This window comes from Pseudonocardia halophobica (assembly GCF_027922425.1).
Lineage (GTDB): Bacteria > Actinomycetota > Actinomycetes > Mycobacteriales > Pseudonocardiaceae > Pseudonocardia > Pseudonocardia halophobica.
The window spans coordinates 55481-109503 of the sequence record NZ_BSFQ01000018.1; the positions used below are offsets into that span (position 1 = coordinate 55481).

At 74.2% G+C, this 54023-nt stretch carries 57 protein-coding genes (2 of these 57 running past the window's edge); 25 read left to right on the forward strand and 32 right to left on the reverse strand.

Annotated features, from left to right (window positions below; translation table 11 throughout):
- Both PKE99_RS20765 and PKE99_RS20770 read right to left on the reverse strand, forming a co-directional pair.
- Nucleotides 1-155 carry the beginning of an ABC transporter permease gene (locus tag PKE99_RS20765; protein WP_051737078.1) on the reverse strand. The gene continues 754 nt to the left of window position 1, outside the view, so the window shows 155 of its 909 coding nt (coding positions 1-155); it begins with the start codon at nt 153-155; the stop codon falls past the left edge of the window.
- 3 nt (nt 156-158) lie between these two features.
- Nucleotides 159-1310 carry an ABC transporter substrate-binding protein gene (locus tag PKE99_RS20770; RefSeq protein ID WP_051737077.1) on the reverse strand — a complete coding sequence of 384 codons (1152 nt, stop codon included), beginning with the start codon at nt 1308-1310 and terminating at the stop codon, nt 159-161.
- A 310-nt stretch (nt 1311-1620) separates the two neighbouring features.
- Here PKE99_RS20770 and PKE99_RS20775 point away from each other — a divergent pair, with 310 nt between their 5' ends.
- The gene (locus PKE99_RS20775; RefSeq protein ID WP_051737076.1) at nt 1621-2373 is read left to right on the forward strand and encodes a helix-turn-helix transcriptional regulator; all 753 of its coding nucleotides are present in this window, start codon (nt 1621-1623) and stop codon (nt 2371-2373) included.
- On the opposite strand, the gene PKE99_RS20780 is transcribed toward PKE99_RS20775, so the two are convergent.
- Nucleotides 2370-3788 carry a class II fumarate hydratase gene (locus PKE99_RS20780; RefSeq protein ID WP_037042988.1) on the reverse strand — a complete coding sequence of 473 codons (1419 nt, stop codon included), beginning with the start codon at nt 3786-3788 and terminating at the stop codon, nt 2370-2372. The genes PKE99_RS20775 and PKE99_RS20780 overlap by 4 nt on opposite strands.
- Nucleotides 3789-3994: 206 nt before the next feature.
- On the opposite strand from PKE99_RS20780, the gene PKE99_RS20785 reads away from it, so the two are divergent.
- Complete coding sequence (locus tag PKE99_RS20785) at nt 3995-4765, forward strand: helix-turn-helix transcriptional regulator (protein ID WP_156067356.1); 771 nt, start codon at nt 3995-3997, stop codon at nt 4763-4765.
- A 235-nt stretch (nt 4766-5000) separates the two neighbouring features.
- Here PKE99_RS20785 and glpX read toward each other — a convergent pair whose 3' ends face one another.
- Nucleotides 5001-6050, reverse strand: a complete 1050-nt coding sequence (glpX, locus tag PKE99_RS20790; RefSeq protein ID WP_037042987.1) for a class II fructose-bisphosphatase — start codon at nt 6048-6050, stop codon at nt 5001-5003.
- A gap of 196 nt (nt 6051-6246) precedes the next feature.
- Here glpX and PKE99_RS20795 point away from each other — a divergent pair, with 196 nt between their 5' ends.
- Entirely contained in the window at nt 6247-6876 is a 630-nt protein-coding gene (locus PKE99_RS20795; RefSeq protein WP_051737074.1) for a DUF4245 domain-containing protein, read from the forward strand.
- Between the two features lie 23 nt (nt 6877-6899).
- Here PKE99_RS20795 and PKE99_RS20800 read toward each other — a convergent pair whose 3' ends face one another.
- From PKE99_RS20800 to PKE99_RS20810, 3 genes are read right to left on the reverse strand one after another with little or no spacing between them, the layout of a single operon-like run.
- Nucleotides 6900-7118, reverse strand: coding sequence for an exodeoxyribonuclease VII small subunit (locus tag PKE99_RS20800; protein ID WP_037042985.1), 219 nt, complete (start codon nt 7116-7118; stop codon nt 6900-6902).
- Nucleotides 7111-8346 (reverse strand): exodeoxyribonuclease VII large subunit, encoded by a 1236-nt coding sequence (gene xseA / locus PKE99_RS20805; protein WP_037042983.1) that lies wholly within the window; start codon nt 8344-8346, stop codon nt 7111-7113. The genes PKE99_RS20800 and xseA overlap by 8 nt, the downstream gene beginning before the upstream one ends.
- Complete coding sequence (locus PKE99_RS20810; RefSeq protein WP_037043215.1) at nt 8343-9014, reverse strand: lipid droplet-associated protein; 672 nt, start codon at nt 9012-9014, stop codon at nt 8343-8345. Before PKE99_RS20810 ends, xseA begins: the two co-directional genes overlap by 4 nt.
- Before the next feature lie 102 nt (nt 9015-9116).
- On the opposite strand from PKE99_RS20810, the gene PKE99_RS20815 reads away from it, so the two are divergent.
- The gene (locus tag PKE99_RS20815; protein WP_037042981.1) at nt 9117-10085 is read left to right on the forward strand and encodes a 4-hydroxy-3-methylbut-2-enyl diphosphate reductase; all 969 of its coding nucleotides are present in this window, start codon (nt 9117-9119) and stop codon (nt 10083-10085) included.
- On the opposite strand, the gene PKE99_RS20820 is transcribed toward PKE99_RS20815, so the two are convergent.
- From PKE99_RS20820 to PKE99_RS20840, 5 genes are all read right to left on the reverse strand, one after another.
- Entirely contained in the window at nt 10015-10617 is a 603-nt protein-coding gene (locus PKE99_RS20820; RefSeq protein WP_051737073.1) for a DUF6542 domain-containing protein, read from the reverse strand. The two genes, PKE99_RS20815 and PKE99_RS20820, sit on opposite strands and share 71 nt — an antisense overlap.
- Complete coding sequence (locus PKE99_RS20825) at nt 10614-12194, reverse strand: DNA recombination protein RmuC (protein WP_156067352.1); 1581 nt, start codon at nt 12192-12194, stop codon at nt 10614-10616. Before PKE99_RS20825 ends, PKE99_RS20820 begins: the two co-directional genes overlap by 4 nt.
- A gap of 101 nt (nt 12195-12295) precedes the next feature.
- A complete protein-coding gene (locus tag PKE99_RS20830) occupies nt 12296-12784 on the reverse strand; it encodes a methylated-DNA--[protein]-cysteine S-methyltransferase (RefSeq protein WP_037042979.1) in 489 nt (162 codons plus the stop codon).
- Nucleotides 12781-14355, reverse strand: coding sequence for an AlkA N-terminal domain-containing protein (locus PKE99_RS20835; RefSeq protein ID WP_081923948.1), 1575 nt, complete (start codon nt 14353-14355; stop codon nt 12781-12783). The genes PKE99_RS20830 and PKE99_RS20835 overlap by 4 nt, the downstream gene beginning before the upstream one ends.
- Before the next feature lie 80 nt (nt 14356-14435).
- Nucleotides 14436-14903, reverse strand: coding sequence for a hypothetical protein (locus PKE99_RS20840; RefSeq protein ID WP_271214903.1), 468 nt, complete (start codon nt 14901-14903; stop codon nt 14436-14438).
- 222 nt (nt 14904-15125) lie between these two features.
- On the opposite strand from PKE99_RS20840, the gene PKE99_RS20845 reads away from it, so the two are divergent.
- From PKE99_RS20845 to PKE99_RS20855, 3 genes are all read left to right on the forward strand, one after another.
- A complete protein-coding gene (locus PKE99_RS20845; RefSeq protein WP_051737071.1) occupies nt 15126-15764 on the forward strand; it encodes a sigma-70 family RNA polymerase sigma factor in 639 nt (212 codons plus the stop codon).
- Nucleotides 15765-15831: 67 nt separating this feature from the next.
- Nucleotides 15832-16905, forward strand: coding sequence for a redox-regulated ATPase YchF (ychF, locus tag PKE99_RS20850; RefSeq protein WP_037042976.1), 1074 nt, complete (start codon nt 15832-15834; stop codon nt 16903-16905).
- A gap of 322 nt (nt 16906-17227) precedes the next feature.
- Nucleotides 17228-17512 (forward strand): LapA family protein, encoded by a 285-nt coding sequence (locus PKE99_RS20855; protein WP_197040532.1) that lies wholly within the window; start codon nt 17228-17230, stop codon nt 17510-17512.
- 185 nt (nt 17513-17697) lie between these two features.
- On the opposite strand, the gene PKE99_RS20860 is transcribed toward PKE99_RS20855, so the two are convergent.
- From PKE99_RS20860 to PKE99_RS20880, 5 genes are all read right to left on the reverse strand, one after another.
- The gene (locus PKE99_RS20860) at nt 17698-17988 is read right to left on the reverse strand and encodes a hypothetical protein (protein ID WP_037042975.1); all 291 of its coding nucleotides are present in this window, start codon (nt 17986-17988) and stop codon (nt 17698-17700) included.
- Between the two features lie 294 nt (nt 17989-18282).
- Entirely contained in the window at nt 18283-18837 is a 555-nt protein-coding gene (locus PKE99_RS20865; RefSeq protein ID WP_037042974.1) for a dihydrofolate reductase family protein, read from the reverse strand.
- Nucleotides 18838-18951: 114 nt separating this feature from the next.
- On the reverse strand, nt 18952-19527 hold the full coding sequence (locus PKE99_RS20870; protein ID WP_037042973.1) for a hypothetical protein: 576 nt from the start codon (nt 19525-19527) through the stop codon (nt 18952-18954).
- Between the two features lie 74 nt (nt 19528-19601).
- Nucleotides 19602-20120, reverse strand: coding sequence for a hypothetical protein (locus PKE99_RS20875; RefSeq protein WP_156067350.1), 519 nt, complete (start codon nt 20118-20120; stop codon nt 19602-19604).
- A 189-nt stretch (nt 20121-20309) separates the two neighbouring features.
- On the reverse strand, nt 20310-20903 hold the full coding sequence (locus tag PKE99_RS20880; protein ID WP_037042971.1) for a dihydrofolate reductase family protein: 594 nt from the start codon (nt 20901-20903) through the stop codon (nt 20310-20312).
- A 162-nt stretch (nt 20904-21065) separates the two neighbouring features.
- Here PKE99_RS20880 and PKE99_RS20885 point away from each other — a divergent pair, with 162 nt between their 5' ends.
- Nucleotides 21066-22112, forward strand: a complete 1047-nt coding sequence (locus tag PKE99_RS20885; protein WP_037042969.1) for an LLM class flavin-dependent oxidoreductase — start codon at nt 21066-21068, stop codon at nt 22110-22112.
- A 42-nt stretch (nt 22113-22154) separates the two neighbouring features.
- Here PKE99_RS20885 and yhjD read toward each other — a convergent pair whose 3' ends face one another.
- A complete protein-coding gene (gene yhjD, locus PKE99_RS20890) occupies nt 22155-23192 on the reverse strand; it encodes an inner membrane protein YhjD (protein WP_051737068.1) in 1038 nt (345 codons plus the stop codon).
- Between the two features lie 196 nt (nt 23193-23388).
- Here yhjD and PKE99_RS20895 point away from each other — a divergent pair, with 196 nt between their 5' ends.
- On the forward strand, nt 23389-25656 hold the full coding sequence (locus PKE99_RS20895) for a phage holin family protein (protein WP_063739695.1): 2268 nt from the start codon (nt 23389-23391) through the stop codon (nt 25654-25656).
- Complete coding sequence (locus PKE99_RS20900) at nt 25650-26024, forward strand: SpoIIAA family protein (protein ID WP_037042967.1); 375 nt, start codon at nt 25650-25652, stop codon at nt 26022-26024. Before PKE99_RS20895 ends, PKE99_RS20900 begins: the two co-directional genes overlap by 7 nt.
- 214 nt (nt 26025-26238) lie before the next feature.
- Here PKE99_RS20900 and PKE99_RS20905 read toward each other — a convergent pair whose 3' ends face one another.
- From PKE99_RS20905 to PKE99_RS20915, 3 genes are all read right to left on the reverse strand, one after another.
- Nucleotides 26239-28464 carry a helicase domain-containing protein gene (locus tag PKE99_RS20905; protein ID WP_231498122.1) on the reverse strand — a complete coding sequence of 742 codons (2226 nt, stop codon included), beginning with the start codon at nt 28462-28464 and terminating at the stop codon, nt 26239-26241.
- 188 nt (nt 28465-28652) lie between these two features.
- Nucleotides 28653-28970, reverse strand: coding sequence for an SHOCT domain-containing protein (locus PKE99_RS20910; protein ID WP_037042965.1), 318 nt, complete (start codon nt 28968-28970; stop codon nt 28653-28655).
- 11 nt (nt 28971-28981) lie between these two features.
- Nucleotides 28982-29431 carry a DUF6325 family protein gene (locus PKE99_RS20915; protein ID WP_037042963.1) on the reverse strand — a complete coding sequence of 150 codons (450 nt, stop codon included), beginning with the start codon at nt 29429-29431 and terminating at the stop codon, nt 28982-28984.
- Between the two features lie 236 nt (nt 29432-29667).
- On the opposite strand from PKE99_RS20915, the gene PKE99_RS20920 reads away from it, so the two are divergent.
- Both PKE99_RS20920 and PKE99_RS20925 read left to right on the forward strand, forming a co-directional pair.
- On the forward strand, nt 29668-29877 hold the full coding sequence (locus PKE99_RS20920; protein ID WP_037042954.1) for a hypothetical protein: 210 nt from the start codon (nt 29668-29670) through the stop codon (nt 29875-29877).
- A gap of 141 nt (nt 29878-30018) precedes the next feature.
- Nucleotides 30019-30471, forward strand: coding sequence for a pyridoxamine 5'-phosphate oxidase family protein (locus tag PKE99_RS20925; protein WP_051737067.1), 453 nt, complete (start codon nt 30019-30021; stop codon nt 30469-30471).
- Between the two features lie 6 nt (nt 30472-30477).
- Here PKE99_RS20925 and PKE99_RS20930 read toward each other — a convergent pair whose 3' ends face one another.
- From PKE99_RS20930 to PKE99_RS20940, 3 genes are all read right to left on the reverse strand, one after another.
- A complete protein-coding gene (locus PKE99_RS20930) occupies nt 30478-30906 on the reverse strand; it encodes an SRPBCC family protein (RefSeq protein WP_037042953.1) in 429 nt (142 codons plus the stop codon).
- A 38-nt stretch (nt 30907-30944) separates the two neighbouring features.
- Nucleotides 30945-32024, reverse strand: coding sequence for a 3-deoxy-7-phosphoheptulonate synthase (locus tag PKE99_RS20935; RefSeq protein WP_037042951.1), 1080 nt, complete (start codon nt 32022-32024; stop codon nt 30945-30947).
- A 173-nt stretch (nt 32025-32197) separates the two neighbouring features.
- A complete protein-coding gene (locus PKE99_RS20940) occupies nt 32198-32683 on the reverse strand; it encodes a TspO/MBR family protein (protein WP_037042950.1) in 486 nt (161 codons plus the stop codon).
- A gap of 150 nt (nt 32684-32833) precedes the next feature.
- Between PKE99_RS20940 and PKE99_RS20945 the strand changes: the two genes are divergently transcribed.
- Complete coding sequence (locus tag PKE99_RS20945) at nt 32834-33430, forward strand: hypothetical protein (protein WP_156067348.1); 597 nt, start codon at nt 32834-32836, stop codon at nt 33428-33430.
- 3 nt (nt 33431-33433) lie between these two features.
- Here PKE99_RS20945 and PKE99_RS20950 read toward each other — a convergent pair whose 3' ends face one another.
- The 4 genes from PKE99_RS20950 to PKE99_RS20965 are packed head-to-tail and all read right to left on the reverse strand — an operon-like array spanning nt 33434 to nt 36582.
- Nucleotides 33434-33730 (reverse strand): 4a-hydroxytetrahydrobiopterin dehydratase, encoded by a 297-nt coding sequence (locus PKE99_RS20950; protein ID WP_037043196.1) that lies wholly within the window; start codon nt 33728-33730, stop codon nt 33434-33436.
- Between the two features lie 28 nt (nt 33731-33758).
- Nucleotides 33759-34607 (reverse strand): ABC transporter permease, encoded by an 849-nt coding sequence (locus PKE99_RS20955; protein ID WP_037042946.1) that lies wholly within the window; start codon nt 34605-34607, stop codon nt 33759-33761.
- On the reverse strand, nt 34604-35524 hold the full coding sequence (locus PKE99_RS20960) for an ABC transporter ATP-binding protein (RefSeq protein WP_231498121.1): 921 nt from the start codon (nt 35522-35524) through the stop codon (nt 34604-34606). The genes PKE99_RS20955 and PKE99_RS20960 overlap by 4 nt, the downstream gene beginning before the upstream one ends.
- 29 nt (nt 35525-35553) lie before the next feature.
- Entirely contained in the window at nt 35554-36582 is a 1029-nt protein-coding gene (locus PKE99_RS20965) for a LolA family protein (protein WP_037042942.1), read from the reverse strand.
- 136 nt (nt 36583-36718) lie between these two features.
- On the opposite strand from PKE99_RS20965, the gene PKE99_RS20970 reads away from it, so the two are divergent.
- From PKE99_RS20970 to PKE99_RS20980, 3 genes are read left to right on the forward strand one after another with little or no spacing between them, the layout of a single operon-like run.
- On the forward strand, nt 36719-37402 hold the full coding sequence (locus PKE99_RS20970; protein ID WP_037042940.1) for a response regulator transcription factor: 684 nt from the start codon (nt 36719-36721) through the stop codon (nt 37400-37402).
- A 3-nt stretch (nt 37403-37405) separates the two neighbouring features.
- Complete coding sequence (locus PKE99_RS20975) at nt 37406-38764, forward strand: sensor histidine kinase (RefSeq protein ID WP_231498120.1); 1359 nt, start codon at nt 37406-37408, stop codon at nt 38762-38764.
- Nucleotides 38765-38790: 26 nt separating this feature from the next.
- Nucleotides 38791-39639, forward strand: coding sequence for an NUDIX domain-containing protein (locus PKE99_RS20980; RefSeq protein ID WP_269322949.1), 849 nt, complete (start codon nt 38791-38793; stop codon nt 39637-39639).
- On the opposite strand, the gene PKE99_RS20985 is transcribed toward PKE99_RS20980, so the two are convergent.
- From PKE99_RS20985 to PKE99_RS20995, 3 genes are read right to left on the reverse strand one after another with little or no spacing between them, the layout of a single operon-like run.
- On the reverse strand, nt 39636-40109 hold the full coding sequence (locus PKE99_RS20985) for a nitroreductase/quinone reductase family protein (RefSeq protein WP_037042938.1): 474 nt from the start codon (nt 40107-40109) through the stop codon (nt 39636-39638). The two genes, PKE99_RS20980 and PKE99_RS20985, sit on opposite strands and share 4 nt — an antisense overlap.
- 34 nt (nt 40110-40143) lie before the next feature.
- A complete protein-coding gene (locus tag PKE99_RS20990) occupies nt 40144-41031 on the reverse strand; it encodes a phosphotransferase family protein (protein WP_197040531.1) in 888 nt (295 codons plus the stop codon).
- Nucleotides 41028-41630, reverse strand: coding sequence for a TetR/AcrR family transcriptional regulator (locus PKE99_RS20995; protein ID WP_037042936.1), 603 nt, complete (start codon nt 41628-41630; stop codon nt 41028-41030). The genes PKE99_RS20990 and PKE99_RS20995 overlap by 4 nt, the downstream gene beginning before the upstream one ends.
- Before the next feature lie 89 nt (nt 41631-41719).
- On the opposite strand from PKE99_RS20995, the gene PKE99_RS21000 reads away from it, so the two are divergent.
- Nucleotides 41720-42634, forward strand: coding sequence for a putative endonuclease domain-containing protein (locus PKE99_RS21000; RefSeq protein WP_051737066.1), 915 nt, complete (start codon nt 41720-41722; stop codon nt 42632-42634).
- Nucleotides 42635-42830: 196 nt separating this feature from the next.
- Here the strand turns inward: PKE99_RS21000 and PKE99_RS21005 are convergent, their stop codons facing one another.
- Complete coding sequence (locus PKE99_RS21005; protein ID WP_197040530.1) at nt 42831-42980, reverse strand: hypothetical protein; 150 nt, start codon at nt 42978-42980, stop codon at nt 42831-42833.
- A 117-nt stretch (nt 42981-43097) separates the two neighbouring features.
- Here PKE99_RS21005 and typA point away from each other — a divergent pair, with 117 nt between their 5' ends.
- From typA to mshB, 8 genes are all read left to right on the forward strand, one after another.
- Nucleotides 43098-44990 (forward strand): translational GTPase TypA, encoded by a 1893-nt coding sequence (gene typA, locus PKE99_RS21010; RefSeq protein ID WP_037043190.1) that lies wholly within the window; start codon nt 43098-43100, stop codon nt 44988-44990.
- A 103-nt stretch (nt 44991-45093) separates the two neighbouring features.
- Nucleotides 45094-46932, forward strand: coding sequence for an ABC transporter family substrate-binding protein (locus tag PKE99_RS21015; protein ID WP_037042935.1), 1839 nt, complete (start codon nt 45094-45096; stop codon nt 46930-46932).
- 240 nt (nt 46933-47172) lie between these two features.
- Complete coding sequence (locus PKE99_RS21020; protein ID WP_037042934.1) at nt 47173-48909, forward strand: ABC transporter family substrate-binding protein; 1737 nt, start codon at nt 47173-47175, stop codon at nt 48907-48909.
- A gap of 156 nt (nt 48910-49065) precedes the next feature.
- Nucleotides 49066-50046 (forward strand): ABC transporter permease, encoded by a 981-nt coding sequence (locus tag PKE99_RS21025; RefSeq protein ID WP_037042933.1) that lies wholly within the window; start codon nt 49066-49068, stop codon nt 50044-50046.
- Nucleotides 50039-50962 carry an ABC transporter permease gene (locus PKE99_RS21030; protein ID WP_037042931.1) on the forward strand — a complete coding sequence of 308 codons (924 nt, stop codon included), beginning with the start codon at nt 50039-50041 and terminating at the stop codon, nt 50960-50962. The genes PKE99_RS21025 and PKE99_RS21030 overlap by 8 nt, the downstream gene beginning before the upstream one ends.
- 44 nt (nt 50963-51006) lie before the next feature.
- On the forward strand, nt 51007-52122 hold the full coding sequence (locus PKE99_RS21035) for an ABC transporter ATP-binding protein (protein ID WP_051737114.1): 1116 nt from the start codon (nt 51007-51009) through the stop codon (nt 52120-52122).
- Nucleotides 52119-53150 carry an ABC transporter ATP-binding protein gene (locus PKE99_RS21040; protein ID WP_037042927.1) on the forward strand — a complete coding sequence of 344 codons (1032 nt, stop codon included), beginning with the start codon at nt 52119-52121 and terminating at the stop codon, nt 53148-53150. Before PKE99_RS21035 ends, PKE99_RS21040 begins: the two co-directional genes overlap by 4 nt.
- Nucleotides 53151-53167: 17 nt before the next feature.
- Nucleotides 53168-54023 carry the 5' portion of an N-acetyl-1-D-myo-inositol-2-amino-2-deoxy-alpha-D-glucopyranoside deacetylase gene (mshB, locus tag PKE99_RS21045; RefSeq protein WP_037042926.1) on the forward strand. 41 nt of this gene lie beyond the right edge of the window, so 856 of the gene's 897 nt are visible here — the first part of the coding sequence; it begins with the start codon at nt 53168-53170; its stop codon lies beyond the right edge, outside the window.

Genomic DNA, 54023 nt, shown 5'->3' on the forward strand with positions numbered 1-54023 from the left:
AAGGCGCCGCTGATCACGAAGTACAGCGGGCCGCCGAGGAAGACCAGGAAGTAGAGCGCGAAGGGCAGCAGGCCCAGCGCGGCGCGCCACCGCCGCTCCGGGCGCGCGGCGGGCGCGTCGGGAGCGGCGGTGGGGGTGTCGAGGAGGGAGGACACGGATCAGGCCGTGGCGGTGGCCCACTGCTGGGCGACCACCTGCTTGGCCTGGTCGGTCTGGGCCTGCGTCGGATACTGCGCGGTGCCCTGGACCGGCGGCAGCGCGGCGACCAGCTCCGGCGTGGCGGTGCCGGCCTGCTGCATCTGCGGCAGCCGGACCGGGCGGGCCTTGCCGGCCAGCCACAAGTTCTGGCCCTCGTCGGAGTACAGGAACTCCTGCCACAGCCGGGCCGCGGCCGGGTGCGGCGCGTTCTTGTTGACCGCCTGCGAGTAGAACTCCGCGAACAGCCCGTCGGAGGGCACGGCCACCTTCCACTCGAAGGCGGCCTTGACCTTCTCGGCCTGCGCGACGTTGGTGTAGTCCCAGTCCAGGACGATCGGGGTCTGCCCGCTCTCGATCGTCGCCGCGTTCGGGTCGACCTTCAGCAGGTTGCCGTTCTTGGCGAGCTGACCGAAGAAGTTCACGCCGGGCGTGATGTCGTCGAGCGACCCGCCGTTGGCCAGCGCGCCCGCCCACACGGAGGCGAACCCGGCCGCGGCCTGCGTCGGGTCGCCGTTGATCGCGACCTGGCCCTTGTACTCGGGCTTCGCGAGGTCGGCGATCGTGGTGGGGCAGTTCGCGACCAGCTTCGCGTTGCAGCCGATCGAGATGTAGCCGCCGTAGTCGTTGACCCAGGCGCCGTTCGCGTCCTTGTTGGAGGCGGGGATGTCGTTCCACGTCGCGACCTGGTACGGGGCGAAGAGCTGGGTGTTGCCGGTGGCGAAGGCCTGGCCGAGGTCCAGCACGTCGGGCGCCCGGTCCTGGGTGCCGAGCTGGTTGACGGCGTTGATCTCGTCCTGGCTCGAGCCCTCCGGGTTCGCCGAGTTCACGGTGATCCCGTACTTGTCGCCGAACGCCTTGATGATCGCGCCGTAGTTCGCCCAGTCCGGCGGCAGCGCGATGACGTTGAGCTGGCCCTCCTGCTTCGCCGCCTGCACGAGCGCGTCCATGCCGCCGCCCGCCTGCGCCGAGGTGGCCGTGGCCCAGCCGCCGGACTCGGAGGAGCCGCCGCCCCCGCCGCCGCCCGAGCTCACACACGCCGTGGCCGCCAGGGCCGCCGCCGCCGCGCACGCCGCCAGCGCGCCGGCCCGGCCCCACCTCTTCCGCACGTTCATCGCTCTCCTCACCGAACACTCCCGGCGGCCCGCGCCGCCCGGCGAAGCCTCACCCGTCCGGGCGGCCGCGGGGTGGCCGGCGGCCGTCGATCGGGTGGCGCGGCGTCGTCCGGCCGGGGGACGGCCGATCTTGCGCGCAGAAGACTCCTATACCTCCGGGCGTCTTCCCGGGAGGGCCGTTACCGAGGTGTGACGGGAAGGTCGACCGGGCCCGCGGTTAACCCCGCGGGCCCGGCGGCCGAACAGTCCCCCGCGGCGCATCAGCGGACGGCGACGCGCGCTCTTCCCTCGGGGCGGGGCAGGAGGGGTGATGGGCACGCGGGCCGAGCGGGAGTGGATGGAGCTCGTGGCAGCCCTGATGACGGAGCCGCTGGTCGACATGCCGGTGAACCGGCTGGCCGAGGCGCTCGCCCGCACCTTCGAGACCGCCGGGGTCACCTACAGCGAGGTCGTGCCCGACGAGCCGGTGCGCCACGTCTGGCTCGACGGCGGGCTCGGCGAGCACTTCGCCGAGCTGGCCGAGTGGAGCGCGTACCGGGCGCCCGCCGAGCACCCGCTGCTGCGCTTCCACCTCGCCTCCGGGCTCTGGGTGCCGCGCCAGACCCTGGGCGTCCCGGCCGAGTACACGGACCGCTGGAACAGCGACGGCGGCCGCGACCTGGCCGAGTCCTGCGCCGCGCCGAACCAGCTCTCGCTGCCGCTGCGCGCGACGCCGCGGCTCGCGCGGTCGTTCGTGCTCGGGCGGACCGAGCCCTGGTCCCCGGCCGAGGAGGCCTTCGTCGAACGGCTGTGGCGGCTGCTCACCGGGCTGGAACGGCAGGTCACGGCGTTGGCCGTGGTGACCGCCGGCAAGGGCCTGGGCACGGCGGAGATCCCGCTGACCCCGCGCGAGCGGGCCGTGCTCGGGCTGCTCGCGCAGGGCCTCACCGCGGGCACGATCGCGCGGCGGCTCGACATCTCGCCGCGCACCGTCCAGAAGCACCTGGAGCGCTGCTACGTGAAGCTCGGCGTGACCGACCGCCTCTCCGCCGTGCTGCGCGCCCAGGCGCTGCACCTGGTCTAGCGGCCTCCGCGGGCCATCCGCAGCACGTCCAGTGCGCTGTCGAGCTGCTCCTCGGTGAGCTTGCCGTTCTCCACGTGCCCGCGCTCCAGCACGACCTCGCGGATCGTGCGGCGCTCCTTGAGCGACTGCTTGGCGATCGACGCCGCCTCCTCGTACCCGATGTACTTGTTCAGCGGCGTGACGATCGACGGCGAGGACTCGGCGTACTCGCGGGTGCGGTCGACGTCGGCCTCGGCGCCGGCGACGACCTTGTCGGCGAGCAGCCGCGCGACGTTCGACAGCAGCCGCGCGGACTCGAGGACGTTGCGCGCCATGACCGGCATCATCACGTTGAGCTCGAGGTTGCCCTGGCTGCCGGAGAAGGCGACGGTCGCGTCGTTGCCGATGACCTGTGCCGCGACCATCATCGTGGCCTCGCAGATCACCGGGTTGACCTTGCCGGGCATGATCGACGAGCCGGGCTGCAGGTCCGGCAGGCGCACCTCGGCGAGCCCGGTGCGCGGGCCCGAGGAGAGCCACCGCAGGTCGTTGGCGATCTTGTAGAGCGACACGGCGACGGTGCGCAGCGCACCGGAGGCCTCCACCAGCCCGTCGCGCGAGCCCTGCGCCTCGATGTGGTCGGGCGCCTCGGACAGCGCGTCGAGGCCGGTCGCGGACCGCAACTCCTCGACGACGGCGGCGCCGAAGCCCTCCGGCGCGTTCAGCCCGGTGCCCACCGCGGTGCCGCCGATCGGCAGGTGGCCGAGCCGGGGCAGGACGTCCCGGACCCGGGCGGCGCCGTACTCGGCCTGGGTGGCCCAGCCGCCGGCCTCCTGGCCGAGCGTGACCGGCACGGCGTCCATGAGGTGCGTGCGGCCTGCCTTCACGACCTCGGCCCAGTCCTCGGCGCGGGTGCGCAGGGTCGCCGCCAGGTGCTCCAGCGCCGGTACGACGTCCGTGGCGAGCGCCTCGGTGGCGGCCAGGTGGATCGTGGTCGGGAAGACGTCGTTCGACGACTGCGAGGCGTTGACGTGGTCGTTCGGGTGCACGTCCTGCCCGGACTCCCGGCTGGCCAGCGTCGCGATCACCTCGTTGGCGTTCATGTTCGACGAGGTGCCGGAGCCGGTCTGGAAGACGTCGACCGGGAAGTGTCCGTCGTGCTCGCCCGCGGCGACCTCGGCGGCGGCGGCGGCGATCGCGCCGGCCAGCTTCTCGTCGAGCACGCCGATCCGCCCGTTCACCCGCGCCGCCGCGCCCTTGACCAGGCCGAGCGCCCGGATCTGCGCGCGCTCCAGGCCGCGCCCGGAGATCGGGAAGTTCTCGACGGCACGCTGGGTCTGCGCACGGTAGAGGGCGGTCGCGGGGACCCGGACCTCGCCCATGGTGTCGTGCTCGATGCGGAAGTCGCCGGTGTCGCCGGCCGCGTCGTCGCTCATGGCCTCATCCTCCGCCTGAGGGTGTCCTTACCGCTCGGTCCGATGGCCGGGATTACATCGTCCGTGGTATCCCCGCCGCGCGCCCGGCGCAGGGTCTTGGACCGGGCGGGCGGAATCGGCCGACGGGGTATGTGCAGCGGTAACGATCAGCTCTCCGTATCGGAGCCATTACGCAGGCGGTGTCGACGGAGGGGGTCGAGAACGCCATGACGGGTCGGGACGACGGGGACTGGCTTGAGTTCACCGCCGAGCTGTTGCGGGAGCCGCTGACGGAGTTGCCGCTGGATCGCGTCACGAGACTGCTGCAGGAGACGTTCGAGGCGCCGGCCGTGGGGACCGCCGAGCTCGCCGCGGACGGCACGGCGGACGGGGAGATCTACCCGCTCGACGCCACCCTCGAGGGGCACCGCGAGGACATGCTCACGTGGAGCGCCTCGCACGCCGTGGAGAACCCGATCGCCCGGTACTTTCTGGCGACCGCGGACGTCCGGCCGGTCCAGCTCGCCGACGTCCCGGGGCGCTTCACGGACCGGCGCGTGTACGGCGAGGGGGCGGCGCTGGCACAGGCCTGCGGTGTGGCGGAGCAGCTGTGCCTGCCCACCGGCGGGGCCGATCACCCGCGCCTGCTGGTGGTCGGCAGGCCCGAGGTCTTCTCCCCGTCCGAGCTGCGGCTCGCGGACCGCATCTGGCGCCTCGTCGTCGGGCTCGACCGGCAGGCCCGCGCCTACTCCGCCGCGTTGCGCAACGCCTCGGCGTCGGGCCGGGACGTCGCCAGCGCCATCCGCCTGACCCCGCGTGAGCGCTCGGTGCTGGGCCTGCTGGCCGAGGGACTGACCGCGGGGGCGATCGCGCGGCGGCTCAACATCGCCGAGCGCACCGTGCACAAGCACCTCGAGCGCTGCTACTCCAAGCTCGGGGTGGCGGACCGGCTCACCGCTGTGCTGGCCGCACAACGGCTTGGGTTGGTCGCCGCCTGAGCCGAGCGGACCTGCCCGTAGGTGGCCCTGAGAGGCGATCAGCCTCCCTCGTTCGGCCGAACGGCCGGATACGCAAAGTTGTCGATGCCCCCGTCGGGGGGTAGGAGCACGATGAGGTCGAGCCGCCGGAGGGGCGGCGGCCCAGGGGTGGCACCCGACGGGTGTCCGATCCGGTGCGGGGCAGGGCACGGCCCCGCACCGGACACCCCGAGAGGACGTCCTGCGCCGCGCGCCGTCAGGGCAGCGGCGGGGCCTCGACGTCCTCGTGGGTGGGGCTGTCGAAGTCGATCGACGCGTACTCGCGCAGCTTCGTGAGCCGGTGGTAGCCGTCGATCAGCCGGACCGTGCCGGACTTGGACCGCATGACGATGGACTGCGTGGTGCAGCCGCCGGCGCGGTAGTGCACGCCGCGCAGCAGGTCCCCGTCGGTGACGCCGGTGGCGCAGAAGAACACGTTCTCGCCGGTCACGAGCTCGTTGGTGGTCAGCACGCGGTCGAGGTCGTGGCCCGCGGCGATCGCCTTGGAGCGCTCCTCGTCGTCCTTCGGCCAGAGCCGGCCCTGGATCTCGCCGCCCATGCACTTGAGCGCGGCCGCGGCGATGATCCCCTCCGGGGTGCCGCCGATGCCCACGAGCATGTCCACGCCGGTGCTCGGGCGGGCCGCGGCGATCGCGCCGGCCACGTCGCCGTCGGAGATGAAGCGGATCCGCGCGCCGGTGTCGCGCACGTCGGCGACCAGCTGCTCGTGCCGCGGGCGGTCGAGGATGGTGACCGTGACGTCCCGGACGTCGATCTCCTTGGCCTTGGCCACCGCGCGGATGTTGTCGCCCACCGGCTTGCTGATGTCGATGGCGCCCGCGGCATCCGGCCCCACGGCGAGCTTCTCCATGTAGAACACGGCCGAGGGGTCGAACATCGCGTCCCGCTCGGCGACCGCGAGCACCGCCAGCGCGTTGGGCATGCCCTTGGCCATCAGCGTGGTGCCGTCGATGGGGTCGACGGCGACGTCGCACCAGGGACCCTCGCCGTTGCCGACCTGCTCGCCGTTGTAGAGCATGGGCGCCTCGTCCTTCTCGCCCTCGCCGATCACCACGATCCCGCGCATCGACACGGTCCCGATCAGGTGGCGCATGGCGTCGACGGCCGCCCCGTCGCCGCCGTTCTTGTCGCCGCGGCCGACCCAGCGCCCCGCCGCCATCGCGGCGGCCTCGGTGACGCGCACCAGCTCCATGGCCAGGTTGCGGTCCGGGGCCTCGCGGCGTCGCTCGGGCTTGGGTCCAGTCATCGGGCCTCCTTGGCTCGGGTTCACCGGTCGCATCGCGGGGGTCGGCGAACGCGGCCGACCCCCGGCCCCGTCACGCGCGGCGGGCTCGGCGGCGGCGGGGGATCCGGGTCCGATCCTCGCAGAACCGGACGCCGCACGGGGTGCAGAGCGACGGACGCCATGCACATCGCCGCGCGCGGTGGGGGACCATGGAGGCGTGAGCGCCGACCCGTCCCCCGCCCCGCAGGGCCCGCCGCCCCCGGGCAAGCCGCCGCGCGGATCGCTGCGCGCCCGGGACATGCTGATGTGCCTCGCGGTCCTGCTGGTGGTCGTCGCGGTCGGCGGCGGGGTGCGCTCCTGCTCGTTCGCGCCCGGCGGCCCGACGGTCGACCCGAACAGCGTGCCCACGGTCGACGCGGCGGCCCGGCTCGCGGAGTTCGCCCGGGCCTCCGAGTTCCCGCTGCGCGTCCCCGCCGTCCCGCAGGGCTGGCGGAGCAACTCCACCGACCGCAGCCCGGTCGACGGCGGTGGCACCGCGGTCCGGGTCGGGTACCTCACCCCGGAGGGCAAGTACCTGCGGCTCGTGCAGAGCGACGGCGGCGAGGAGGCCCTCGTCGCCACCGAGGCCGGCGGCCCGCTGGCCGGAACCGGGGTGACCGACGCCGCCGGGCTGCGCTGGGTCACCTACCAGAAGGAGGGCGGCGAGCCCTTCCGCGTCACGACCGCGCCGGACGACCCGCAGGTCCGCTGGCTCGTCACCGGCAGCGGCACGGACGCGGACTTCGGCGCCCTGGCCCGGGCGACCGTGGCCGGCCGGCTCCTGCCGGCCGGCGCCGAGCAGAACTGAGGCGGGCACCGCCGACCCGTGGGTCAGTCCTCGGCCTCGGCGTCGGCGAGGGCCTTCTCCACCCGCTCCCGCGCCCCGGCCAGGCACTCCTCGCAGCGCTTGGCCAGCGCCTCGCCCCGCTCCCAGAGCGCGACGGTCTCGTCGAGGCCCAGCCCGCCCGTCTCCAGGGCGCGCACGACCTCGACCAGCTCGTCGCGGGCCTGCTCGTAGCCGAGCCCGGCCACCGGGGGACGCTCACTCATCGCGGCCATCCTCCACGGCCGCCCGCACGGTCCCGTCGCCGACCCTGATCCGCAGCCGGTCGCCCGGTGCGACCTCGGCGGTCGAGCGCAGCACCGGCAGGATCTCGTCGCCCGTGACCCGCTGGACGATCGCGTAGCCGCGGGCGAGCGTCGCGCCCGGACCGAGCGCGGTGAGCCGTGCCCGCAGGTGCGCGATCTCGGTGCAGTCCCGCTCCACCCGCCGCTCCACGGCGGCGCGGGTCGCCGCCCGCAGCCGCTCCAGCTCCTCGTGCCGGCGCGCCATGTCGCGCAACGGGTCGGCGAGCACGGGCCGGGCCCGCAGCGCGTCGAGCATCCGCTGTTCGCGGTCCACCCAGCCGTGCAGCGCGCGGCGGCCGCGGTCGCGCAGCCCGGTGATCCGCGCGATCTCCTCGGCGAGGTCCGGCACCAGCCGGCGGCCCGCCTCGGTGGGGGTGGAACACCGCAGGTCGGCGACGTGGTCGACGAGCGGGGTGTCCGGCTCGTGCCCGATCGCCGACACCACCGGCGTGCGGCAGGCGGCGACGGCGCGACACAGCGTCTCGTCCGAGAAGGGCAGCAGGTCCTCGACGCTGCCCCCGCCGCGGGCGAGCACGATGACGTCGACCGCCGGGTCCCGGTCCAGGATCTCGAGCGCCTCGACGATCTGCCCGACCGCCAGCCCGCCCTGGGTGGCGGTGTTCTCGATCCGGAACTCCACCGCCGGCCAGCGGGCCTGGGCGTTGCTGACGACGTCGTGCTCCGCCGCCGACGCCCGGCCGGTGATCAGCCCGATCCGCTGCGGCAGGAAGGGCAGCCGGCGCTTGCGGGCGGGATCGAACAGGCCCTCCGCGGCCAGCAGCCGGCGCAGCCGCTCGATGCGGGCCAGCAGCTCACCCAGCCCGACCGCCCGGATCCGGTCCACGCGCAGGCTCAGCGTGCCGCGGCCCGGGAAGAACGAGGGCTTGCCGTGGACGATCACCCGGTTGCCCTCGGCGACCACCTCGCGCTGCTCGGCGACGAGCGCCATCGGAGCCGTGAGCTGCAGCGACACGTTCGCCACCGGGTCCCGCAGGGTCAGGAACGCGGTCCCCGTGCCGGCGCGTGCGGTGACCTGTGCGAGCTGGCCCTCGACCCAGACCGCGCCCAGCCGGTCGATCCACTCGGAGATCTTCCGCGCGACCGTCCGGACCGGCCAGGGCGACTCCTCGGTCGACGGGCCGGCGCTCATCCCTCCCGGACCGTGGTGATCCGGTTCGACAGCATCGTGACGAAGGGCGGCCGGTTCTCGTGCGAGGTCTCCCAGATCAGCAGCGCCTGCAGGCCGGCCAGGTCGAGCTTGCGCAGCTTGCCGCGCAGCTGGTGCAGGTTCATGCCGGGGTACTCGGGCAGCACCGCGGGCGGGGTGTCGGCCTCGTCGCCCAGGGTCTGCTCGGCGATGCTCTCGATCGCCGCGCCGGCCACGGTGTCGCCGGGCTGCGCGAGGTGGTCGCCCTCGACACGGTCCTCGAGCCGCCCCGCGGCCGGCTCGTCGGCGCGCTCGGGCTCGACGGCGGGGTCGACGGCGGGCTCGACGTCCGTCGAGGGCGCGGGCACGAGATCGGTGCTGGGCGTGATCGGGGACGCGGGGGCGTGGCCGTTGGTCGCGGTGTCGTCCACCTCGTCGTCGAAGGTCGCCCAGGCCGGGGCCTCCGGGGCCTGACCGAACGCACCGAGGGCCTTGTCGCCCTTGATCGCCAGCTCGGTGACCTTCTGCTGCACGCGCATGGACGCCTGGAGGGCCTGGCTGACCGCGGTCACGGGGAACTCGACGACCAGCCGCGGCAGCTCGCGGACCTGCTCGACGGCGGTGGCGGCCAGGCCGGCGGCGATCCGCACCGGCATCGGGAGCGGGCTCATGGACGCATTGTCCCCCGTGATCGGCGCCCCCCGCAGCACGGGGCGGGTCACCTCACCCACATCCCACGGCGCCCGGGATCGGGCGCCCGTACCCTGGTCGACATGAGTGGTACCGCCGGATCGGACGGCAAGCGCGTCCTCGTCGCGAAGCCCCGCGGGTACTGCGCGGGCGTGGACCGCGCGGTGGAGGCGGTCGAGCAGGCGCTCGAGCAGCACGGCGCGCCCGTGTACGTGCGCAAGCAGATCGTGCACAACAAGCACGTCGTGGAGACGCTGAGCGAGCGCGGCGCCGTGTTCGTCGACGAGACGAGCGAGGTGCCGGAGGGCGCGATCGTCGTCTTCTCCGCGCACGGGGTGTCGCCCGACGTGCGCAACGAGGCCAAGGCGCGCTCGCTGCAGACCATCGACGCCACCTGCCCGCTGGTCACGAAGGTGCACCAGGAGGCCAAGCGGTACGCCCGCGAGGACTACGACATCCTGCTGGTCGGGCACGCGGGCCACGAGGAGGTCGAGGGCACCTCCGGCGAGGCGCCCACCCACATCCAGCTGGTGGAGAGCGCCGCCGACGCGGAGAAGGTCACCGTGCGGGACCCGGAGAAGGTCGTCTGGCTCTCGCAGACCACGCTCTCGGTCGACGAGACCATGGACACCGTCCGGGCGCTGCGCGAGCGCTACCCGACGCTGCAGAACCCGCCGAGCGACGACATCTGCTACGCCACCCAGAACCGCCAGGTCGCGGTGAAGGCCATGGCCCCGCACTGCGACCTCGTGCTGGTCGTCGGCTCGCCGAACTCGTCGAACTCGGTGCGGCTGGTCGAGGTCGCCCTGCAGGCCGGGGCCGGCGCCTCGCACCTGATCGACTACGCCCGCGAGATCGACGAGTCCTGGCTCGAGGGCGTGCGGACCGTCGGCGTGACGAGCGGTGCCTCGGTGCCCGAGGTGCTGGTGCGCGGGGTCCTCGACTTCCTGGCCGAGCGCGGCTGGGAGTCGGTCGAGGAGGTCACGACCGCCGAGGAGACCCTGACCTTCGCCCTGCCCCGCGAGCTCCGGCCGAGCCGCGCCGGCCGCTGACCCGCGGCTCGTCCTCCTCCTCGTCGTCCGGCAGGTCCCGGTCCCGGCCGCGCACCCCGAGGCGACCGAGCCGGCTGACGGCGTCGTCCGGGCCGGTGCGTTGCACGATCAGCCGCAGCAGACCGATCAGCAGCGTGAGCCCGGTGGCCACCGCCATGATCGGGAAGCCGTTGACCAGCGGTGCCCCGACCATGAGCACGGTCTCGGTGAGCCCGGGTCCGGTCTGGCCGACCAGCAGCACGATCACCGGCACCAGCACCGCCACCAGCAGCGCCGGCTGCACCATCGGGCCGAAGAGGTTGCGGCGGCGCACCCAGCCCACGGCGAGGACGCAGCCCACCACGTAGGCGATCCCGAAGATCACGCCGAGGGTGCCGATCCGCAGCACGTCGACGAACACGCCCAGCGCGGTGAGCACCACGGCGAGCGCGATCGCCGCGAGGGGCGGGATGCCGAGGACCGTGGCCAACGCGGACCGTTCGGTGACCGGCCAACCGCCGGAGGACCGCGGGGAGGGGTCGCGCGACGTCACCCGTTCACGGTAGCCCGTGGCCCCTCCGGGCCTTGCTCGCGCGCCTGCCATCCGCCGCCGTCACCCTCCCGGGTGGCCTCCCGCGCTCCCGGTTCGGGCACCAGTTCGTGCAGTGCGATCAGCGACTCGCCCGCGGAGGCGACCAGCTCGGGCGCCGACACGGCCCGCGGCACCCGCTCGACCGGCGCCGGCGCCTCGAGGTCGCCCTCGGACACCTTGAGCTCGGTGAGCCGCCGGGCCGTGACGAGCACGCGCGCCTCCAGCGAGGAGACGGTGCGGTTGTAGCTCTCGACCGCGCCGTCGAGGCTGCGCCCGAGCTTGGCGACGTGCATACCCATCGTGGCGAGCCGGCCGTGCAGCTCCCGGCCCAGCTGGTGCACCTGCGCGGCGTTGCGGGCCAACGCCTCCTGCCGCCACCCGTACGCGACGGTGCGCAGCAGCGCGATCAACGTGGTGGGGGTGGCGATGACGACGTTGCGCCCGAAGGCGTGCTCCAGCAGCGCGGGGTCGGCCCGCAGCGCCGCCTCCAGGAACGGGTCGCCCGGTACGAACAGCACCACGAACTCCGGCGTCGGCTCGAACGCCGCCCAGTAGGCCTTCGCGGACAGCTGGTCCACGTGCGCCCGCAGCTGCCGCGCATGCGACTGCAGCTTCTCGCGGTGCACTGCCGGGTCCTCGGTCTCCACGGCCTCCAGGTACGCCGCGAACGGCACCTTGGCGTCGACCACGATCTGCTTCCCGCCGGCCAGGTGCACGAGCATGTCCGGCCGCACCCCGCCCTGGCCCTCGGCCGCGCCCTCGCCGGAGACCTGGGTGGCGAAGTCGCAGTGCTCGACCATGCCCGCGAGCTGCACGATCCGCTCCAGCTGCAGCTCGCCCCAGCGCCCGCGGACCTGCGGCGCGCGCAGCGCGGTGACCAGCTGCCGGGTCTCGCCGCGCAGCTTCTCCGAGTTCTGCGCCATGGCCTTGACCTGCTCGACGAGTCCCGCGTACGCCGCCTCCCGCTCGCGCTCGACGGTGCGCAGCTGGCCCTCGACGCGCTGCAGGGCCGCCGCCATCGGGTCCAGCAGCTTGCCGATCGCGGTGGAGCGGGCGGCCTCGTCCTGCTCCGCCTTGGCGTGCAGTGCGGCGGCCGCCTCCCGGATGCGGCCCTCGGCGAGGCTCACGAACTGCTCGTTGTTGCGGGACAACGCCTCCGCCGAGAGCGCCCGGAACGTCTCACGCAGCTCCGCGTCCCGCGCGGTGAGCAGCCGCTCGCGCTCCAGCGCCGCCTCGCGCTCGCTGCTCAGCGCGGCCCGGGTGGCCGACACGTCCGACTCCGCGCGCCGCAGCCGCTCGGTGGCGGTGCGCACCTCCTCGTGCAGCTCCTCGATGCGCTCCAGCAGCCCGGTCCGCTCGGCCTTGAACGCCGCGGCCTCCGCCCGGGCGCCGGCCGATGCGGTGGCGGTGGCGCGGGCGGCCTCCGCCGTGGCGACCCGGTGCCGCGCCCCGGCCAGCAGCCACGCCAGGCCGCCCCCGATCGCCAGGCCCAGGAGGAGCCCGGCGAGCAGGAGCGGCAACACGTTCGAGAGATCCACGATCAGCAGGGTGCACCCGACCCCCGACAAAATCGCGCATCGACGCCCTGGCCGATCGTGAGTGGCGATAGTCGCCAGAGCGACTATCGCCACTCACAGGGTCAGGACTCGCGGTCGAGCAGGGACCGCTTCACCGGCAGGCCCCAGCGGAAGCCGCCGAGCGACCCGTCGGTGCGCAGGACCCGGTGGCAGGGCACGAAGAGCGCGGCGGCGTTGCGGGCGCAGGCCGAGGCGGCGGCCCGCACCGCGGCCGGGCGCCCCGCCTTCGCGGCGAACTCGGTGTAGGTCACCGGGCCACCGGCCGGGACCTGCCGCAGCACGTCCCACGCGTGCTCCAGGAACGCACCGGACCGCTGCCGCACCGGCACACCGTCCACGGCGGACAGTTCGCCGGCGTAGTAGGCGCGCACGGCGTCGGCGGCCGCGCCGCCCGCGGCGGGCTCCACGGTGGACGGCCGGATCGCGGTGTGCACCAGCGGGACCAGGTCGTCGAGGTCGGCGGTCCAGCCCGAGGCGAGGACCGCCCCGTCGTCGGCGACGACCACGGTGAACGGGCCGTCGGGGGTGTCGAGGGTCGTGCAGGTGCTCATGCCGTCCTCCAGACGGTCGGGTCGGCGGCCGGCCGGGCGGCGGCGCGCCAGAGGTGGGTCGCGGCGTACGACCGCCAGGGCCGCCAGCGGGCGGCGTGCCGGGTCAGGCCGTCCACGTCGGACGGCAGGCCCAGCGCCGCGGCGCCGCGGCGGACGGCGAGATCGGACACCAGGGGTTCGTCGGGGTCGCCGAGCAGCCGCATCGCGACGTAGCCGGCGGTCCAGGGGCCCACGCCGGGCAGGGCCTGCAGGTCCGCCCGCAGGCCGGCGGGGTCTCGCCCGGCGTCGAGCACGAGCGTGCCCTCGGCGACGGCCGCGGCGAGCGCGGCGAGGGCAGCGGCCCGGCGGGCGGGGCCGCCGACCGTCGCAGCCACCTGCTCGGCGAGCCGGTCGGCCGGCGGGAAGAGCCGGTCCGGGCCGTCGCCGGCAAGCTCCGCGGGCAGCGGGTCGCCGAGTACGGCGACGAGCCGGGCGCCCGTCGTGCGCGCCGCGGACACCGAGACCTGTTGGCCCAGCAGGGCCTTGACGGCGATCTCGAGCCCGTCGGCCGCCCCCGGCAGCCGGATCCCGGGCGTCGACGCCACGGAGGGCGCCAGCGCCGGGTCCGCGGCCAGCAGCTCGTCGACGGCGGCGGGGTCCGCGTCGAGGTCCAGCAGCCGGCGCAGCCGCGCCACCGCCGGGCCGAGGTCGCGGGGTTCGGTGAGCCGCAGCTCCGCCCGCACGTGCCCCGGCGTGTGGTCGCCGAGCCGCAGCGCGACGACGGCCGGGCCGTGCGGCAGCCGGAGCGTCCGCCGGTAGACCCCGTCCGCCACGGTCTCCGACCCGGCCAGCGCGCGGCCGGCGAAGTGGGCGAGGAGCCCGTCGGCGTCGAACGGCTCGCGGTGCGGGAGCCGCAGGCTCAGCGTCCCGGCGACCGGCGCCGGGCCGCGTCCGGAGGACTCCCGCCGCAGCACGCTCGGCGTGACGGCGTAGACCTCGCGCACGGTGTCGTTGAACTGGCGGACGCTCGCGAAGCCGGCGGCGAACGCGATGTCCGCCATCGACATCGGCGTCGTCTCGATGAGCAGGCGGGCGGTGTGGGCGCGGTGCGCCCGGGCCAGCGCCAGCGGCCCCGCCCCGAGCTCGGCGGTGACGATCCGGGTCAGGTGGCGCTCCGAGTAGCCCAGCGCGGTGGCCAGGCCGGCGACCCCGGAGCGTTCGACGAGGCCGTCGGCGATGAGCCGCATCGCCCGGGCGGCGAGGTCGGACCGGCTGTTCCAGTCCGGCGAGCCCGGGACGGCGTCGGGCAGGCAGCGTCGGCAGGCCCGGTAGCCCTGCTGCTGCGCGGCGGCCGCGGTCGGGAAGAACTCGACGTTGCGGCGCTTGGGGGTGGTCGCGGGGCACGAGGGCCGGCAGTAGATGCCGGTCGTGCGCACCGCCGTGATGAAGACGCCGTCGAACCGCGGGTCGCGCGCGGCGACGGCCCGGTAGCAGCGTTCGATGTCCAGCACGGGGACGACTCTGCCACCCCGCGCCACCCCGTTCTCGCGGGAATCGGACACGTGCGTGAGAGTTTCCCATCCTGCTCTCATCGCCCAGTCGCCCGGCGCCACCAGGCTCGTCGGCGTGCGCCGTCTCCCGCTGCTCGTCGCCGAAACCGGTCGCGCGGGGCTCAGCCCAGGCGGCAGAGGTCCCCGTCGAGCATGCCCATCGCGCAGGCGCGGCGGATGTTCGCGCGGGTGTCGGGGGACAGGCGTTCGGCGACGGCCTCGCGCACCCGCTCGCGCCGGCCCTCGCCCGGGCGGCGGTCCGCCACGGCGCTCTGCCGCCGGGCCACGGCCACCGGCTCGGTGACGGCGGGGACCGGCGCCGCGACGGGCTGCGCCGCCGCCGCGATCGCGGGAGTGAGCGCGATCGCGACGAGCGTGTCGCCGTCGACGACGCCGGCCCCCGCGGGTTCGGGGGCCGCGACGGGCGCGGCCGGGACCTCCGGGGCCTCGGGGACCGCGGCCGCGGCGAAGGTCGGGAGCGGCACGGGCGCGCTCGTCGCGGACAGCGAGACCGCCGTCATCGTGCTGCCGGACAGCGCCGCCAGCACCGTCCCCGCGATCGCCGTCCGTCCCACCGCACCCGCCGCCACGTCCCGCCCCTTCCGTCGTCCGGTACCCGGGCTATCGACGGCCGCCGGCGGGCGTTAGCCCGGACGGAGCAGCGGAACCCGATCGGGTGGTGGTGCCAGCACCACCCTCGACCCGCGGGCAGCACCGCTCCTGCTCGGCAGGCTCGCCGGATGTATCCGGGCGGCGGGTCGGAGAAGTCTCTCCTGTGACGGCCGGACGCCCCGGTCGTCGGGAAGGACGTCATGCGCCCCGCCGACCAGGCACCCGCGACCGAGGAGCCCTCCGCCCGGATCGACCGGCTCGCCCGTGCGGCCGCGACCGGGGACCGCCGCGCCTGCGAGGACCTGATGGCCGCGGTGCACCCACCGGTGCTGCGCTACTGCCGCGTTCGGCTCGCCCAGGGCGCCGGCGACGCGACCTCGGCCGAGGACATGGCGCAGGACACGATGATCGCCCTGTTCAAGGCGCTGCCGAAGGCGGACCTGGACTCGGGCCCCTTCCTGGCGCTGGCGTTCACGATCGCCCGCAACAAGATCGTCGACACCGTGCGGCGGCGCGGCATCTCCCGCATCGACCTCACCGACCAGGTGCCGGACAGCGTCTCGACCGCCGACGCCCCGGACGAGCTGAGCCTGCGCGCCGAGCAGGCGCGGATGGTGCAGCGGCTGCTCGGCCGGCTGCCCGAGCGGCACCGCGACGTGCTGCGGCTGCGGCTGATCGAGGGCCTGTCGGCGGCCGAGACCGCGGCCGTGCTGGGCTCGACGCCCGGCTCCGTCCGCGTCACCCAGCACCGCGCCCTGACCAGCCTGCGCCGCTACCTGGCGGAGCGGCAGGGCACGCCCGCGGTCCCGCGGCAGGCCCCCGAGCTCGCCGCCGTGTGACCTGCCCCGCCGGGTCCGGTACGAGGGGTCCGGAGCCGGCGGGGCGGAACGACTACCCTGGACGCTCGTGTCCCTCACCCTCGGCATCGTCGGGCTGCCCAACGTCGGCAAGTCGACCCTGTTCAACGCCCTGACGCGCAACGACGTGCTCGCCGCGAACTACCCGTTCGCCACGATCGAGCCCAACGTCGGGGTGGTGCCGCTGCCGGACTCCCGCCTGGACACGCTCGCCGAGATGTTCGCGTCGGCCAAGGTCGTGCCGGCCACGGTCTCGTTCGTCGACATCGCCGGGATCGTGAAGGGCGCCTCCGAGGGCGCCGGGCTGGGCAACAAGTTCCTCGCCAACATCCGCGAGTCCGACGCGATCTGCCAGGTCGTGCGGGTGTTCGCCGACGACGACGTGGTCCACGTCGACGGAAAGGTCGACCCCGGCTCCGACATCTCGGTCATCGAGACCGAGCTGATCCTGGCCGACCTGCAGACGCTGGAGAAGGCGGTCCCGCGGCTGACCAAGGAAGCCCGGATGCAGAAGGACCGCCGCGAGGTCCTGGCCGCGGCCGAGGCCGCCGCGGAGGTCCTCAACTCGGGCCGCACGCTGTTCCAGGCCGGCGTCGACCCCGCCCCGCTGCGCGAGCTGACCCTGCTGACCACCAAGCCGTTCCTCTACGTGTTCAACGCCGACGAGGGCGTCCTCACGGACGAGACCCGCAAGAAGGAGCTCACCGACCTCGTCGCGCCCGCCGAGGCCGTGTTCCTCGACGCCAAGGTCGAGTCCGAGCTGCTGGAGCTCGACGAGGAGTCGGCCCGCGAGCTGCTCGAGTCGATCGGCCAGCCCGAACCCGGCCTGTACTCGCTGGCCCGCGCGGGCTTCCGCACCCTGGGTCTGCAGACCTACCTCACCGCCGGGCCCAAGGAGGCCCGCGCCTGGACGATCCACCGGGGCGACACCGCCCCCCAGGCCGCCGGGGTGATCCACTCGGACTTCGAGAAGGGCTTCATCAAGGCCGAGATCGTCTCCTACTCCGACCTCGTCGACGCCGGCTCGATGAACGCCGCCAAGTCCGCGGGCAAGGTGCGAATGGAGGGCAAGGACTACGTCATGCAGGACGGGGACGTGGTGGAGTTCCGCTTCAACGTGTGAGCGGGACTATTTGCGCTGGTCATCGCACTTCCAGCCCCGCTGTCGGTTCGCAGGAGTCCGCAGGATCGCCCGGAGCCGCATGACGAGGGCACGGCGGCGGGTCGCCTCCGCCACCTCGGCCCCAGGGTGGTCGCACTGCGGTCCGGCCATCCCACCTGGCTCGGGGGCTTCCGACCCGCCGCAGGTGTCGTCACCGGTCGTCCTCGCCCTGCCGCACGGGAGACCTAAGGCCCTTACATCCACGGGCGCTGGGTCCGACCCTGCTGCGAGGACGCGCGGCGACTGCGAGGACGCGCGGCGACAACCCGAGGTGGAGAGAGCGATGGTCGAGCAGACGAGCCCCGGCAGCACGACGGGTGCTGCGGACGGGCACGGGGGTGCGCGGTTGAGCGGCGGGGTGATCGCGACTCTCGTCGGAGTAGGGCTGCTCCTCGTTTTCATGATCCAGAACACGGCGCCGGTCACCTTGCACTTCCTCTTCTGGAGCTGGTCCTGGCCGCTGTGGTTGTTCACCCTGGTCACCGCGTTGCTGGGCGCGGTGGTGTGGTTCGGACTGGGCGTCCTGCGCCGCCATCGGCGCCGAGTGGCGCGCCGGGCGAGTCGGTGAGGTACCGGGCGTACCAGGAGGCGCAGGCGTCGTCGACGTGCCGGCTGCCCGAGGACGTTCGACCAGCTCAGAGGGTTCGCCGAGAGTCCGCTTCAGCGTGGAGCGGGGGCCACTTCCGCAGTCAGCAGAAAGCCTGCCGTCGTGTTCGACGGCAGGCTTTCGGATTCGCGGGCGGGAGGATCGGATCAGCCGCCGATCGCGGCGAGTCCGCGCTGGAGATCTTCCAGGTTCATCGCGGGCACGATCTCGACCACTGCGCCCATCTGGAACAGCGGCTCGCTGATCTTCGGAAGCTGGCCCGGGTCGTCCAGGTCGAAGACCGCGATCATGGTCCGCTGACCCCGCACGGGCGCGAAGTAGGCTGCCTCGGGCTTGATCATCTCGATCGTCGCCTGGATCGTCTTGGCCATGTTGCCGCTGGCGATGGCCTCACTTCCCTTGTCGACGTTGGGCTGGGCGACGAGCAACATGCGCATGACGGACCTCCGTCCTGGTGGTGGGGCGACTCGCACCGTTACCTGGTGTCGGAGGATGCGACGCGAGTCGCACCGCCATGGCGTGACCAATGGGCCCCAAGTCACCGCGACCGTGCCGGTCTCCGCGTGGCACTTGGGGCAGTGAGCCTACTGCGCCACGCCGAACTCCGATTTCGTCAATACGTAGAACTGCGTACTGCGGAGCGGTTCGCGCCCTGATCCTCCAGGTCGGGCGGAAAGCCGATGCCGCCCCTCCTCGCGATCTCGGTGCCGTTCTCGATCAGGGCTGCGCCCTCAGCGGAGCCTCTCGTAGCGCAGGTACACGGTGCCGCTGCGGAAGGCGCGCTGCTCGAGCAGCCGCAGCCGCAGGTCGGCGCCGAGCGGGAAGTACGGCTTGCCGCCGCCGGTGAAGGCCGGCACCACCCGCGGGCGGAACTCGTCGATCAGGTCCAGCAGCGATGCAGCCAGACCGGCGCCGCCGACGGCCAGGTCACCGTCGGTCTCCTTCTTGAGCCGGACCACCTCGTCGACCGCGTCGGCGCGGCGCACCAGCCGGCACCCGGGTGCGACCGACTCCAGCGAGTCGGAGAACACGATCCGCGGCGTCGCGGTGTACTCGCGGGCGAACTCCGCCTCCACCTCGGACCCGTCGGCCCGCTCCGGCGCCGTCCAGAACTCCTCCATGACCTCGTAGAGGCCGCGGCCGAACAGGAACGCCGTCGTCTCGCGGGTCTGCTGGTTGGCGAAGCGGTGCACCTCCTCGTCCGGCTCGGAGAAGCCGATGGCGCCGGTCGGGTCCTCGATGTAGCCGTCGAGGGAGATGCTCATCGAGTAGCTGAGAGTGCCCATGGGGAAGGAGACCGCCCGGCTGATCCGAACTCATCGTCAGCGGGTCCGGACGAGCGCCACGGCCTTGGCCGGTCGCTTGCTCGCGACCGCTGCTCGAGCGGGTCGTCCGCTTCCTCACTCCCGGCGGCCGGGCCCGGATGATCGTGTGCGGGCGCTGCCCAGGCGCTCGTGCAGCGCTCGGACCCGGGGGTGGCGGCCGTGGCTCACGTAGATGCCCTGCACGAGCCGAAGGAGGTCCTCGCGTGCAGCGGTCCAGCGCCGACGCACGTCGTCGACCTCGTTCTCGCTCAGCACCGAGCCGTCGTGGGCTGCGGCCTGCAGCTCGCGCAGGGCCTCCCGCATCGAACGCGAGGCGACGCGGACGGGATGCGTGCGCTCGCCGGACAGGAGCGAGACCACGTTCGACTTCCGTTCCGCCTCCTCGACGGCGTCGTCGGCGTCGTTCCGCAGACCGTGCCAGCGCTCGTCCCCGGGGGATGCCTGGTGGAGGCGACGCAGGGCGCGGAACTCTGCGTCCGAGGCGGACAGGAACTCGGCGACGCCGTCGACGAACGCCTTCTCCCACCGGGCCTCGGACTGGTAGCGCCTCGTGCGCCGGTCGCGCACCGACTGCGCCGCGGCCGCGATCACGCCGCCGAGCACGGTGCCCGAGAGGGCCGAGATCGTCCCTAGCCAGGTCGGGTCCGCCACCCGACGAGGGTACCGATCACCACGCGATTCACCTCGTCATCGAGGTGCAGCGCAGGAGGAGTCCCGCGCGGGAGCTACTGCGCGGCGCTGGTGGCGATGCTGGTCAGGGTGGGCCCCGACCAGCCGCGGGCGACGGGCTCCGCCTGCGCGTTGACGACGACGTGGCCGTCGCGGCGGGAGGCGTAGGCGTCGCCGGTGTAGCGGACGGTGCCGTACCGGCCGCGCTCCCGGGACAGCTCGGTCACGTTGCCCGTGCCGCTGGAGTCCAGGAGCTGCTCGAGCGCACGGGCGCTCGACTCGTCGGGCATCTCGACCCAGGACACCGCGACGACCGCCGCGTCACCGTCCTGGTCGCGCAGCTCGAAGTGGGCGCGGTGGAGAGCCGCGCAGGGGGTGCCGCGGAAGAAGTCCTGGATCTGGCCGTAGGAGTTGGCCACGCAGTCCGCGGAGTCGTCGGTGACCGTGGCGGTCACGCGGACGCCCTGCCCGACGAGACGGGTCTGCGCCGCGCTCGAGTCGCTGCTGCCGACGTGCGACCCGTTCTGTGCCTGCGCACCGTCGTCGGCCGAGACGGATGCGTCACCGGACGACATCGCGTTCCCGATCGCCGTCGCCGCGCCGTTGCCGGCCAGGAGGGCTATGCCCAGGGCGATGGCGAGTGACGTGCGTCCGCCACTGCCCTTGCCGCGTCCGCCACCTGTGTCGCCGATTCTCACTGCCAACGGGGAGCCCTCCGGGTCACACTCACGGTCATAGGGACAGCGCGTCCCGTGATTCCGGCGTTACGTCGACCGTCCGGGCACGTGCAGGGTCGGCCGGTAGATCAGCTCCTGGATGTGGCCGTCGAGCGTCCGGCTCCCGATCAGCTCGAGGTCGAAGTCGGCCGCACCCCGGAAGATCGGGTCCAGCCCGGTCTGCCCGGTGATCACCGGGAACAGGGTCACCTGGACGCGGTCGACGAGCCCGGCGGCCATCAGCGCCCGGTTCATCGACAGGCTGCCGTGCGAGCGCAACGGCACCTCGGACTCCTCCTTGAGACGGGCGACGACGTCGACGGCGTCGCCGCTCGCGACGGTCGCGTCCGGCCAGTCGAGAGGTCCTTCCAGGGTGGTCGACACGACCGTCGCCGGCAGGCTCCGCATGCGGGTGACCCAGGGGTCCCGCACCTCGGAGTCCTCGGTGCTGGTGGCCAGCATCTCCGCGAACGCGCGGTACGTGGTGGCCCCGAAGACCATGCGCTGCTCGTCGTCGTACAGGGCGAGGCGGTGATCGAGCAGCTCGGGGCCCTGCTTGCCCCAGTAACCGGTCCAGTCGCCGGTGGCGGCGCCGAAACCGTCGAGGCTGGAGAAGACGTCGAAGGTGTAGGTCGCGGTCATGATCGCTCCTCGGATTCCGGGTGCTCGGGTCGGGGGACAGACCGGCGATCACGGCCGGACTCATCGCCGTCGGACACTTGGAGCCGGCGCTGCTCGGCCCTCGCGTCGGCGTGACCCGGCTACGTTGGCGACGGTCCCTTTCTTCAACGGCGAGGAGAGCTCATGCGCACCGGCATCGTGATGACCGCCCGGCCGGGGGTCGAGGATCTGGCCGTCCGGGCCGAGGAGCTGGGGTTCAGCAGCTTCTGGGTCTACGACACCCCGATGGTCAACGGCGACCCGTTCGTGTCCCTGGCGTTGTGCGCGAAGGCGACGAGCAGGATCAAGCTGGGGATCGGCGTCACCTCGCCGGCCTTGCGCTCGACTCCGGCCGCCGCGGCCGCGGTGTCGAGCCTCAACGCCATCGCTCCGGGCCGGGTGATCTGCGGGGTCGGCACCGGCAACACCGCCCGGCGCACGCTCGGGATGCTGCCGACGCGGATGGCCGAGCTCGAGTCGTTCACCGCGGCGCTGCAGGACCTCACCGCGGGCCGGGAGACCGGGTACCGCGAGGGCGACCGGGAGCGCACCATCCGGTTCCTGCACGTCGGGCCCTCTGTGAACACGGCGGATCCGGTGGAGTTCGTCGTGGCCGCGTTCGGGCTGAAGGCCGCCGCGATCGCGGGCCGGCTCGGGGCCGGGGTCATCTCCTTCGGCCTGCTCGCGCCCGAGGCGTGGACGGCGTTCGACGCGGCGCGGCGGGAGGCGGCGCGCGGCGCCGGCCGGCCGGAGGAGGCCGACTCCTACGTCATGACGTCGCTGCACGTGCTCGCCCACGGCGAGGACCGCCACGGCGACCTGGCCCGGGACAGCATGGGCCACGTCGCGATGGCCCTCCTGACGTTCGCCGCGGACAACCCGGGGTTCGCGGAGACGTTGGAGCCCGACGAGGCCGACGCCGTGCGGCGGCTGCTGGAGCGCCGCGGCACCACGGCGACCGACCCGAACCGGCACGCGACGCTGTACCGCAACTATCTCGGCCGCATCGAGCCCGAGGACCGCGACCTGGTCGTGCCGTCGCTGGTGGACAAGCTGGGTCTGGTCGGTACCCGGGCCGAGCTGCTCGACCGCATCGCCGCGATGGAGAAGGCCGGCATCACCGAGATCGTGATCCAGCCCGTCGTGGACCCCGAGAGCGAGATGACCGAGCTGGCGGCCCTGATGTCCTGAGGTCGGGAGCGCCGCGGGGTGGCCGGCCCCTCGGCCTGCCGGTCATCGCTCCTCCTGCCCGCGACGGGTCAGCAGGCGGCCACCGATCAGGCCGGCCACCGCCGCGGCGCCGACCAGGCCGGCACCCGCGGCCGTCCCGAGACCCTGGCGGACCCGGACCTCCGGCCGGATCACCGCGGGCTGCGGCGGGGGCGGCGGCCGCTCGACCTGGTTCTCGCGCGCGGTGGCCGCCCACGCGGCGATGAAGATCAGGAAGCGGGACACCGTGTACATGAAGACCATGAGGCCGAGGATCGGGCCGAACGCGGCGCCGGTCGGGCTGCGGGTGACGAACGCGAGGTACACCACCATCCCCTGCTTGATGAGTTCCATGCCGACCGCGGCGAACGCCGCCGCGCGTCTCGCGCTGTGCCAGGTCATCCGCTCGCGAGGCAGACGCGCGTAGATCCAGAGGAACAGCAGCCAGTCGGCGAGCAGGCTGAGGACGACGCCGAGCACGGTGAGGAGCACGCGGGCCCATCCGAAGTCGGCCAGTCCGAGGAGCTCCAGGATCCGCTCGGCGAAGAAGCCGGCCGCGGTGGTGATGCCGAAGGACACCGCCGCCGCCAGCCCCAGCCCGAGCAGCGCGGCCAGGTCGACGGACAGCCGGCGCAGGAACGGCGGCGCCTGCGGCGGTTGTCCCCACTGCTCGGACAGGGCGGCGCGCAGGTTGCTCATCCACCGCAGCCCCGTGTAGGTCGCGATGAGGATGCCGATCACCCCGACCGTCGAGGCGGACGCCACGGCCTGGTCGATGATCGAGTTCACCGTCGCCTCCAGCGTGGCCGGCAGGGCCTCGTCGATGTGCGCCCGCAGCCGCGCGAGGGGGTCCGGCTCGGAGACCAGCACCAGCGTCACCACGGCGAACGCCACCATGGTGAGGGGCACCAGCGCCAGCAGGCTGAAGTAGGTGATCCCGGCCGCGTAGTGGTTCCCGTGCCGCTCGGTGTACCGCACACCCGCGCGCACCACGTGGTCGAGCCACGGACGGCGCCGGCGGAGCCGGTCGAAGCCGGCCAGGACGTTCGGCTGGTCGGTCACCGCGGCCTCCCACGACGGTCTCCGGTGCGGCGACCACGGTCGCGAACGCGCCGCCGGCTCCGCTCACCCCGGCGGGGTGACGTGCACGGGCCCGGCGTCGTGCCGACCCCCCGCGCAGGCCGTCACCGGTCCCCGGTCCGAGGGTGGCACCTCGCTGCTCGTCGACGCGAGGGGCGGGACCGGGCACGATGCCGGGGTGGACACGCAGGCGGGTCCCAGCCTGCGGGCGAGCGGCCGCGACGTCCGGGACGGCCTGATCGGGCTCGTCGCCACGGGTCTGGCCCTGCTCATCGCGGCGTGGGTCCTGGACGGGCTGTCCTTCGCACACTGGTGGACGGCGTTCGTGGTCGCCGCCGCGATGGGCGTGGTGGACGCGCTGGTGCGCCCGGTACTGCGGGCCCTCGCCGGACGTGCGGGCGCCGTGACCGCGCTCGTGCTCGGCGTGCTCGTCCAGGTCGCCGTGGTCGAGCTCGCGCTCCTCGCGGTGCCGTCGGCCTCGGTGGCCTCCCTCGGCGACGCGGTGGCCACGTTGGTGATCGTCGCCGTCGTCTCGGCCGTGACCCGCTGGCTGCTCGGGATCACCGACAGCTCCTACATCGTCGCGGACCTGATCCGCCGGGGCGAGCGGCGACGTCGTCGCGCACCGGCGGCCGGCCCGGCCCCCGGGTCCTCCCCGGTCGGGGTCGTCGTGGTGCAGGTGGACGGCCTGCCGTTCCCGTTGCTGCAGCACGGCGTCATCTCCGGGGTCCTGCCGACCCTGGCCCGCTGGGTGCGCACCGGCAGCCACGACGCCGTCCGGTGGTGGGCGCGGGTCCCGTCGACCACGCCGGCGAGCCAGGCGGCCCTGCTGCACGGCACCAACGACGGCATCCCGGCCTTCCGCTGGTACGAGAAGGACACCGGCCGTTTGATGGTCGCCAACCGCCCCGCGGACGCGGCCGACCTCGAGGGGCGGCTGTCGGACGGGCGCGGGCTGCTGGCCGACGGCGGCGTGAGCGTCTCGAACATCTTCAGCGGGGACGCGCCGACCTCCTTCATGACGATGAGCCGCATCACCGGTCGCGGCGGCCTCGGCCCGGGTCGCGGCTACGTGCGGTTCTTCGCCAGCCCGTTCGTGTTCCCCCGGGCCCTGGTCCGCACGCTCGGCGAGATGGTCAAGGAGCTCCACCAGAGCAGGCGGCAGCGCCTGCGGGGGATCGAGCCGCGGGTCCGCCGGCGCGGCGCCTACGTGGCCCTGCGCGGGCTGACGAACGTCCTGCTGCGCGACCTCAACGTCGCCCTGGTCGCCGAGCACATGATCGCCGGAGCGCCGGTGGTCTTCGTCGACCTCGTCGACTACGACGAGATCGCCCACCACGCCGGGGTCGCTCGGCCGGAGTCGCTCGCCGCGCTGGCGGGTGTGGACGAGGTCCTCGGCACCCTCGAGAGGGTGGCGGCGGCCGCGCCGCGGGAGTACCGCTTCGTGGTGCTGTCCGACCACGGGCAGAGCCAGGGCCCGACGTTCCGCCAGCTGACCGGCCGTGGCCTCGAGGCGGCGGTCCGGGAGCACACCGACGCGTCGAGGACGGCGATGCTGGCCGACACCGGCGACGTCGAGGTCTGGGGCCCGCTCAACGCGATGCTCGCCGAGGTCCTGTCGGCCGTCCGGCCGGCGCGGTCCGACGGGAGGCGGGGCCCCGGCGGCACCGGAGTCGTCGTCGGACCCGAGCGGGGGAGCCGGGGCGCGACGACCGCCGGGCCGTCCGACGGCGAGCGGCCGGAGCTGGTCGTCGTGGGGTCGGGCAATCTCGGGCTGGCCTGGTTCCCCCGGCTGCCGGGCCGCGTACCGGTCGAGGAGCTGGGGCGTCGGTTCCCGGCGCTGATCCCCGGCCTGCTCGCCGAACCCGGGGTGGCGTTCGTCGTGGTGGACAGCGCGCGCGGCCCGCTGGCCGTCGGCCCGGACGGGGTGCGGGTGCTGCTCGACGACGTCGTCGAGGGCCGGGACCCGCTGGCCGCGTTCGGTCCCCGGGCCGCGGCCGACCTGGCGCGCGTCGCCGTCATGGACTCCTGCCCCGATCTCTACGTCCACTCCACGGTCGACCCGCGCACCAGCGAAGTGCATGCCTTCGAGGAGCTCGTCGGCTGCCACGGCGGCCTCGGCGGCTGGCAGAACGACGCCGTGCTCGTCCACCCGGCGGACTGGCCGCTGGCGGCCGACCTCCTCGACCGCACGGTCGAGGGCGAGGCGCTGCTGTACGGGGCCGACGCCGTCCACCGGCAGCTCGTGCGGTGGCTCGAACGGTGCGGCGCACGACACCTCCCGGCCCCGGAAGCCCCGTCCGGCGACGAGCGACCCTGCGCCGTGCCGGGCCCACCCGGCGCGGGTGAGGTGGCGGCGCGGATCGACAGGACGATGGGGATCACCGGGGAGGGGATCACCGGGGAGGCCCGCGACCGGACGGGTGCGGAGGAGGCGGGATGCTGACGCGGATTCGGGACATGCCCTCGGGGACGGTCGGCTTCGAGGCGGTCGGGAAGGTCGACGACGACGACTTCTCCGACACCGTCGAGCCGGTGCTCCGGCGGGAGATCGCAGAGGGCCGATCGATCCGGCTGCTCTACCTGCTCGGCCCCGACCTGCGGGAGTACGAGGGGGACACGCTCGCCGAGGAGGTCAAGTTCGCGGCGCGCCACCCCACGTCCTACGAGCGGGTCGCCGTCGTGAGCGACGAGGAGTGGCTCAGGCCTGCGCTCCGCGTGCTCTCCGTGCTGGTCCCGGGACAGCTGCGCGCCTTCCCGGTCGCGGAGCTGCCCGCGGCCAAGGACTGGCTGGCCGCCGGCGACCGGCCGTAGCCGCACGCGCGTCGCGCTCCCGGTCCGCCGGCGTCCCGTTCCGGGACGTGCGCCGGGACCTCGGCCGGTCGCGCACGGCCCTCACGGCGGCACCGCAGGCGGCGCGGTACGGCAGGGCGGTGCAGGCGAACCACCGGGGCACGGGGCACCGCGCCCCGGCCCGGGCCGGTGGACGAGGCGGGGTCCTCGCGGCGCGCGAGGACCCCACGCCGCCTCACCGCTCCACGTGCAGCAGCCCGAGCCGCCGGGTCGCGCGGGTGATCGACACGTAGAGGTCGGCCGGGTTGTGCGCCCGGATCCGCTCGGGGTCGACGATCACGACGGCGTCGAACTCCAGGCCCTTCGCCGACACCGGGGTGTGCACCTCGGCCGGGAGGTCGGCGAGGCCCTCGACGTCCGCGGCGACGACCGCCAGCGTGCCGCGTTCCAGCTGCGCCGCCTCGGCCTCGACGGCCTTGCGGACCTCGGCGACCAGCCCCGGCGCGGGGACGGCGCGCTGCCACGGGTCCTCGCCCGCGTCCCGCACCGACTCCGGCGGCCGGCGGTCGGGGGCGAACTCGGCCAGCACCTCCGCGGCGAGGGCCATGATCTCGGTGGGCGTCCGGTAGTTCACCGTGAGCGTCCGGTAGGTCCACCGGTCGCCGAGGTGGGGACCCAGCACGTCCGCCCACGCCTGCGCGCCCGCCGGGGCGCTGCGCTGCGCGAGGTCGCCCACCGCGGTGATCGAGCGGGACGGGCAGCGCCGCAGCAGGACGTGCCAGTCCATGGCGGACAGCTCCTGCGCCTCGTCGACGACGAGGTGCCCGTACCGCCAGTCCCGGTCGCCCGCCGCCCGCTCGGCGACGCTCGCGAGGTGCCCGGGCACCTGCCGCGCGGCGAGCACGTCCGCGGTCACGAAGTCGGTCGGGCGCAGCTCGTCCGGGTCCTCCCCGGCGATCTGGCGGTCGGCCGACTCCAGGATGCTCAGCACCTCCGCGGCGTACACGCCGTCGGGTTCGGCCGGCTGGGCGCGCCCGGCGGGCGGGGGACCGAGCAGCTCGGCCAGCTCGTCGAGCAGCGGCGCGTCCGCCACCGTCCACGCCGACCCCTCGGGACGGTGCAGCCCCGCGAGCCCGTGGCCGGCCGACGCCAGCCGGTCCGGGGACGCGAACAGCTCGGCCAGGGCCTGCTCGGGCGTCAGCACCGGCCAGAGCTCCTCGACGGCCGCGTGGAAGTCGAGGTGGGACCGCAGGTCGTCCCGCAGCTCGGCGCGCAGCTGCGCCGAGACCTCCGCCGCGCCCGCGGGCTCGATCTCGGGGATGTCGAGGCCGCGGAGGAGCTCGGCGAGCTCGGGCGGGTCCTCCAGGCCCTGGTCCAGCTTCTCCAGACCCTGCTGGACGAGCAGGCTGCCGAGCGAGTCGCGGAACGCCGTCCGGGCGGCGTTGTGCGGCAGGCCGGTGGCCCGGGCGCGCCGCCGCGCCTCCGCCGCCGTCGACCGGTCGATCACGACGGTCACGTCCTCGAGCTCGAGGGCGATCGGCGCGGCGGGCAGCGCCTGGCGGTCGGCGACGGCCCGACGCAGGACCGCCAGCATCGCCAGGTCGCCCTTCGTGCGGGCCACGTCGTCCTCGTCGACGGCGGTCGCGACGACACCCTGCGCCAGCCGGCCCGGCGTCGTGAACACCACCGCAGACTCGCCCAGCGCGGGGAGCACGCCCCCGACGTACCGGACGAACCCCGCACTCGGCCCGACGACCAGCACGCCACTGCGGGCCAGCCGCTCGCGGTGGGCGTAGAGCAGGTAGGCGGCTCGGTGCAGCGCGACCGCGGTCTTCCCGGTCCCCGGGCCGCCCTCGATCACGACGGCGCCGGACAGGGGCAGCCGGATGATCGCGTCCTGCTCGGCCTGGATCGTCGTGACGATGTCGCGCATCGTCGAACCGCGCGGCGCCTTCAGTGCGGCGAGTAGTGCGGGATCGGACGCGGACCCGGAATCCGCCTCGCCGTCCAGCACGTCGTCGTGGAATGTGGTGACCCGCTCGTCCGGCGCTGTTCCGGCGAGCTGGAAATGCCGCCGCCGGGTCACGCCGAGTGGTGTGGCCAGGGTCGCGCAGTAGAACGGTCGTGCCGCCGGCGCCCGCCAGTCGGTGAGCGCGTTCTCGCCGTCCGCGGGATCGGTGAGCCCGATGCGGCCGATGTAGCTCGTCGACCCGTCGGTGTGGTCGAGCCGCCCGAAGCACAGGCCCGACCGGGCCGCCGACAACGCGCTCACCCGCTCCGACCAGCGGTGGACCGACACGTCCCGCTCGTAGCGGGCGCTGAGCTCCTCACCCGTCGGCGCGGCCAGCACCCCCCGCGCCTTCGCTGCGGCCGCCGCGAGCTCGGTGGCGAGCAGTGCGTGCAGCCGCCGGATCCGCTCGGTCTCCGCGTCGACCTCCTGCTCGACAGAAACTCTTTCCACGCACTCTCCGTTCGTGCTATCCTGAGCTTGCAGAGCTGCGAATTCCGCCTCTGATCGCACCCCTCAGAATAACTTCCCCGCACATTCCTGCGCAATTGTGTCGCCGGGTGGCTTCCGGGTTCCGAGCATGCGGAAGCGACGAGAGTCCCCGGGTCGGGACCCGGGGACTCTCGTCGCGGCCTCCTGTGTCAGCCGAGGATCCGTGCCTTCTGGGCGGCGAACTCCTCGTCGGTGAGCACGCCCTGGTCCCGGAGCTCGGCGAGCTGCTTGAGCTGCGTGATCATGTCGGGCCCTGCGGCCGCCGCCGGGGCGGGCGGGGGAGCGGGGGGCGCGTAGCCGCCCTCCGGCTCCATCTGCGCCTCGTAGGCCCGCTCGCGTTCGGCGGCGGTCTCCGCGTCCCGGTCGGCGAACTTGCGGGCCTGGCGGCGCTGCACCCGGCCGGCCACCGAGCTGGCGGTGCCGGCGATGATCGCGGTGCGGGCGATCCCGCGGAGCAGACCTGGCATGGTGTCCTCCCTCAGCTCGGCCGGGCGACGGCCTCGAGCCGCTCCACGGCCTCGAGCACGTCCGGCGCCGGGATCCGCTGGCTCGCGACGAGCTCCCCGCCCGCGTCGAGCACCGCCCCCACGAGCGGTGCGGCCCAGTAGTTCTCGTAGAGGATGAGCGCGGCCATCGTGCCCGGCCGCATGAGCTCGGCGACCGCCCGCACGTCGTCGTCGTGGATGAGCCCCGACTGCGCGCCCTCGAACGCGGTGAAGCCGCCGATCCCGGCGGACGTCACGTCGGTGAGGTCGATGCCCGAGTACGACCCGTCGGCGGCCTTGCGGATCACCGTGAGGTCGTAGAGGCGGACGATGTCGCGCCGGACGAGGTCCATGAGCGCATCGCCGCAGGCCTTCGTGTCGGCGTCGTCGGGGAACTCCAGGAGCACGAAGTCGATCGGCCCCGCGCTGATCTGATCCGGCATCGCTGCACCACTCTCCCGTCCCGCCCGGAATGGTCCGGCCGCATCGGACGCTAGGCAGCGCCGGCACGGGACGGCTCACCCCTGACGGACGACTTCGCGACGCGGACCGCGGCGATCACTGCACGTCGTCGGTCGTCGCGCGTGGGGTCGTCGGGCGACGACGAGGTCCGGATGGTGGCGCCGACCTGGAGGAGAAGGGACGAGCGGGGATTGATCGGCTTCCTGAGGGGAGCCCGATGACCATGACGTACCTCGTCGGCATCTTCGTGATCGCGGCCATCGTGGTGTTCGTCCGCGGCGACGGCGGCCGGGTAGGGCTCGCCATCGTCGCGATCGCTGCCGCCCTCGTGTTCGGGCGCGACGACTCCGCGGCGGCCAGCGCGGCGAACTCCGTCTCCGACACCGCGGAGGTGGTCGAGACCGCGGGCTCGGTGAACCCGCCGTGATCGCGCGGACCGGCGCGGCGCTCCGAGTCCGCTCCACCCGGTCCCACGGGTGCCCGCGGCGGGCGGTCCACTACGCCGGGTGGGTGCAGCGTGTGGCCGCGTCGCTTGCCCCGCGGGGGCCGCTGCTGCTGGAGTACCCGCGTGACCGACCCGCTGCTCGGCCCGCAGGACGCCGCCACCGCAGCCCGGCTCGCGCACGAGCCGATCCTGTGGCTGAGCACGGTGGACCGCACCGCCCGGCCGCACACGGCGCCGGTCTGGTTCCTGTTCGCGGACCCGCGGATCGTGGTGTTCAGCCGCCCGGACACGGCGAAGGTCGGGCGGATGCGGCGGAACCCCGCGGTGGGCTTCTCGCTCGACAGCGCCGCGGGCGGCACGGACATCGTGCTCGGCGAGGGCGACGCCACCCTCGCCGGCGCCGACGACGTCGTCGACGACCTGGCGCCCTTCGAGGAGAAGTACCGCGTCCTGCTGGGCGGGCAGAGCTTCGCCGAATGGCTCCGCACCTTCTCCCAGCCGGTCGTCGTCACGGTGACGAAGATCGTCTCCTGGCGGCCCGGCCCGGGCGGGCTGGACCACCGAAGGATCGTCTGATTGTGCTCAGGAGGGGTTGGTCGGGCTCTCCACCTTCTGCTTGATCTCGGCGAGGGTGTGTTCGAGGCCGGCGCGGATCCGGTCGCCGTCGACGTGCTCGGTGTGCAGGGTGACGGTGACCTCGGAGCCCTCGGCCGCGACGTTCACGGACAGCTCGCCGTGGTAGCCGTTCGGCCCCTCGGACCCCCAGCGCAGGGAGCGCAGGGCCGGGTCGCTGTCGAACCAGGCCTCGCCCTCCTTGCGCTCGCCGTCGACGTCCGCGACGACGTGCACCTCCTCGGCCCCGCCGGGCACGTCGCCGGTGGCGGCGCTGCCGGTCGGCTCGGCCTCGCGCATGGAGTCGAAGTAGTCCGGGAGGTTGTGCACGTCGGACAGGTAGCGGAACAGCGCGTCGGGCTCGGCCGCCACGGTGGTGGAGTGTTCGTAGTCACCCATGCCGAACGGATACCCACCGGGCGGCCGGCCCACCCCGGTCAGCGCCGGGCGCGCACCGCCGCCGCGAGCTCGTCGAGCAGGGTGGAGGTGGTGTCCCAGGACAGGCACTTGTCCGTGACCGACCGCCCGTAGACGAGCTCGCCGCCGAGGGACTGGTTCCCCTCGACCAGGAAGCTCTCCATCATCAGCCCGGTCACGCCGATGTCGCCGTCGGCGATCCGCCCCGCGATCTCCCGCACCACCTCGGCCTGCCGGACGTGGTCCTTGCGCGAGTTCCCGTGGCTGGCGTCGACGACCACGCGCTCGGGCAGGCCTGCCTTCGCGAGCCGCTCCCGTGCGTCGGCCACGTCCTCGGCGGAGAAGTTCGGGCCGGCCGCGCCGCCGCGCAGGATCACGTGCGCGTCGGGGTTGCCGGTGGTGCGCACCAGCGCCGCGAGCCCGTCCGGGTTGATCCCCATGAACACGTGCGGGGCCGCGGCCGCGCCGATGCCGTCGACGGCGACCTGGACGTCGCCGTCCGTGCCGTTCTTGATGCCGACCGGCATCGACAGCCCGCTGACCAGCTGCCGGTGCACCTGGGACGCCGCGGTCCGGGCACCGATGGAGCCCCACGTCACGGTGTCGGCGATGAACTGCGGGGTGATCGGGTCGAGGAACTCGCACCCGACCGGCAGGCCCAGGGCGGTGATGTCGAGCAGCAGCCGGCGGGCGGTGCGCAGGCCGCGGTTGACGTCGAAGCTGCCGTCGAGGCCCGGGTCGTTGATCAGGCCCTTCCAGCCGACGGTCGAGCGGGGCTTCTCGAAGTACGCCCGCATCACGACGAGCAGGTCCCCGGAGAGCCGCTCCGCCTGCGCCGCGAGCCGGTGCGCGTAGTCGAGCGCCGCGGCGGGGTCGTGGATCGAGCAGGGGCCGACGACGACCAGCAGCCGGTCGTCGCGGCCGTCGAGGACGTCGACGACGTCCGCCCGGCCACGGGTGACCACGTCGGCGACCCGGTCGTCGGCCGGCAGCTCGTCGCGCAGCAGCGCGGGGGAGAGCAGCGGGCTGATCCGGGCCGTGCGGTGCTGGTCGAGCGCGGCCGTGGAGATCGTCGCGGCGGCGGTGTCGAGGGGGGACATCGGGGTGGGGTCCTTTCGCGGACCGGCCCCGGTCACACATCCGCCGAGCCGGCCCAGGTGGTTACCGGCTCTCGTGGGGATGGGTCAGCGCAGCTGGCTGCGTGCCGACCCATCCCGGGCCGGCCCGCTAAACCAGTATCGGCGCGCCATGCACACCACCGTAGCAGCCGTGCTCAGCCGAGCGTCCAGATGGCGTAGTTGAGCGCCGCCGCGAAGGTGACCCAGCCCAGGTAGGGCACGAGCAGCCAGGCCGCGGCGCGGCTGTGCCGGGCGAACAGCGCGATCGTCGCGACGATCGACAGCCACAGCAGCACGATCTCGGCGAACGCGACGCCCGGGAGCCCGGCGGCGAAGAACAGCGGGGTCCAGGCCATGTTCAGCAGGAGCTGCACGGCGTAGACGACGTGTGCGGGCGCGGTCAGCCCGGCCCGGCGCCAGACGAGCCAGCCGGACACCGCGATCGTCGCGTAGAGCACTGTCCAGACCGGCCCGAACAGCCACGACGGCGGTGCCCAGGAGGGCCGGGCGAACGAGGCGTACTGCTCGGCGGCCGACGCCGAGGCGAGCCCGCCGACCACGGCGACGACCACCACCGCGGCGACGAACCCGAGCAGCGCGAGCAGGGCGGGCGGACGGACCCGGGACGCGTGAACGGTCATAGCGGACAGTCTCGACCATCGAGAGACTTTCCGCGCGACGAACCGCTCGCCGACCGATCTACCGCTCGCCGCACGCGGCCGCGAGCGCGCATAACGCCGTCACGACCTCCCTCGATCTCCCAGATGGAGTCCTCCCCATTTGGACAGGTGATGATCAGCGAACTGTGCGAACCCGGGACCGAGCCGCTGCGGACCGGACGCCACCGCCTCCCCGTGACGCCGCTGGAGCGGGCGTCGCGCGTGGTGGCGGCGGCGGTCGACGGCGCCGAACTGCTGGCCGAGGCCGGCGGCCTCCTCCAGCACCTCGTCACGGGTGGCGCGGAGGTCGAGATCCTCGTGGCGGTGGACGCGGACACGCGCCTGCTCGCCCGGTGCGGGCTGCGGTCGGTCCCGGTGCACCGGCTCGGCCTGCGGCGCCCGTTGCACACCGACGCGGAGGACGACCTGCTCGCCGCGCTCAGCGAGGTCGTCGGCTTCGATCCCGGTCCGGGCCTGGGGATCCTCGCGCCGGGCGAGCTCGCGGACCGGCCGGACCGGGCCGCCGTCGCGCACGCCACCGAGGTCGCGGCGGCGGTGTACGGCGCGGAGATCGCGCGGTCGCAGCCGGACCGGCCCGCGGCGGCCCCGTCGACGGGCTACCTGCTCGAGGGACCCGAGGCGGCGCACAAGCGGTACGCGGTGGGTCCGGCGGCGAGCCTCGTCGAGTCGTTCCTCGCGGACCTGCGCGTCACGCGGCCCCGGGGCTGAGGACTACCGGCCGGCGGCGTCGATCCGGGCGGAGATCTGCGCCGCGAGCTCGGTGTCCATCGCGGTGAGCCCGCCGGCGGAGTGCGTCGACAGCCGGAAGGTGACCTTCCGCCAGCGGATGTCGATGTCCGGGTGGTGGTTGCGCTCCTCGGCGTCCTCGGCCACCCGGTCGACGACGGTGATCGCGTCGGGGAAGCTCGGCAGCTCGGCGGTGCGCACGATCGCGTTCCCGTCGCGCTCCCAGCCGGGCAGGTCGGCCAGCGCGGCGGTGACGGCGTCGTCGTCCAGCAGTTCGGCCATGCCGGCCATCATGGAGCAGCCGGCCCGCTCAGGCATCCCTGCGCTGCATGCGCCAGAGGGTGAAGCCGATGCCGATCGCCGTGTAGCAGAGCGCCCGCAGCGTCGACGAGCCCATGGCGTCGAGCGTGATCGGGTACCGCAGCGCGTCCGCCCCCGCCGACCAGCCCGAGGTGAGCAGCCACCGCTGCAGCCAGTCGAGCGCCGGGATCGCGGACAGCACCCCGAACGCGATCAGCCCGCCCAGCACGCTCGCCAGCACGACGAGCGGGTGCTCGGTCAGCGACGACACCGCCAGCGCCACGGCCCCCACCGCCGCCAGCTGCCCGACGACCCACACGGTGACCAGCGCGACCCGGGCCAGCCCGGCGCCGAGGCCGAGCGTGGTGCCCGACAGGGTGACCATCCCGCCGTCCGCGCTGCCCACCACGATCATGCCCGCCAGCACCCCGACGACGGCGATCGCGAGCGCCGCGGCGGCGGCCACGACCAGCACGCCGAAGGCCTTCACCCCGACCAGCCGCAGCCTGCTGACGGGCGCGAGCAGCAGCCCGCGCAGGGTGCCGTTGGCGGCCTCGCCCGCGATCGCGTCGGCCGCCGCCATCGCCACGGCGAGCGGCAGCAGCAGCGCCAGGGCGACGGTGAGGGCAGCGATCGGGAGCACCAGCCCGTTTCCGGCGACCGCCCCGATCAGCCCGCCCCCGCCGTCGCGGTCGGCGACCACCACCCCGATCGCGATGAGGACCGGGATCAGCGCGAACAGCCCCAGCGTGACCAGCGTGCGGGGGCGGCGGAACACCCAGCGGACCTCGGCCGCGAGCAGCCGGCCCAGGGGAGCGGCGGCGCGGGTGTCCGGCCCGGTCTCCGCGGTGATCGTCATGACCCCTCCGTGAGCTGCGCGAACAGCTCCTCCAGCCGCGGGCGGCGCCGGCGTGCCTCGTGCACCGCGACGCCCGCGCGCACCAGCAGCGCGACGATCTCGGGCGGCTCCGGACCGTCCGTCACGACCACGCCGGGCTCGCCGCCGGTGTCGCGGGTGGCGACCGCGCCGGCCTCGGCCAGCAAGCGCAGGGCGGGCTCGACGTCCGGCGTCACGATCACGAGGCCGCCGGTCCGCGAGTCGAGCAGCCCCCGCAGCTCCCCGGCCGCGACCAGCGACCCGGACTGCAGGACGGCGACGTGCGTGCAGGTCGCCTCCACCTCGGCCAGCAGGTGCGAGGAGACGATCACCGTGGAGCCCGCGGCGTGCAGGTCGGCGATGATCGCCCGGACGTCCCGGGTGCCGGCCGGGTCGAGGCCGTTGGTCGGCTCGTCGAGCACCACCAGCCGGCGGGGGACGAGCAGTGCCCCGGCCAGCCCGAGCCGCTGCTTCATGCCGAGGGAGTAGCCGCGGAACCGGCGGTCGGCCGCGTGGGTGAGCCCGACGCGTTCCAGGGCGTCGCCGACGGCCCGCGGGATCGCCGCCGCGTCGAGCAGCGGTTCGGCGGCGGCCATGCGGCGCAGGTTCTCCCGCCCCGACAGGAACGGGTGGAAGCCCGGCCCCTCGACCAGCGCCCCAACGTGCGGGAGCGCGGCGGCGACGTGCGACAGGGGCCGGCCGAGCAGCTCGGCGGTGCCCGCGGTGGGGCGGGTCAGCCCGAGCAGCATCCGGATCAGGGTGGTCTTGCCGGAGCCGTTGGGCCCGAGCATGCCGAGCACGGCGCCGGTGGGGACCTCGAGGTCGAGGCCCGCCACCGCGACCGTGCGGCCGTACACCTTCCGCAGGCCGGCGGCGCGGGCGGCGGGAGCGGCGGTCACCCGCGCAGCCTCCCGCACGGGGGAGGTCGTCACTTCGAGAGGGCCTCGGTGAGCACCTGCTCGGGCACGGCGCCCGCGGCGACCCGGCCGTCGTCGGTCAGGATCGCGCTCGCCACGGCGGTGGTGACCAGTCGTCCGCTGCCCCACGACCCGCTGACCGGGGTGCCGAGCTGCGAGAGGTCCGGGCCGCCCTGCGGGGCCTGCTCCTGGGCGGGGCGCTTCCCGATCACGACCGTGTCCCACCCGTCGCCGACGACGGTCGGTTCGGCGCCGGCCGGCCTCCCGCCGTGGTCGCCGCCCTGCGGGGCGTCCTTCACCGTGGTGCCGGGCGGCGGGGTGAAGGTGAACAGGGCCGGGTCCTGCGGGCCGAACGTGATGTCGGTGAACCCGACCTCGAAGGCCGGGTCGGCCGAGCCGGTGGCCAGGACGGTGAGCCGCAACGGGATCCGCTTCTCCGAGTCGACGGCGATCCGGACCTCGCGCAGCAGCGTCCGCTCGGTGGGCTTGGGCGCCAGGACCAGCTCGTACGCCGGGCGGCCCGCCACCTCCGCGGTGCCGTCGACGCTCACGGTGCTGGTGGTGCGCAGCCGCTCGATCGCGTCGGCCGCCGAGCGGGTGGGATCCGCGGCGCCGGCGTCGGGCCGGTGCTCGCCCGGCGTCACGGCCTTCTTCGTGGCGGTGCGGTCCGTGGAGTCGTACGACCAGGCGGTGGTCCCGTCGGAGACCAGCGTCTTCTCGCCCTGGTCCGACGGCAGCGCGACGCGGCCCTTGCCCGCCCCGTCCGACCAGACGCGGGCCTCCTTCGTGCCGTTCGCGAGCTCCGGCGCGCCGGGGATCGCGGGCAGCCCGAGCGCGTTGTCCAGCTCGACCGTGCCGTTGAGCGGGCCGGGGTTCGCCTGCGCGACCGAGGTCACCAGGTCCTCGGGCGAGACCGGCGGCAGCTCGGGCGCCGCACCCGCGCCGGCGGGCATCGCCACCAGTCCCAGCCCGACCGCGCCCGCGATCGCCACGCCCGTCCCGATCCGGGCCCACAGCCGTCCTGCCGTTCCCACTGCCATGCCGGTAAGCCTGACGCATCGGGGCTGAGAGGGCCCTCAACCGGACACCCCGCCGCTGAGAAACGACTGAGCGGAGCGTGCGGAGCCGAACGGTAATGCTGAGGTCGGGCGCCCGTTCGGCGGTACGTTGTCGACGATGGCCAGGGTGCTGGTGGTGGACGACGAGCCCGGGGTGCGGACGGCGCTCGCCCGCGGGCTCACCGCCGAGGGGATGGAGGTCGTCGCGGTCGGCGACGGCAACTCCGCGCTGCGCGCCGCACTGACCGGCGGGTTCGACGCCGTCGTGCTCGACATCATCCTGCCCGGGCTCTCCGGGTACCGGGTGCTGGAGCGGATGCGCGCGGCCGGCGTCGACACGCCCGTCCTGATGGTGTCCGCCAAGGACGGCGAGGTCGACCAGGCGGACGGGCTGGACCTCGGCGCGGACGGCTACCTCGTCAAGCCCTTCTCGTTCGTCGTGCTCGTGGCGCAGCTCAAGGCGATGCTGCGCCGGCGCGACGCCGCGCTCGGCCGGTCCGGGCAACGGGTCCGGCTGGGCGGGCTCGTCGTCGACCCCGCGTCGCGGTCGGTGACCTGGGAGGACGCCCCGGTCGAGCTGTCGCCGCGGGAGTTCGAGCTGCTGCACGCGCTCGCCCGCCGGCCGGACACCGCCGTGGCCAAGGACGAGCTGCTCCGCCTGGTGTGGGGCGACGAGCAGGCCGCGAGCCGCAACGTCGTCGAGGTCTACGTGGGGTACCTGCGCCGCAAGCTCGACGCCGTCGGCGCCGGGCACGTGCTGCGCACCGTCCGCGGGCACGGGTACCTCGTCGGATCGGGCTGAGGCGTGTTGCGGCGCCGGTTCGCCCGCGGCCTGGCGCGCTCCCGCGTCCTGCGGATCCGCGGCTGGTGGCGGCGCCGCACGTTGCGCTTCCGGATCACCACCGCGGTGGGCGTGGTCGCGCTGGTCGCACTGCTCGCCCTGAGCCGGCTCGGGGTGAACCTGCTGTACACCACGCTGATCGCGGCGGCGGACAACGAGCTGCACGCGCAGGCCGGGGTCGTCGTGACGCGCCTGGAGCAGGGCGGGGCCGTCGCGGACCGGGCCACCCCGCCGTCGATCCGGATCACCGACACCGCGGGCACACCCGTCGACGGGCGCGGGCCGCTGCCGATGACCGCGCGCGACGTCCGGGACCTCGCTGCCGGGCGGGCCGAGAACGTGTTCCTCGACGGCACCGCCGTCCATTGGGTCGCCGACCCGGCGATCCTGCCCGACGGGTCTACCCGGCTGGTGTTCGCCTCGGGCGACCTCGTCGGCGGGGCGACGCTGCTGGCCCGCGCGGCCGTCGGGTTCGTGGTGGCGGGGTTGCTGGCCGCGGCGGTCGTGGCGCTGGCGGCCTGGGTGGCGACGCGGGCGGCGCTGCGGCCCGTCGACCGGATGCGGGCGGCGGCCGCCGCGCTCCCGCCCGGGCGGCGGCTGCCGGTCCCCGCCGCGCACGACGAGCTGCGCGCCCTCGCCGAGGAGCTGAACTCCCTGCTCGCCCGCCGCGACGACGCCGTCACCCGGCTCGAGCGGTTCACCGGCGACGCCGCCCACGAGCTGCGCTCCCCGGTCGCCGCGATCCGCGCGCAGGCCGAGGTGGCGGTGGCGCACCCGGACCCGGGGCTGGCCGAGGAGACGCTGCGCGACGTCGCCGTCGAGGCCCAGCGGCTCTCCGGCCTGCTCGCCGACCTGATGGCCCTCGCCCGCGCCGACGCCGGTCAGCGGCCCGACCCCGAACCCGTCGACCTCGTCGAGGCGGCCCGCGCCGCGATCGACCGGGTCACCGAGGGCCCGGCGCCGGAGCTGCTCGCGCCGGGGGTCGCGCTGGCCGCGGCCGGGCAGGCGGAGGTCGCGCTGGTGCTCGACAACCTGCTCGGAAACGCCGCCCGTTACGCCGCGACCCGCGTCCGGATCGAGGTGCTGCCGGCCGGGCGCGTGACCCGGCTCGTGGTCTCCGACGACGGCCCGGGCATCCCCGAGGCGGACCGGGTGCGGGTGTTCGACCGGTTCACCCGGCTGTCCCAGGAGGCCGGCGGCGGGCACGCCGGGCTGGGGTTGGCGCTGGTCGCGGCCCTGGTGCGCGGGCGGGGCGGGGAGGTGTCGGCCGGCGGGTCCGCGTGGGGCGGGGCGCGGCTGGAGGTGCGCTGGCCCGCGCCCTGACCCTGCGTCTGGAACGATCCCGGGTCGTGCCCGTGGAGAGCTGCTCGACCCTGATCGCGGCACCCCGCCGGCTGGTCGCCGGCGTGGTGCGGGACGGCGAGGCGGCCGGCGAGTCGCTGCGGGAGGCCGGGCACCGGTACTCCGCCGCCGTCCGGTTGCTCGTTCCCGGCGACGAGGTGCTCCTCGAGGCCCGGCTCGCCCCCGGCGTCCGGCTTCCCTACCGCTCGCGGATCCGGTCCGTGGGTGTCGACGGGATGGTGTCCGAGCTGGCCGGCGGCCTCGCGAAGGGCCTGGTGCACACCACGACCCTGGCCGACGCGCCGGGCGGAACGGTCATGCGGGACGAGATCCGCTGGCGCTCGCCCTTCGGCGCGCTCGGCCGGATCGGCGACGCGATCCTGGTCCGGCGGCTGATGCGGGACATGCTCGCCTCCCGGTCGGCGGTGTACCGGCGGCGCGCCGAGGAGCTGGCCGGCGCGCCCGCCGTCGTCGGGGCGGCGATCGTCCGCGACGGGGCGGTGCTCGCCGCGCAGCGGTCGCGGCCCGCCGACCTGCGGGGCCGGTGGGAGCTGCCCGGCGGCCGCGCCGAGCCGGGCGAGTCGGAGCCGGAGGCCCTGGCCCGCGAGTGCGCCGAGGAGCTCGCCGCCCAGGTCGAGGTGGGCGAGCGGGTGGGCACGGACCTGCCCGTCACGACCCCGGGCGGGGCCCTGGTGCTGCGGATGTACGCCGCGGTGCTGCGCCCGGACTCCCCGGAGCCCAAGGCGCTCGAGCATCTCGCGGTGCGCTGGCTGACCGAACGGGAGCTGCCGACCGTCGCCTGGGTCGACGCGGACCGTGCGGTCGTCGGGGACCTGGAGGCCCTTCTCCGGGCCTAACGGTCCGCTGCGCTGTGTCTCGGGACCACGCGGAAGACCGGGTACCGCGGCGCCACCCGCGCGAACTCCCGGAGCGGCGCGTCCTTGTCGACCGGGATGTGCGTCCGCGCGTTCGGCGCGCGCCCGACATAGGCCTTCAGGACCGGCGCGCGCTGCTCCGGCGCGACCTCGTCGAGGTGCACCTCCTCGCGACGGCCGTGGCGGAGGACGGCCTCGCCCTCCGCCGCCCGCACGTTGCGCACCCAGTTCACGTGCTCGCCGAGCATGGACACCAGGTAGCGCTCGCCGTGCACCTCGGCCACCACCAGCGGCAGGCCGACGGTGTGCCCGGACCTGCGGCCCCGCACCTCCAGGGCGACGAGGTGGTCGGGCCCCGCACCCCGCGCGAAGAGCGCGGCCGTGAGCCGGTCGGCGCCGCGCGCCAGGCGGTTCGGTCGTCCGCCGCGGTACAGCCATCGCCTCACGGCCACGGGTCGGCTCCCTCCGGACGCGGGTCGCAGCAGGTCAGAAGAGCCACGGCAGCGCCTCCAGGCTCTTGGTCGCGTAGCGCTCGTGGCCCGGATGCAGGCCGAAGGCGAGATCCTCGAGCAGGGTGCAACGGGCGTAGAAGAGCGCGCTGGCGCGCAGCACATCCCCACCCTCCGCGCCGTACGCAGTGAGGGCACTGTCGAGCGCGGCGGGCCCGAGGTCGCGCAGGATCCGGCCGAGGTCGACCGCCGGGTCGGCGATCGCGGCGTCGCTCCAGTCGATGATCCCCGTGACCCGGCCGTCGTCGACGAGCACGTGCTCCACGCCCAGGTCGTTGTGGGTGAAGGCGAGGCGGGGAGCGACGGGCGCCGGGGGCCCGGACAGGAACCGCTCCACCCCGGCCCGGAACTCGGGAGGAATCTCGCTCCGCACGGTCGGGTACGTCTCGGCGGCCTCGTCGTGCCACTCCTCGGGCGGGACGTCGTCGACGGCCACCTCCGCGTCCAGCCGGTCCAGCGGCAGGTCGTGCAGCGCGGCGAGCACGGCGCCCAGCGTCGCCCCGAGCCCGGGTGCCACCGCGGCGCGTTCCGCACCGGTGCGATCGAGCAACGGAGCACCGGCCAGCCTGCCGAGGACCAGGCACCCCTCCTCGGGCAGGACGAGCCGCACCGGCGGGACGGGCACGGGGCAGACCTCCGCGACCCGCCGCAACAGCGCGGCCTCCCGCCGCACCGCGGCCGCCGTCGTCTCCCGGTCGGGCTCGCGGCGGTAGCGGACGACCAGCGTGCCGTCGACGTCGTAGGCATCGTGGTCGAGGCCCGAGCCGAGCGGGGTCACCGTATCGGCCCGCAGCCCCGGCAGGTGCCGGGCGAGCCGTGCGGCGACCTCGGCCGGCCCGCGGGGAACGTCGTGCGCCGCGCTCACGACCGGCCCCCGGCGGATCCGCCCGGGGACCGCAGGAGCGGGCCCACTGCCCGCCATGCCCCCTCGGCCAGGGCGTCCGAGACGAGCGCCGGCGAGGGCCCGGGGGAGGCGAGCCACCCGCGGGCGTACTCGTGCACCGGCCCGATCCACAGCGCGACGACCACGGTGAGGTCCGGCGCGCCGGACCACCCGTGGCCGCGCAACCAGTCGTCGATCTCCTCCGCGAAGCCGCGCTTGGCGTCGAGCGCCGCGTCGTCGAGCATCGTCCGCAGCACGTCCGGCGGCGAGTGGAGGAACAGCCGGGCCAGCTGCGGGTTGTCCTCGATCCATCGCAGGTGCCGCGCCACGACCCGGCGCACCGCGTCCTCCGCGCCTCCCGCCGCGTGCAGCGCGCGCAGCAGGACCGCCCGGTGGTCGGCGAGCCCGGCCGCCACGACCGCCGCCGCGAGATCGGCCCGGGTCGGGAAGTGGTGGAACAACGACCCGTTGCTGACGCCCGCGCGCTCGCGCACCGCCTGCATCGACGTCGCCTCCCAACCGCGCTCCTCCACGCTGGCCAGCGCCGCGTCCACGATCACGGACCGGCCGCCCCGCTTCATGGAGTGAAACTCTAGAGTGTCACTCCACATCCGGCAACGTCTTTCGTCCCGGGGGAACCGCGGCGCCGGCGGGTCCGTCGAAACCGGGCATGGAGCCGATCACGCACCCCAGCCCCGCCGCGCCACCCGCCCTCGCCGCCCTCCTCCGCCGCCAGGCGGGGGTGATCGGGCGGGCGCAGGCGCGGGCCGCCGGCCTGTCCCCCGACGCGATCGACCGGCGGCTCGCCGGCCGGCACTGGGTACCGCTGCACCCGCGCGTCTACCTCGACCGCACCCACCGGCCGACCGACGAGGCCCGGGTCCGGGCCGCCGTCCTCTGGGCAGGCGACGACGCGGTGCTCAGCGGGCTGGCCGCCTCCTGGTGGCACGGCGTCTCCCCGGCGCTCGCGGGCGACATCGCCGTCACCGTGCCGCGACGCCGCTCGCCCCGGAACCGGCCGGGCGTCACCGTGCGCCGCCGCGACCTCGCCGACGACGACCGGACCAGTCGGTACGGCGTCCCGGTCACGGCCCTGTCGCTCACCGTGCTCGAGGCGGCGGTCGAGCTGGGCGCGGCGGGCGGCCCGTTCCTGGACCGGGCGCTGCAGTCGCACGTCGGGTTCGCCGAGGTCGCACGGGCCTACACGCGCAATCCCGGCGCGGCCGGTGCGACCGCCGCCCGCGCCGCGCTGGCCGCCACGGCGGAGCGGGCGGGACCGGCGGCCGTCCGGCTGCTGGTGTCCCGGCTGCGCGAGGCGCGGGTGATCGGCTGGCGCACGGAGCACCCGGCGGCCGGGGTGGTGCTCCCCGTGGCCTTCCCGCAGGCACGGGTGGCGGTGGAGGCCGAGGGCTGGGCGCGGCCGCTCGGGGCGGAGGCCCGGCGGCGCACGCTCTGGCGGCGCGGGGTGCTGGCCCGGGCGGGCTGGACGGTGCTGACCTGCCGGTGGCACGAGCTCGCGACCCGGCCGGAGACCGTGCTGGGCCAGATCGGTCGCGCCGTGGCGCCCGGCCGTAGGGCCGGATGAGCGGGCCGCGCGGCGGCCGCGGCGGTCCGGATCACTGTGTGACCTTGGTCATCGGGTCCGGGCGCGCCGGGACCGGTGTCGGACGCTTTCGTGACGGCCGAGCAGGGAACGATTCAGAAGCTCCCGCCGACCCTCCACGAAGGACGTCGCGCGCCGTCCACGAAGGACGGACACGGGCCCGTGCGGGCCCGCGACCTCAGTAGATGCGCGCCGCCTTGACCGCGCGCGTGTACTCCTTGCCGCTCAGTCCCCGGGCGTCGATCTTCTTCAGCCGCAGGTGGACCACCGGGCAGCTCTTGCACCGCTTCGGCTTCGACCGGCAGCACTTCTTCTTCACCTTGGCCATCGTGAGGAAAGCCTAGGCTCACCTCTCGGCAAGGTCCAGAGCCCGACCGGGATACCGTGAATCGTGACCTCAGCCGGAACCGCTCTCGCCGACGCCCCGCAGACCGCCGACCGCGGCCTGCCCGACGGCGTGCGCGCGCTGCGCAACGTGGCGATCGTCGCGCACGTCGACCACGGCAAGACCACCCTGGTCGACGCGATGCTGCGCGCCTCGGGCGCCTTCGGCGAGCGGGCCGAGCCGGTCGACCGGGTCATGGACTCCGGGGACCTGGAGCGCGAGAAGGGCATCACCATTCTCGCCAAGAACACCACCGTGACCTGGCAGGGCGTCACGATCAACGTCATCGACACCCCGGGCCACGCGGACTTCGGCGGCGAGGTCGAGCGCGGCCTGTCGATGGTCGACGGCGTGGTGCTGCTGGTCGACGCCTCCGAGGGCCCGCTCCCGCAGACCCGCTTCGTGCTCCGCAAGACCCTCTCGGCCGGCCTGCCGGTCATGCTCGTCGTCAACAAGACCGACCGGGCGGACGCCCGCATCGAGGAGGTCGTCGACGAGTCGCTGGAGCTGCTGCTCGAGCTGGCGGACGAGCTGGGCCTCGACGAGGACCAGACCGCACACCTGCTGGACCTCCCGGTCGTCTACGCCTCCGGCCGCGCCGGGCGGGCGAGCCGCAACCGCCCCGCGGACGGCGAGCTGCCGGACTCCGAGGACCTCCAGCCGCTGTTCGACGTGCTGTTCGACGTGGTCCCCGCGCCCAAGGACGACCCGAACGCCCCGCTGCAGGCCCACGTCACCAACCTCGACGCGACCTCCTTCCTGGGCCGCATCGCGCTCTGCCGCATCCGCGCGGGCGTGCTCCGCCGCGGCCAGCAGGTCGGCTGGTGCCAGGCCGACGGGACCGTCACCCGCGTCAAGATCACCGAGCTGCTGCGCACCGAGGGCCTGCAGCGGGTGCCGGCCGAGGAGGCCGTGGCGGGCGACATCGCGGCCGTGGCCGGGATCGCGGACGTCATGATCGGCGACACGCTCGCGGACCCGGAGAACCCCGTGCCGCTCGAGCGCATCCACGTCGACGAGCCGGCAATCTCGATGACGATCGGCATCAACACCTCCCCGCTGGTCGGGCGCGACCCGAAGCCGGGGCAGAAGCTGACCGCCCGGCAGGTCAAGGGCCGGCTGGACGCCGAGCTCGTCGGCAACGTGAGCCTGCGCGTGCTGCCCACCGAGCGCCCCGACACCTGGGAGGTCCAGGGCCGCGGCGAGCTCGCGCTGGCGATCCTGGTCGAGACCATGCGCCGCGAGGGCTTCGAGCTCACCGTGGGCAAGCCCGAGGTCGTCACGAAGACGATCGACGGCAAGCTCCACGAGCCGTTCGAGAACCTCTCGATCGACGTGCCGACCGACTCGCTCGGCGCCGTCACCCAGCTGCTCGCCGCCCGCAAGGGCGAGATGATCCAGATGGTGCACGGCGAGAACCGGGTCCGGCTGGACTTCCGGGTCCCCTCCCGGGGCCTGATCGGCTTCCGCACCGAGTTCCTCACCATCACCCGCGGCGCGGGCATCGCCAGCCACGTTTTCGACGGCTACGGCCCCTGGGTCGGCGAGATCTCCAGCCGGCTGCGCGGCTCGCTGATCGCCGACCGCTCGGGCCCCGTCACCGGGTACGCGGTCGACGCCCTGTCCGACCGCGGCGTGCTGTTCGTCGGCCCGGGCACCCAGGTCTACGAGGGCATGGTCATCGGCGAGTACACCCGCAACGAGGACCTCGAGGTCAACATCGTGCGGGAGAAGAAGCTCACCAACATGCGCAAGTCGACCGGCGACGAGCTGGTGAAGCTCACCCCGCCGACGATCCTCACGCTGGAGCAGAGCCTCGAGTTCTGCGCCAACGACGAGTGCGTCGAGGTCACGCCGGAGAACGTCCGGATCCGCAAGGTCGAGCTGGACTCGCACCTGCGCGGCCGGCAGCGCGCCCGGGCGAAGGCCGCCGCGGCCGGCGTCTCGCGCTGACCCCGCGCCCGGGCCGGGCCGGGCCCCACACCCGGCCGCCACGTCGCCGGTGCGACGATGGCGGCCAGGCGGGCCGCCCGGCCCGCCGCGCGGGGGAGGGCACGTGACCGGCTGGGCGCGCAGGACGCTGCTCGTCGTCGGCGCCTGCCTGCTCACGCTGCTGGCAGCGTGCACGGACGCCCCGGTGGAGCAGCCCGCCCCGCCGCAGCCCGCGCCGCCGCCCGTGACCGCCCGGGCGACCGAGGTCGTCGTCGGCGTGGACGACCTCGGTGCCGGCTTCAACCCGCACCTGCTCGCCGACCGCTCGCCGGTCACGCAGGCGCTGGCCACCCTGGTGCTGCCGTCGGTGTTCCGGCCCGACGCCGACGGCGCCCTGCAGCTCGACCGCACGGTCGCGACCAGCGCCGAGGTCACCTCGACCAGCCCGTTCACCGTGAGCTACGAGCTCAACGTGCAGGCCTCGTGGTCGTCGAACTCGCCGATCGCCGCCGAGGACTTCGTGTACCTCTGGCAGCAGATGCGCACCCAGCCCGGCACGATCGACGCCGAGGGGTACCGGCACGTCACGGACGTCCGGTCGCGGGCCGGCGGCAAGGCCGTCGACGTCGTGTTCGACGAGCCGTACCCGCAGTGGCAGTACCTGTTCAGCGGGCTGCTGCCCGCGCAGATCCTCAAGGACGCCCCCGGCTCGTGGACCGGGGCGCTGCAGGGCGGGCTGCCGGCGTCGGGCGGGCCGTTCCGGGTCGCGGCGGTGGACCGGGCGCGCGGCGAGGTCACGCTCGTCCGCAACGACCTGTACTGGGCCACCCCGGCGACGCTCGACCAGGTCGTGCTCCGCCGGCTGGGGCCGCAGACCCTCGCCGAGGGCCTGCGGGTCGGCGACGTCGACGTCGCGATGCCCACCTCGGGCCCGGAGGTCACCGAGGCCCTCGCCTCGCTCGGCAACGCGATCACCACCGCGCCGGCGCCGCGCGCGACCGTCACCGATCTCGCGCTGCGGTCGGACTACGGGCCGTTGTCCGACGTCCGGGTGCGCCAGGCCGTCGGGGCCCTGCTGGACCGCGAGCGGATCCGGGCCGCCGTGGCGCCGGACGCGCTGCCCGCCGACGCCTTCGGGCTCGCGCCGTCGCAGCCCGGCTACGCCGCCACCGCCCCCGCGGGCGCCCCGGCCCGCCCGGACCCCGCCACCGCCGAGCGGCTGCTCACCGAGGCGGGCTACACCCGGGGCGCCGGCGGGGCCTGGACCCTCGGCAACACCCCGTTGAGCATCGTCGTGGCCGCCGGCGCCGAGCGCGGCACGGACGTCGACGTGGCCGAGGCCGTGGCCGACCAGCTGCGCGCGGCCGGGATCGAGGTCCAGGTCGTCGCGCCGCCCGCGGCGGATCTGTTCACCCAGCGGGCGGTCGTCGCCACCCCGCCCTCCACGACCACGCCGCCGACCTCGCCGTCGTCCGCGGGCGGCACGGTCACCCCGACGCCGAGCGTGGCCCCGACCTCGGGCCCGAGCGCGTCCGCCACGACCCCGGCGACGACGTCGGCCCCGCCGAGCGGCACCGTCGCCCCCAACGCCACCGTGCGCGCGGACATCCTGGTGGAGCCGCGGGCGGTGGGCGGGCCGATCGGGCCGCAGCTGGCCTCGGACCACGGCTGCCCGGACCCGACGCCGTCGCTGCCCGCGCCGCCCGCCCTGCCCAACGGCTTCTGCTCGGCCGCGCTGCAGCCGGTGCTGGAGTCCCTCGCGGCTGCCGCGGTGCCCGACCCGGGCCAGCTCGCCACGGCCGAGCGGGTGCTGTGGGCGCAGCTCCCGGCCCTGCCGCTCTTCCAGCAGGTGTCGCTCCTCGTGAGCACGGCGCCCGGCTCGGCCGCGACCGGGTTCGGCGCCGGTCCGCTCGGGACGGGACCGCTCACGGGGGCGCAACGATGGAGCGCCCCGGTCAGCTGAGCCTTCCCTCAGCAGGGCGAAAGTTACTCCAGAGTAATCACGATGTGTCGCCCTGTCCACCTCACGTCACCCTTTGGTCACGATCGGCGACTTCGTTGGCGGGCGGAGCTGTGAGGTTCCTAAGTTGCCCGAGGGATCGGGCGGGCCGCCCGGCACATGGACGGCCACGCGGCAAGGGTCGAAGTGCCCCGATCCGGGTGGCCCGACCGGGCCGGGACAGGCGAGAGATCGAGGAAGTCCATGAAGAGAACGAGGGCGGCCGCGGCCGCAGCGGTCGCCACGGCGGCGACCCTTGTCCTGGCGGCCTGCGGCGGCGGTGGTGGCGCCGGCGGCAGCTCGGGCGGGGTCTACGGGGACTGCAGCACCAACCCCAACACCTGCAACAGCGTCCCGGCGGACCAGCTGCAGCAGGGCGGGACGGTCACGCTGGCCTCCGAGAAGAACATCGACAACTGGAACGTCATCTCGTCCGAGGGCAACGTCGACTGGACCGGCATGTCGACCAAGCCGCTGCTGACGTACGCGTTCTACACGTCGCCCGATCTCAAGCCGACGCTGAACACGGACCTGCTGGATTCCGCGGACCTCACGAACCCGACGACGATCGTCTACAAGATCAAGCCGGCCGCCGTGTGGAACGACGGCACGCCCGTCACGGCGGACGACTTCGTCATGAGCTGGAAGTGGCAGAACACCCGGGACTGCCCGGCGTGCGAGACCGCCGGCAACGGCGGCTACGACCAGGTCACCGCGGTCACCGGCTCGGACAACGGCAAGACGGTCACGGTCACGCTGTCGAAGCCCTACACCGACTGGCAGAGCCTCTTCAACTCGGCCGCCCCGCTGTACCCGGCCCACATCGGCGCCCAGCAGGGTGACCTGAACTCGCCCGACGGCCTCGCCGCGGCGTTCGACTGGTTCGGCAAGACCCCGCCGACCTACTCGGCCGGCCCGTTCCAGGTCGAGAACTGGCAGGACAACGTCGCGCTGACGCTGGTCCCGAACCCGCAGTGGTACGGCGCGACCAAGCCCAAGCTCGACCGGCTGGTGATCCGCGTGATCACCGACGCCACCCAGGAGCCGCTGGCCCTGCAGAACAACGAGGTCCAGGCGCTGTTCCCGCAGCCGCAGGTCGACATCGTCAACCAGCTCAACAACATCCCGAACGTCTCGAACGCGCAGGCGGCCGGGCTGTCGTGGGAGCACTTCGACTTCAACCTGCAGAACCCGTTCCTCGCCGACAAGGCCCTGCGCCAGGCGCTCTACATCGCCGTGAACACGCAGGACGTCATCGCGAAGACGGTCGGGCAGTTCAACCCGGACATCAAGCCGCTGCAGAACAAGATGTTCGTGCCGCAGCAGGACGGCTACCAGGACAACCTGACGGCCACCGGGCAGGGCTCCGGCGACATCGAGCGGGCCAAGAAGGTCCTCACCGACGCCGGCTACACCGGCGTGGGCTCCGCGCTGGTCGCGCCCAACGGGCAGGCCGTGCCGGCCCTGCGGATGCGCTACACCGTGGGCAACGCGGTCCGGCAGACCGAGTGCGAGCTGTTCCAGCAGTACGCGAAGCAGCTCGGCGTGAACGTCGAGATCTCGACGACGGACAGCCTGGGCACGACCACCAGCTCGGGCGACTACGACGTCATCGTGTTCGGCTGGATCATGTCGCCGGCGCCGTTCGGCGGCGCGCAGCAGCTGTGGCTGTCGAACTCCGGGTCGAACTACGGCAAGTACGTCAACCCGACCACGGACGCGCTGATCAACGAGGCCGCGGCGTCGACGGACATCAACGACGCCCGGGCCAAGCTGAACGAGGCCGACAAGATCATGGCCGAGGACGCCTACGTGCTGCCGCTGTACCAGAAGCCGACGCTGGCCGCGGTGCAGAACACGCTGGGCAACGTGCGCAACAACGCGTCGCTCGACGGGATCACGTACAACACCTCCGAGTGGGGCATCCGCTCCGGCTCGTGACGTGAGGACCGGGGGCGGGCCCGGCCGGGGCGCCGACCGTGTGTCGGCCGCCCGGCCCGGGCCCGTCCCCGGCGTTACCCTGCTCAGACGGCGGCCCGCCCCGCCACGAGCGGAGCGGACCGTGCTCCCACCACGAGTCGGAAGAAGCACATCCGCATGCTCGCCTTCGCCGTGCGCAGGATCCTGTACTCGATACCGGTCCTGATCGTCTCGTCGTTCGTCATCTTCGCGCTGGGCTCCGCGTCGGCGGACCCGCTCGCGCCGCTGCGGGAGAAGAACCCGCCCGCCCCGCAGAACGTGATCGATGCGGAGTACGTCCGCCTGCACCTCGACCAGCCGCTGCTCCAGCGGTACTTCTCGTGGCTCGGCGGCATCTTCACCGGGGACTTCGGCCCGTCGGTCGTGTCCACGGCGAACATCGGCCACGACCTGGGGGACCGCTTCCTGGTCACCATCCGGCTGATCGCGCTGGCGATGGTGCTGGCGCTGATCCTGGCGGTGGTGATCGGCGTCCTGACGGCGGTCAAGCAGTACTCGAAGTTCGACTACGCGGCGACGTTCGTCGGCTTCCTGTTCCTCGCCATGCCGGCGTTCTGGTTCGCGATCCTGCTCAAGCAGGCGGGCATCTCGTTCAACAGCGCCCTGGGCACCCAGGCGATCTACACGATCGGCCAGTCGTCCGTGCCTCCACCGCGGGGCGCCGGGCCCTACGTCGTGGACATCATCGGGCACATGATCCTGCCGACGATCTCGTTGGCGCTGATCTCCTACGCCGCCTGGAGCAGGTTCACCCGGGCCTCGATGCTCGAGGTGATGAACTCGGACTACGTCCGGCTGGCCCGGGCCAAGGGCCTGCCCCGGCGCACCGTGATGGTCAAGCACGGGCTGCGCACCGCCCTCATCCCGCTGACCACCGTGACCGCGCTGGACATCGCGTCGATCATCGGCGGGGCCGTCGTCACCGAGACCGTCTTCCAGTGGAAGGGCATGGGCGACTACCTGCTCACCTCGATCCGGACCAACGACGTCTACGCGACGGCCTCCTGGCTGCTGGTCGCGGCGACCGTGGTGATCGCCTTCAACCTGATCGCCGACCTCCTCTACGGAGTCCTGGACCCGAGGATCCGCTATGCCTGACACCCGGACCCAGACCCCGGAGACCCGGTCGGCGCCCGCGGCGCCGGACCGCGAGTTCACGGTCACCGAGCGCAGCCAGGGGCAGCTGGTCCTCCGGCGCTTCCTGCAGCACCGCGCGGCCGTCGTCAGCCTCTGCGTGCTGGTCGCGCTGGTGCTGCTGGCCTACGTCGGCGGCTGGCTCTGGAAGTACGACGCCGGCCAGTACACCCCGGACAACTCCGTCCCGCCCTCGTGGGACCACCCGTTCGGCACCGACTCCGCCGGCCGCGACCAGTTCGCCCAGGTGCTGCGTGGCACCCGCATCTCGCTGCAGGTCTCGGTCAGCGTCGCCATCCTGGCCACGCTCGTCGGCACGCTGTGGGGCTCGGTCGCCGGGTACTTCGGCGGCAAGACCGACACGGTCATGATGCGCATCTCCGACCTGGTGCTCACGCTGCCGCTGATCGCCGTGGCCGCGATGCTCTCGCACAACTTCGGCGGCTCCTGGTACCTGATCGCGCTGGTCATCGCCGGGCTGTACTGGGCCTACGTGTCCCGGGTGTCGCGCGGTGTGGTGCTGTCGCTGCGGGAGAAGGAGTTCGTCGAGGCCGCCAAGGCACTCGGCGCGAGCGACACGCGGATCATCCTGCGCCACCTCGTGCCCAACGCCCTCGGCTCGATCCTCGTCAACCTGACGATCCTGGTCGCGCTGGCGATCCTGCTCGAGACCTCGCTGTCCTACCTGGGCTTCGGCGTCACGCCGCCGGACACCTCGCTCGGCCTGCTCGTCAGCGAGGCGCAGACCGCGCTCACCACCCGCCCGTGGCTGTTCTACTTCCCGGGCCTGTTCATCATCATCATCGCGCTCACGATCAACTTCATCGGCGACGGCCTGCGTGACGCGTTCGACCCGCAGCAGACGAAGGTGCGCCAGTGACCGAGCGTGCGAGCGAGAAGTTCACGGCGAGTGAGGAGATCGACCTGTCGCCCGCGCCGGGTGCGCGGGGTGCCAAGGGGGACGTCGTGCTCGAGGTCTCCGGCCTCGACGTGACCTTCCCGAGTGCGGACGGGCCCGTGCGCGCGGTCCGCGGCGTGGACTACCGGCTGCACCGCGGCGAGGTGCTGGGGATCGTCGGCGAGTCCGGCTCGGGCAAGTCCGTGACCTCGATGGCGGTGATGCGGCTGCTGCCGGGCACCGCCCAGGTCAAGGGCTCGGTCCGGTTCGACGGCAAGGACCTGCTCACGCTGTCCGAGGCGGAGATGACCCGGATCCGGGGCTCCCGGATCGCGATGATCTTCCAGGACCCGATGACCTCGCTGAACCCCGTCTACACGGTCGGGGCGCAGATCGCCGAGGCCGTCCGGGCGCACCACGACGTCTCGAGGCAGGTGGCCATGGACCGCGCCGTCGAGCTCCTCGACCGGGTCCGGATCCCCAACGCGAAGGACCGCGCGAACTCCTACCCGCACGAGCTCTCCGGCGGCATGCGCCAGCGCGTGGTCATCGCGATCGCCATGGCCAACGACCCGGACGTGATCATCGCCGACGAGCCGACGACCGCGCTCGACGTCACCGTGCAGGCCCAGATCCTCGAGGCCCTGGCCGCGGCGCAGGACGTGACGGGCGCGGCGATGGTGCTCATCACCCACGACCTGGGCGTCATCGCCGGGCAGGCGGACCGGGTGATGGTCATGTACGCCGGCAAGCCCGTCGAGGTCGGCACCGCGGAGGAGGTCTTCTACACCCCGCGCATGCCCTACACGCTCGGCCTGCTCGGCAGCCTGCCCCGGCTCGACCGGCCCAGCGAGCGGCTCACCCCGATCCCGGGGTCGCCGCCGTCGGTCGTCAACATGCCGCCCGGCTGCCCCTTCGGGCCGCGCTGCCCCAAGCACACCGAGCGGTGCGACGAGAGCGAGCCGGAGCTGCGCGCGACCACCGGCGCCGGCCACCTCGCCGCCTGTCACTACGCCGAGACGCTCGAGGGCCAGGAGGCGGCCGACGTGTTCGACAGCGAGGTCGCCGACCACGAGGCGCTGGCCGGGCTCGCCGCGGCCGAGGGCGCCGGCACCGGCAGGGACGGGGAGGCCCGGGCATGACCACGGTCGAGCAGGGCACGCGGACGCTGCTCAGCGTCCGCAACGTCGTCAAGCACTTCCCGATCCGCTCGAAGGGCCTCGTCCGCCGGCAGATCGGCGCGGTGCAGGCCGTCTCGGACGTCTCGTTCGACCTGGCCGAGGGGGAGACCCTCGGGCTGGTCGGCGAGTCCGGCTGCGGCAAGTCCACGACCGCGCGGGTGGTGCTCAACCTGCTGCCCGCGACCTCGGGCGAGGTGCTCTACAAGGGCCGGGACCTCACGAAGATCGGCCGCGGCGACATGCGCGCGCTGCGCCGCGAGCTGCAGATCGTGTTCCAGGACCCGTACGCCTCGCTGGACCCGCGGCTGCCGGTGAACGAGATCATCGCCGAGCCGCTGCGGATCCACGGGCTCTACCGGGAGGACGGCCGCGAGCAGGTCCGGCGGCTGATGCAGACCGTCGGGCTCAAGCCGGAGCACGGCAACCGGTACGCCCACGAGTTCTCCGGCGGGCAGCGGCAGCGCATCGGCATCGCCCGCGCGCTCGCCCTGCGCCCGAAGCTCCTGGTGCTCGACGAGCCGGTCTCGGCCCTCGACGTCTCCATCCAGGCGGGCGTGCTCAACCTGCTCGACGAGCTGCAGACCGAGCTGGGGCTGTCGTACCTGTTCGTGAGCCACGACCTGTCCGTGGTGCGGCACATCGCGGACCGGATCGCGGTCATGTACCTGGGCTCGATCGTCGAGACCGGGACGGCCGAGGAGCTGTTCGCGGGCCCGGCGCACCCGTACACGCAGGCGCTGATCTCGGCGATCCCGCTGCCCGACCCCCGCAAGGAGCGGGCCCGGGAGCGGATCACGGTCGTCGGGGACCTGCCGAGCCCGGCCGACCCGCCGTCCGGCTGCCGGTTCCGCACCCGGTGTCCGAAGTTCGCGAACGAGCTGTCCGACGCCGAGCGGACGCGCTGCGTGGAGGAGCCGCCGGCCCTGGTCGAGCGGGGGCAGGGGCACCCGGTGTCCTGCCACTACGCCGAGCGCAGGGCGCTGCTGTGAGGACGTAGGCTCCCGCAGTGTTCGCTGCGTTCCCCGCGCTCCCCGCCCGTCGGGTCCTGTTCGTCCACGCGCACCCGGACGACGAGACCCTCACCACCGGCGGCGCCATCGCCCGGTACGCCGCCGACCCCGACACGGCCTGCGTGGTCGTGACGTGCTCGCTGGGCGAGGAGGGCGAGGTCATCCCGCCGGAGCTGCGCGAGCTCGCGCCGGACCGGGGCGACCAGCTCGGCGGGTACCGGGTGCACGAGCTGGCCGGGGCGCTCGCCGCCCTCGGGGGTCCGGCGCACCGGTTCCTGGGCGGGCTCGGGCGCTGGCGGGACAGCGGCATGGAGCACGGCGAGGGCACCCGCGCGGTCACCCCGGCCGTGCTGCACCCGCGGGCCCTCGCCGGGCCGGGGACGTTCGAGGAGCAGCTCGCGCAGCTGCTCGCCGTCGTCGACGAGCTGCGGCCGCAGGTCGTCGTCTCCTACGCCGACGACGGCGGCTACGGCCACCCGGACCACGTCCGCGCCCACACCCTCACGACCGCGGTTGCGGAGGCGCGCCCGGACACCGTCGCGCGCGTCTTCCACGCCGTCCGCTCGCGCTCCGAGCTCGACGCCGGGCTGGCGTCGATCAAGGGCCTGCCCGGCATGCCGTTCCGGTTCCCCGAGCCGGACGAGCTGCCCAGCGCGCCCGACGCCGTCGTCACGACCCGGCTGGACGTGTCCGGCCACCGCGCTGCGCTCGTCGCGGCGATGCGCGCGCACGCCACGCAGATCGCGGTGTGGGAGAGCGACGGGCCGGAGGGCGCGGTGGCGTTCGCGATGAGCAACGACGTCGCCCAGCCGCTGATCGACGTCGAGGAGTACGTGCTGGCCTCGGGGGCGG

What these genes read in the sequence shown, in the direction of transcription:
- PKE99_RS20770 (WP_051737077.1), bottom strand. Translation starts at nt 1,310, where the DNA reads ATGAACGTGCGGAAGAGGTGGGGCCGGGCCGGCGCGCTGGCGGCGTGC.
- PKE99_RS20775 (WP_051737076.1), top strand. Translation starts at nt 1,621, where the DNA reads ATGGGCACGCGGGCCGAGCGGGAGTGGATGGAGCTCGTGGCAGCCCTG.
- PKE99_RS20780 (WP_037042988.1), bottom strand. Translation starts at nt 3,788, where the DNA reads ATGAGCGACGACGCGGCCGGCGACACCGGCGACTTCCGCATCGAGCAC.
- PKE99_RS20785 (WP_156067356.1), top strand. Translation starts at nt 3,995, where the DNA reads ATGACGGGTCGGGACGACGGGGACTGGCTTGAGTTCACCGCCGAGCTG.
- glpX (WP_037042987.1), bottom strand. Translation starts at nt 6,050, where the DNA reads ATGACTGGACCCAAGCCCGAGCGACGCCGCGAGGCCCCGGACCGCAAC.
- PKE99_RS20800 (WP_037042985.1), bottom strand. Translation starts at nt 7,118, where the DNA reads ATGAGTGAGCGTCCCCCGGTGGCCGGGCTCGGCTACGAGCAGGCCCGC.
- xseA (WP_037042983.1), bottom strand. Translation starts at nt 8,346, where the DNA reads ATGAGCGCCGGCCCGTCGACCGAGGAGTCGCCCTGGCCGGTCCGGACG.
- PKE99_RS20810 (WP_037043215.1), bottom strand. Translation starts at nt 9,014, where the DNA reads ATGAGCCCGCTCCCGATGCCGGTGCGGATCGCCGCCGGCCTGGCCGCC.
- PKE99_RS20815 (WP_037042981.1), top strand. Translation starts at nt 9,117, where the DNA reads ATGAGTGGTACCGCCGGATCGGACGGCAAGCGCGTCCTCGTCGCGAAG.
- PKE99_RS20830 (WP_037042979.1), bottom strand. Translation starts at nt 12,784, where the DNA reads ATGAGCACCTGCACGACCCTCGACACCCCCGACGGCCCGTTCACCGTG.
- PKE99_RS20835 (WP_081923948.1), bottom strand. Translation starts at nt 14,355, where the DNA reads ATGAGAGCAGGATGGGAAACTCTCACGCACGTGTCCGATTCCCGCGAG.
- PKE99_RS20845 (WP_051737071.1), top strand. Translation starts at nt 15,126, where the DNA reads ATGCGCCCCGCCGACCAGGCACCCGCGACCGAGGAGCCCTCCGCCCGG.
- PKE99_RS20855 (WP_197040532.1), top strand. Translation starts at nt 17,228, where the DNA reads ATGGTCGAGCAGACGAGCCCCGGCAGCACGACGGGTGCTGCGGACGGG.
- PKE99_RS20860 (WP_037042975.1), bottom strand. Translation starts at nt 17,988, where the DNA reads ATGCGCATGTTGCTCGTCGCCCAGCCCAACGTCGACAAGGGAAGTGAG.
- PKE99_RS20865 (WP_037042974.1), bottom strand. Translation starts at nt 18,837, where the DNA reads ATGGGCACTCTCAGCTACTCGATGAGCATCTCCCTCGACGGCTACATC.
- PKE99_RS20875 (WP_156067350.1), bottom strand. Translation starts at nt 20,120, where the DNA reads ATGTCGTCCGGTGACGCATCCGTCTCGGCCGACGACGGTGCGCAGGCA.
- PKE99_RS20880 (WP_037042971.1), bottom strand. Translation starts at nt 20,903, where the DNA reads ATGACCGCGACCTACACCTTCGACGTCTTCTCCAGCCTCGACGGTTTC.
- PKE99_RS20885 (WP_037042969.1), top strand. Translation starts at nt 21,066, where the DNA reads ATGCGCACCGGCATCGTGATGACCGCCCGGCCGGGGGTCGAGGATCTG.
- PKE99_RS20900 (WP_037042967.1), top strand. Translation starts at nt 25,650, where the DNA reads ATGCTGACGCGGATTCGGGACATGCCCTCGGGGACGGTCGGCTTCGAG.
- PKE99_RS20910 (WP_037042965.1), bottom strand. Translation starts at nt 28,970, where the DNA reads ATGCCAGGTCTGCTCCGCGGGATCGCCCGCACCGCGATCATCGCCGGC.
- PKE99_RS20915 (WP_037042963.1), bottom strand. Translation starts at nt 29,431, where the DNA reads ATGCCGGATCAGATCAGCGCGGGGCCGATCGACTTCGTGCTCCTGGAG.
- PKE99_RS20920 (WP_037042954.1), top strand. Translation starts at nt 29,668, where the DNA reads ATGACCATGACGTACCTCGTCGGCATCTTCGTGATCGCGGCCATCGTG.
- PKE99_RS20930 (WP_037042953.1), bottom strand. Translation starts at nt 30,906, where the DNA reads ATGGGTGACTACGAACACTCCACCACCGTGGCGGCCGAGCCCGACGCG.
- PKE99_RS20935 (WP_037042951.1), bottom strand. Translation starts at nt 32,024, where the DNA reads ATGTCCCCCCTCGACACCGCCGCCGCGACGATCTCCACGGCCGCGCTC.
- PKE99_RS20940 (WP_037042950.1), bottom strand. Translation starts at nt 32,683, where the DNA reads ATGACCGTTCACGCGTCCCGGGTCCGTCCGCCCGCCCTGCTCGCGCTG.
- PKE99_RS20945 (WP_156067348.1), top strand. Translation starts at nt 32,834, where the DNA reads ATGATCAGCGAACTGTGCGAACCCGGGACCGAGCCGCTGCGGACCGGA.
- PKE99_RS20950 (WP_037043196.1), bottom strand. Translation starts at nt 33,730, where the DNA reads ATGGCCGAACTGCTGGACGACGACGCCGTCACCGCCGCGCTGGCCGAC.
- PKE99_RS20955 (WP_037042946.1), bottom strand. Translation starts at nt 34,607, where the DNA reads ATGACGATCACCGCGGAGACCGGGCCGGACACCCGCGCCGCCGCTCCC.
- PKE99_RS20965 (WP_037042942.1), bottom strand. Translation starts at nt 36,582, where the DNA reads ATGGCAGTGGGAACGGCAGGACGGCTGTGGGCCCGGATCGGGACGGGC.
- PKE99_RS20970 (WP_037042940.1), top strand. Translation starts at nt 36,719, where the DNA reads ATGGCCAGGGTGCTGGTGGTGGACGACGAGCCCGGGGTGCGGACGGCG.
- PKE99_RS20995 (WP_037042936.1), bottom strand. Translation starts at nt 41,630, where the DNA reads ATGAAGCGGGGCGGCCGGTCCGTGATCGTGGACGCGGCGCTGGCCAGC.
- PKE99_RS21000 (WP_051737066.1), top strand. Translation starts at nt 41,720, where the DNA reads ATGGAGCCGATCACGCACCCCAGCCCCGCCGCGCCACCCGCCCTCGCC.
- PKE99_RS21005 (WP_197040530.1), bottom strand. Translation starts at nt 42,980, where the DNA reads ATGGCCAAGGTGAAGAAGAAGTGCTGCCGGTCGAAGCCGAAGCGGTGC.
- PKE99_RS21020 (WP_037042934.1), top strand. Translation starts at nt 47,173, where the DNA reads ATGAAGAGAACGAGGGCGGCCGCGGCCGCAGCGGTCGCCACGGCGGCG.
- PKE99_RS21025 (WP_037042933.1), top strand. Translation starts at nt 49,066, where the DNA reads ATGCTCGCCTTCGCCGTGCGCAGGATCCTGTACTCGATACCGGTCCTG.
- PKE99_RS21030 (WP_037042931.1), top strand. Translation starts at nt 50,039, where the DNA reads ATGCCTGACACCCGGACCCAGACCCCGGAGACCCGGTCGGCGCCCGCG.
- PKE99_RS21040 (WP_037042927.1), top strand. Translation starts at nt 52,119, where the DNA reads ATGACCACGGTCGAGCAGGGCACGCGGACGCTGCTCAGCGTCCGCAAC.